The following is a 56,989-nucleotide window of genomic DNA, read 5'->3' as shown; positions in this document are numbered from 1 at the left end:
CGCCCTGCTTCTGGGCGGTAGTGCCATGGCGATGGCGGCCAACGACGGCCAGACGCGGGTCAACGAACTGCTCAGTTCCGACCCGCAGTATCGGGAAACGTGGGAAGGCGTGGTGAAGAAGGAAGAGCGCCTGCCGGAATGGGTGATGAACCTCTCCGGTACACCTGACCAACAGATGAATGCCGTCACCGAAGATGGCGACAAGTACCTGGTCGGGCCGCTCTGCGAATCGCAGGACAAGTGCCTGAACCACCGCTTGATCGTCGCGTTCAGTTTCGACAAGAAAGATGCATACGCCATGCTCGTCGATGTGCCTGAAGGACTGCCGGCCGACAAGTCGCCCACGCGACATGCCACTTACCGCTTCCTCGGCAAACCCGATCAAGGCATGCAGGATCTGCTGATGGAAACCCTGAAGAAAGATCCGAACTGGTATTGAACATGAAGGCAGCAGCCCTGCTGCCTTCCTTTGCACCGAGCCGAGGAGGCTCGGCGCATGACCAAGGGGCCGGGACGTTCTGACTGTTTCAGGGTCGGAGTGACCTACGGGTACAGGGAGTGCCTGCGAGAGGGCCGGGTCAGGGCACGTCAAAGCTGCGACGCAGGTTCGCCAACCCCCAGTGGTTCGACGGACTTGCGCTGAGCTTCATCCTCGGCAAAAAACCATCAAAATATTGATCCAGAGCGACCTGCTCATGCTTTTTTGCGACCAGACTGTGCGCGAAAACATTACGCGGTGTTTCCGGGCGACCGTATATCGAGAAAGAAGACTTCTATTCAAGAGGACTTCTAGTCTTCCTGCGTAGGCTTTTTCCTCAAATTTCTGTCGATTTTTCCTGATTAAAAAACCACCAACCTAGGCTGTGATGGCCGGTTCACGGCAGTTATGCCGGCCGAAATGTCGCAATCGAACCGGTTGGGACGCCAGTTTCAATTAAAAAAGCTCATGCCGATTCGGCATAGGGTAGGCGTTTACGGCATTAGACGGCGCAACCTTGCATCGGAATAGTTGCGCCTTTTTTCGCCTGCCGGAGAGCCGTAAATACGCGCTTCGGGGCACCTTATACGGAGGCAGATGCACAGACTTTTCCGCTAAAAAGCGTTCCAGTTCCTGCATGTGCCTGAGTCAAACGCAAGTAAGGGTAAAGATAATGAAGAAGGCAAAACTCAGCCTCGCCTGGCAGATCCTCATCGGTCTGGTTTTGGGGATTGCAATTGGGGCGTTGCTCAACCACTTCAGTGCCGAAAAGGCCTGGTGGATCAGCAATGTCTTGCAACCGGCAGGCGATATCTTTATCCGTCTGATCAAGATGATCGTGATTCCGATCGTCATCTCTTCCCTGATCGTCGGCATTGCTGGCGTGGGCGACGCCAAGAAACTCGGGCGTATCGGCCTGAAAACCATCATCTACTTCGAAATCGTCACGACCATCGCGATCGTTGTCGGCTTGCTGTTGGCCAACGTGTTCCATCCGGGTGCCGGCATCGACATGAGCACGCTGGGCACAGTGGACATCTCCAAGTACCAGGCGACTGCCGCCGAGGTACAGCATGAACACGCGTTCATCGAGACCATCCTTAACCTGATCCCGTCGAACATCTTCGCGGCCATGGCCCGCGGCGAAATGCTGCCGATCATCTTCTTCTCCGTGCTGTTCGGTCTCGGTCTGTCGAGCCTGCAGTCGGATCTGCGCGAGCCGCTGGTGAAGATGTTCCAGGGCGTCTCGGAAAGCATGTTCAAAGTCACCCACATGATCATGAACTATGCGCCAATCGGCGTATTCGCTCTGATCGCGGTGACCGTGGCCAACTTCGGTTTCGCCTCGCTGGTGCCGCTGGCCAAACTGGTGATCCTGGTTTACTTCGCCATCGCTTTCTTCGCCTTCGTGGTGTTGGGCCTGATCGCCAAGATGTTCGGTTTCTCGGTGTTCAAGCTGATGCGCATCTTCAAGGATGAGCTGGTGCTGGCCTACTCCACCGCTTCTTCGGAAACCGTGCTGCCGCGCGTGATCGAGAAGATGGAAGCCTACGGCGCACCGAAAGCCATCTGCAGCTTCGTGGTACCGACCGGTTACTCGTTCAACCTCGACGGTTCGACTCTGTATCAGTCGATCGCGGCAATCTTCATCGCGCAGCTGTATGGCATCGACTTGTCGATCAGCCAGCAACTGTTGCTGGTGCTGACCCTGATGGTCACCTCCAAAGGCATCGCCGGTGTTCCGGGCGTGTCCTTCGTGGTGCTGCTGGCCACCCTGGGCAGCGTCGGTATTCCGCTGGAAGGCCTGGCGTTCATCGCCGGTGTCGACCGCGTCATGGACATGGCCCGTACCGCACTGAACGTGATCGGTAACGCGCTGGCCGTGCTGGTTATCTCGCGCTGGGAAGGCATGTACGACGACGCTAAGGGCGAGCGCTACTGGAACTCCCTGCCACACTGGCGCACCAAGACCAAACTGCCAGCGGGCGAAATCTCCAAGAACTGACACACCCCTGTAGGAGCAAGGCTTGCCCGCGAAGAACGATAACGCGGTGCAACAGTAAGACCGCAGCGTCCCTTCGCGGGCAAGCCTTGCTCCCACAAGAGCGGTACAAACAAACCCCGGAGAAATCCGGGGTTTGTCGTTTCTGGCCACGCCGTTATCATTCGCGGCATTCTTCGGGGGATTTGACTGATGCTTAATGGCCTGTGGCTTGGCTTCTTCATCGTGGCAGCCGTGTCGGCGCTGGCGCAGTGGCTGATCGGCGGCAACGCCGGGATCTTTGCGGCGATGGTGGAGAGCATTTTCGCCATGGCCAAGCTCTCGGTCGAAGTCATGGTGCTGCTGTTCGGCACCCTCACCCTGTGGCTGGGCTTCCTGCGCATCGCCGAAAAGGCCGGGATTGTCGACTGGTTGGCGAAAGTCCTCGGCCCGCTGTTTCTGCGGCTGATGCCGGAAGTCCCGGCCGGTCACCCTGCCCTTGGCCTGATCACCCTGAACTTCGCCGCCAACGGTCTGGGCCTCGACAACGCCGCCACGCCCATCGGCCTGAAAGCCATGAAGGCGCTGCAGGAGCTCAATCCCAGCGCCACCATCGCCAGTAACGCGCAAATCCTCTTCCTGGTGCTCAACGCCTCCTCCCTGACCCTGCTGCCGGTGACGATCTTCATGTACCGCGCCCAGCAAGGCGCGCCGGATCCGACGCTGGTGTTCCTGCCGATCCTGCTGGCGACCAGTTGCTCGACGATTGTCGGCTTCCTCTCGGTAGCGTTTATGCAGCGCCTGCGGATCTGGGATCCGGTGGTGTTGGCTTATCTGATTCCCGGTGCGCTGATCCTCGGCGGCTTTATGGCGTTACTGGGCACGCTGTCGGCGACGGCTTTGGCGGGATTGTCGTCGATCCTCGGCAATCTCACGCTGTTCGGATTGATCATGTTGTTTCTGATCATCGGCGCGTTGAGGAAAGTGAAGGTTTACGAAGCGTTCGTTGAAGGCGCCAAAGAAGGTTTCGACGTTGCGAAGAATCTGCTGCCGTATCTGGTGGCGATGCTCTGCGCGGTGGGCGTGCTGCGTGCTTCCGGGGCGCTGGACTTTGGTCTGGACGGCATTCGTCATCTGGTCGAATGGGCCGGTTGGGACACGCGGTTTGTCGATGCGCTGCCGACGGCGATGGTCAAACCGTTCTCCGGCAGTGCGGCACGGGCGATGTTGATCGAGACGATGAAAACCTCGGGCGTCGACAGCTTCCCGGCGTTGGTCGCCGCGACGATTCAGGGCAGTACTGAAACGACGTTCTATGTGCTGGCGGTGTATTTCGGCGCGGTGGGGATCCAGCGCGCAAGGCATGCGGTGGGGTGTGCGTTGTTGGCGGAGTTTGCTGGTGTGGTTGGCGCGATCGCCGTTTGCTACTGGTTCTTTGGTTGAAGCAAAAGATCGCAGCCTTCGGCAGCTCCTACAGAGGTATGCATAACCCTGTAGGAGCTGCCGAAGGCTGCGATCTTGGCGATTTCAGGGTTTCACCGGAGCCAAATGCTGGCCTTGATCGACGGCCCACGCGACAACCTTCGCAGTCAGGCGATCACTGGCCTGGCCAAACCCGGCGACCACCGCCGGCACCTGCACATCACTCAACGGCTGGCGCTCTTCAAAGCGGCGACTGGCGAGAATCCGCTGGTCATAACCGCGCACCAACAACGCATCGACCCGCACCACAATGCTGGCCTGCGTGCCCTGATACTCGGTCTGAAACGCCTGCAAACTCCCGCCCAATTCCAGATCTGCAGCAAAGTTGCTGTCATCCGTGCTCAGCAACGTCACCCGTCCATCACGCTGAAAGCCGTCGAGCAAGCGATTACGCACCAGCACCGGCGCCGGATCGCTCCAGCGCGAAGCCTTGTAACTGCTGATCACATCGCCCTGCGGAATCACCGCGATGTTCGAGCGGTTCAGCGCTTCGCTGGACTGCAATTTATTCAAGCGTAACGACCAGGTCTGAGCCGCCGCCGAACGGGTCGAGGCGGGCGCCTGTGCGGCTGGCAAGCGGTACACATCCGACGGTTCGGATTTGGGCAGGATCGAGCACGCGCTGATCAAGGTGAAGCCAACGAGGAGGGCGAGGCGAGTCAGCTTCATGGTGTGAATTCCTTGTTCTTGTCACGGCCCAGCAGGTAGCCGCTGGGGTTGGCCTCAAGGCGTTGCGAGATGGCGCGCAGCGAGGTCAGCGTCTCACGCAATTCGCGGATCGCCGGGGCCAGGCCATTGAGGCCCTGCATGCCGTTGTCGAGGGAGTTTTCGTTTTTGTTGAGCAGGGCGCTGATCGTCGTCGTGCTTTGCTCCAGCGACTTCATTGCCTGCTCGGCGCTGCCCAGCGCTTGTTTGCCCTGATCGTTGAGCAAGCCGTTGGCGTTGCGCATCAGCAGCGAGGTCTGTTCGAGCATGCTGCCGGCCTGCTTGCCGACGGTCGCCAGTTGCTGCATCGCCTGTTTGATGTCGCCGCGTTGATCGTTGATGGTGCCGGTGGTTTGCTCCAGATGCGCGAGGGTTTTGCTGACGCGCTCAACGTTCTCTGGGGAGAACATCTGATTGGCGTTCTGCAGCAGCGCGCTGATGCCGGTCATCAAATCGTTGCTGTCATTGAGCAAGCGCGAGATCGGCGAAGGCGACGCGACGATCAGCGGCAGCTTACCGTCATGCCCGCGCAGTTTCGCGCTCTGCGGCGTGCCACCGCTGAGCTGGATGATCGACGTGCCAGTGATCCCGGCCAGCGCCAGTTTCGCCTGGGTGTCTTCTTTGACCGGGGTGTCACCGGCCAGACGAATTCGCGCCAGCACCCGGCGTGGATCCTGCGGATCGAGGCGCAGGCTGATCACGTCACCGACCTTGATCCCGCTGTACTGCACCGAGCTGCCCTTGGACAGGCCGCTGACCGCCTCATTGAAGACGATTTCGTAATCCTTGAACTCGGTGTCGACGCTGGACTTGGCCAGGAACAGACCGAAGAGCAGGGCGCCTGCCACCACAATCACGGTGAACAGGCCGATCAACACATGATGCGCTCGGGTTTCCATGTCAGACCTCGTTGAGCAATTTGGCGGCGTCCAGCGCCGAGCGGCCGCGCGGGCCGTGGAAGTATTCGTGAATCCAGGCGTCGTCGGTCTCCGAAACGACGTCGATCGGGCCGGCGACCAGCACTTTCTTCTGCGCCAGCACCGCCACGCGATCGGTGATGGTGTAGAGCGTGTCGAGGTCGTGGGTCACCAGAAACACGCTGAGGCCGAGCGCATCGCGCAGGGTCAGGATCAATTGATCGAATTGCGCCGCGCCAATCGGATCGAGGCCGGCGGTGGGCTCATCGAGAAACAGAATGTCCGGATCCAGCGCCAAGGCCCGGGCCAGAGCGGCGCGCTTGATCATGCCGCCGGACAGCGACGAAGGATATTTATCCGCTGCCGACAATGGCAGACCGGCCAAGGCCAATTTCACTGCGGCCAAGTGTTCGGCGTCGTTGCGGCTGAGGCCGGCGTGTTCAATGAGGGGCAGGGCGACGTTCTCGGTCACCGTCAGCGAGGAAAACAGCGCGCCTTTCTGGAACAGCACACCAAAGCGTCGTTCAACCATCGAACGCTCGTGCTCCGACAGACTCGGCAGGTTCTTACCGAACACTTTGACGATACCTTCGCTGGGCCGACGCAAACCGACAATGCTGCGCAACAACACCGATTTGCCGCTGCCGGAACCGCCGACCACGGCGAGGATTTCGCCTTTGTATAAATCCAGATCGAGGTTTTCGTGCACGCTCTGGCTGCCGAAGCGATTGCACAGGCTACGGACTTCGATCACCGCCTCCGAGGGCGCGCGGGGTAGACGACTCACCAGCCCATCTCCATGAAGAACAGCGCGGCCACCGCGTCGAGCACGATCACCACGAAAATCGACTGCACCACGGCAGACGTCGTGTGCGCGCCGACCGACTCGGCGCTGCCGCTGACCTTGAAGCCTTCCAGGCAACCAATCGCGGCAATGATGAAGGCGAAGATCGGCGCTTTTACCAAGCCGACCAGAAAGTGCTGCACGCCGATGTCCGACTGCAACAGCGTCAGGAACATCGCCGGCGAGATATCCAGCGACACCGCGCACACCACGCCGCCGCCGATGATCCCGCAGAGCATCGCCAGAAAGGTCAACATCGGCAGCGCCACCAACATCGCCAGCACGCGCGGCACCACCAGCAGCTCCATCGGGTCGAGGCCGAGGGTGCGGATCGCGTCGATTTCCTCGTTGGCCTTCATCGAGCCGATCTGCGCGGTGAAGGCACTGGCAGTGCGCCCGGCCATCAGGATCGCGGTGAGCAGCACGCCAAATTCACGCAGGAACGAGAAACCGACCAGATCCACGGTAAAAATCGTCGCGCCGAAACTGGCCAGCACCGTCGCGCCGAGGAACGCCACCACCGCGCCGACCAGAAAGGTCAGCAACGCCACGATCGGTGCGGCGTCGAGGCCGGTCTGTTCGATGTGCGCAATCATTGGCGTGATGCGCCAGCGCTTGGGCCGGAACAGGTTGCGAGCGATGGTTTCCAGAATCAGGCCGACGAAGCCGAGCAGTTGCAGGGTGTCCTGCCAGACCGTATCGACCGCACGACCGATGCGCGTGAGCAATTGCACACTGACGCTGATTTCCGCTTCCTTGATCGGCACGCAGAAATCGGTCATCGAGCGATACACGGTTTGCAGCAACGCGCGATCGGCGGTGGAAATCGTGCAATCAGGGTGCTCGGCAGATTTACCGAGGCGCTCGGAGCCGAGCAGTTCGACCAGCAGCGAAGCGCCAGCGGTATCGAGGGCGCCGAGGCTGTTGAGGTCAATCGGGGTGTTGGCGTCGTACTGGCCGTGGAGCTTCTCGCTGAGGGTCTTGAGCTCGGCGTAATGGGCAAGCGTCCAGTCCCCGGTCACGCGCAGGCGGGCAGGGCTGATCGACGTGTCCAGTTGGGCATTGCCGCTGATCGAACTGCTGGTCATAAGCTCCGTGCTTTTCGGCTGATTACGCTGGGATAGGTAATAGCACGAACCGGACTACTTTTCTTTGATCGCTGTGCTGTCGGTGATTTCGAAGCGCAGCACGCCGATCACCTGGCCATCTTCGGTCAACACGCGCACCTGCCATTTGCCCGCCGGGTTACCGGGGAAATTCTGCTTGTGCGTCCACGCCCGGTAGCCTTCCTTGCGCCCGCCATGGATGTCGAGCGGGATGCGATCGACCTCTTTGCCGTTGAACTGCCAGACGTGATAAATGCGCTCATCGAGCCCGCGTGGCGCGTTGATCGCGGTGTAGGCGTAGAGGCCATCGCCACGAATCTGCTCGGCGCTGACCGTGTCGAGGCTGGCGCCGGGGGTGCGATCCTGCAATTGCGTGCTGATCGCCACGTCGGTCATCCACAGCGTCGCCGGCGGCACCCACGAACGCAGCACCCAACCGACGCCGCCGATGCCGACAGTGATGCACAGAATCGCCAGCGCGTTACGCACCGTGCGGATCGGGAAGATCGACGCCAGGCTCGGGAACGACAACAGCACGGCAATGCCCAGCGCCCACTTGAAACTCTGCGAGGTGGTCAGGTGCATGATCACTGGCAACGCGGTGAGCAGGGCGGCGAACAGGGTCAGGGTGTGCAACGCGAGGAACGCCCAGCGCCGTGGCGCCAGCCATTTGTAATAGAGAGGATCGACGATGGAGATCAGTGCCGCGACGCTGAGCAGGCCGGTGAAAACCAGCTGACCGCTGTTCCACGTCGTGGTGATGAAGAAGAACGGCAGGACGAAAAACAGGCTTTCCTGGTGAATCATCTGCGTCGCGTAACGCAGCAACGGCTGGGGAATTTCCCGTTTGAAGATGCGGGTGAACAGGCCGGTGAGGGTGTTTTCCAGCATCAGCCAGATCCAGCTGAGCAGCATGATCACCGTGATCCAGCTCGCCAGCCCTTGCTGACGATCGACCATGATGAAACTGCCGACCCCGGAGATGAAACCACCGAGCGCAATGACCCCGGGATAGCGCTTCATCAGTTCGAGAATGCGCTGGATCAGGAGCTGTATTTTCGGCATGTCGGGGTTCACAACGCTGTAGGAAAAATCCTCGACAGAGTAGCGCCCGCCGGGCGCTGTGGCGAGGCTGCCGGTCAGTAAATTCACCACCTTCCCTGTGGGAGCGGGCTTGCTCGCGAATGCGGTGTGTCAGTCTCTGAATTGTTGTATGACCCACCGCTTTCGCGAGCAAGCCCGCTCCCACAGGGGTTATGGGTTGGCCGCGGATTTGCGGCGGTGGTGCAAACGCCAGCCGATCAGGATCAGTAGCACCAGGCCCAAGCCACCCGCACTCAACCACAACACCTGATCATCACTGATCAACGGCTTTTCAATCCGCAAATACCCCGGCTGCAACAGCAACTCGCGCATGGCCTTGTTCGCCGCTTCCAGCGTCACCCCTTGCAGCTCGCGCGCCGGGTTGGCGAAGCGGCCATCCTCGTAATCGCTCAGGGCACTCCAGTAATAATCCGCCATCGCGCTATTACCCTGCACCGCCCACGCCTGATGGGCGATGGATGCCTGTTTGATGCGGGCAAAAGTCGCCGGGTCGAGACCGTTTTTCAGCAGGTCGGCTTTGAGGTCTTCCAGCACCTGGATGGCTTCGTCGACGTCATCGCGATCCAGATCGGCGTTCAGGCTCATGAACCCGACACCTCCAAACACTTCGCGTTCAGCCCACGGCCCGTACGACAAACCGTGGTTGAGGCGGATCTGCCGGTACAGCGCCCAGTCCAGATAATCCTTGAGGATGTCGAACGTCTCATCGTACTGATCGTCAATCACCGGCTCCGGCACCAGCCAGTGCAGCTTGGCGCTGTCGCCGATGAAGCCACGGGTGAGGGTGCGTTCATGGGCGGCGCTGGTGCGGATGTCCGGCAGCGGTCGATGCTCGCTCGGCTCAACCGCTTCGAGCGCGCCCCAGGCGCGTTCGAGGTAGGCCGGCAGCAGTTTGTCGAGTTCACCGACGACGATCAGGGTCATGTTGTTTGGCGCGTACCAGGCCTTGCGCACCTTCTCCAGCTGCTCTTGGGTCAGGTGGCCGACCTCGGCGCGTTGCGGGCATTTCAGGCCCAGTTCGACGGCGAGCTGATTGCTCGCGGTGTGGCCGAGATCCTGGCGGTCGAGGAAGCGTTGCAGACGCGTGTAATGGCCGCCGTCCTCGCGCTCGACCACGCGTTTGGCGGCGTTGATCGCGTTTTCGTCGATGCGTGTTTGCGTGAGCAAATCGAGCAGCAGGTCGAGCACCTTGCGCTGGTTTTTCGCCGGGGCTTCGATGACGAACGTGGTGTCGGCGTTGCTGGTAAAGGCGTTCCAGTCACCGCCCAGTGCCTGCATGCGTTCCTCTAAACCACCTTCGCCGGTGGCGTCGATGCCGCTGAACAGCAGATGCTCGAGCAGGTGCGGCAGCTCTTTGTCGTCGCAATCGAAATCGTCGAGGCCAACGCCGACCACCAAGCGGATCGCCACATGTCCGCGTTCAGTGCCGGGCTTGAGCAGCAACTGCAAACCGTTGGGCAGCGCATAGCCCTCGACCTGAAAGCGATCCAGGGCGAAGGCGGGCAGGGAACCGAGCAACAGACAGGCGAACAACAGGCAACGCATAACAGGCTTCCATACGGCTGATTTGGAGATCCGTGTCGTCAGTCAGGGCCCCATCGCGAGCAGGCTCACTCCCACAGGGGGAATGCATTCCAAATGTGGGAGCGGGCTTGCTCGCGAAGGCGTCCTTGAGGCTGAACTCTGAGTTACTGACTGACACTGACCACAGACGTTCAAGGCGAATGCGTGATGTCGGCAATATCATCCGACGCCAGCGCTCCGGTGTCCGCCGTTTCCAGCACCACATACGCACTGCCGCAAAACAGCGAATTCAAACGCTTCATGTCGGCAATCAACTCCAGGTGCAGCGAACTGGTCTCAATACTCTGCACGATCTTGCGTTGCAAACGGCTGACATGCGCGTGGGCCAAACGGCGTTCCTGCGCGCGGAAGCGGCGTTTTTCACGCAGCAATTGGCGAGCACTTTCACGGTCGCCGCTGAGAAACACCGACAGCCCCAAACGCAGGTTGGAGATCAATTGCTGCTGCAGCCCGGCCAGATCTTCCAGACCTTCTTCGGAGAACGAGCGGCGCTGCGAGGTTTTCTGCTGCTGGATCTTGCGCAGCATGCGTTCGATCAGATCACTGGCGAGTTTCAGGTTGATCGCCAGTTCGATGATCTCGGCCCAGCGTCGACTGTCTTGCTCGCCGAGGTCTTCGCGCGGCATCTGCGCCAGATACAACTTGATCGCGCTGTACAGCGATTCGATGTCGTCGGTCTGCCGGCGGATTTCCTGAGTGACCGCGGTTTGCTTGCCGCGCAGCACATCGAGGGTGGCGTCGAGCATGTTTTCCAGCAGATCGCCCATGCGCAGAGTTTCCCGCGCGGCGTTGGCCAGCGCCAGACTCGGTGTGACCAGCGCGGTAGCATCGAGGTGACGCGGTTTGGCGGTGCCGTTGAGCTCCGGTCGCTCCGGCAGCAGCCACGCGCAGAGTCGCGCCATCGGGCCGACGCTCGGCAGCAGAATCAGGCAGCGCGCGGTGTTGTAGAGCAGGTGGAAGCCAATGACCATTTCCTGCGGGCTGAAATCGAGGCTGTCGATCCAGTGCACCAGCGGGTCGAGCACCGGGATGATCAGCAGCAGGCCGATCAGTTTGTACAACAGACTGCCCAGCGCCACTTGCCGGCCAGCGGCGTTCTGCATGCTGGTGCTCATGAACGCCAGCACGCCGCTGCCGATGTTGGCGCCGATCACCAGACCGATCGCTACCGGCAGACTGATGACACTGGCGCCGGCCAGCGTCGCGGTGAGCAGCACGGCGGCGAGGCTGGAGTAGGAAATCATCGCGAACAGCGCGCCGACCAAGGCGTCGAGGAGGATGTCGCCGGTCAGCGAAGCAAAAATTACCTTCACGCCCTGAGCGTGGGTGATTGGCGCGGCGGCCTCGACGATCAGTTGCAGCGCGAGAATGATCAGCCCGAGACCGATCGACACCCGGCCCATTTGCCCGAGCCGCGTCTGTTTGCGCGACAGAAAGAAAATCACCCCGAGAAAAATCAGCAGTGGCGACAGCCATGACAGGTCGAAGGTCAACACCCGCGCCATTAGCGCGGTACCGACGTCGGCGCCGAGCATGGTCGCCAGCGCCGGGGTCAGCGCCATCAGGCCCTGGCCGACGAAAGAGGTGACGAGCATGGCGGTGGCGTTGCTGCTCTGCACCATGGCGGTCACGAGGATGCCGGCCACGAACGCGAGCCAGCGCTTGGACATGTTCTGGCCAATCACATGGCGCAGATTGGTGCCGTACACCCGCAGGATGCCGGTTCGAACGATGTGCGTGCCCCAGATCAGCAGGGCGACGGCGGAAAGCAGATTGAGCAGGGTGAGCATGCAGACCCCCTGTAATAGCAGTGCCCCAAAGGAGCAAGTTGACGGTACCGCGCGGTTTCTACGTTTTTGATACTTAAGCTGTAGTTGGCTAACGGACTGGGCGCCAGCATTGCACAGCTAAAGTGTTGATTGAAACAAAAGTGTCATGAAAAGCGCTTCATGCACCCACCCGAATCCACCACAAAACCTTGTAGGAGCATGGCTTGCCAGCGAAGGCGTCTATTCAGCCAACATTGATATTGCTGACACTCCGCTTTCGCTGGCAAGCCATGCTCCTACAGGGGTTGCGGTGTCTGGATATCGCCCAAAACAAATGTGGGAGCGAGCCTGCTCGCGAAAGCGGTGGATCAGTCAACATTGCTGTCGACTGACACTCCGTCTTCGCGAGCAAGCCCGCTCCCACAGGGGTGTTGCGTTTTACTGGCCCGGGATGTCCTTGCGCAGTTTCACCGGGTCTTGCTGCTTTTTCTTGCGGGCAATCGCGCCGCGCAGTTTGATGTTGATCGCCTCAACCGCCAGCGAGAAGCCCATCGCGAAGTAGACGTAGCCTTTCGGTACATGCACGTCGAACGACTCGGCAATCAGCACGGTACCGACCACCAGCAGGAACGACAGCGCGAGCATCTTCAGCGACGGGTGCTTGTCGATGAATTCGCTGATCTTGCCCGACGCCAGCATCATCACCAGCACCGCCACAACAATCGCCGCGACCATCACCGGTACGTGAGAAACCATGCCGACAGCAGTGATCACCGAATCCAGCGAGAAGACGATGTCGATAATCGCGATCTGGATGATGGTGTAGAGGAAGTTGCCGCCCTTGCCGCCGGGGGTGTCGTCGCTTTCGTCTTCACCTTCCAGCGCGTGATACATCTCTTGCGAGCTCTTCCACAGCAGGAACAGACCACCAAAGAACAGGATCAGGTCGCGACCGGAAATGCCCTGGCCGAACACTTCGAACAGGTCGGCGGTGAGGCGCATGACCCAAGTGATCGACAGCAGCAACAGGATCCGCGTGATCATGGCCAGGCCAAGACCGAAAATCCGGGTGCGCTGCTGCATGTGCTTGGGCATGCGGCTGACCAGGATCGAAATCATGATGATGTTATCGATGCCGAGGACGATTTCCAGGGCGGTCAGGGTGAAGAAGGCAACCCAGATTTCGGGGTTGGTCAGCCATTCCATGTGTATTCCTTTGAGCGTGTGTTAAACCAAGACGCCAGCAAGCAGCTGGCGTGTTGGTGAGTTGATGCCGTTACAAAGTGCTGAACAGCGGGAAAGTCCCCAACAGCAATGCCGCCACAAGTATGCACATGCAGACCAGCACTGCCCACTTTAGGGTGAAACGTTGATGGTCACCGAACTCGATACCGGCCAAAGCCACCAGCAGGTAAGTCGACGGCACCAGCGGACTGAGCAAGTGGACGGGCTGACCGACGATCGAGGCACGTGCCATTTCCACCGCGGTGATGCCGTAATGGCTGGCCGCTTCGGACAACACCGGCAACACACCGTAGTAGAACGCGTCGTTCGACATGAAGAACGTGAACGGCATGCTCACCAGCGCCGTGATCACCGCCAGGTACGGGCCGAGGAAATCCGGAATCACTGCCAACAGGCTTTTCGACATGGCGTCGACCATGCCGGTTCCGGAGAGGATACCGGTGAAGATACCTGCAGCGAAAATCAGACTGACCACCGACAGCACACTACCGGCGTGGGCTGCGACACGATCCTTTTGCATTTGCAGGCAAGGGTAGTTGACGATCATCGCGATACTGAACGCCACCATGAACAGCACCGGCAGCGGCAACAGGCCGGCGATCAGCGTGCACATCAGCACCAGAGTCAGCAGGCCGTTGAACCAGATCAACTTCGGACGACGGGCATCCGGGAACTGCGAGACGCTGATTTCGCTGTGATCCATTTCATCGCCGATCAGATGCAACTCACCGAGGCGCGCACGCTCACGTTTGCCGTAGAAGTAGGCAATGATCAGGATCGCCACCACACCGGCGGCCATGGCCGGGATCATCGGCACGAAAATGTCCGAAGGATCGACATGCAGCGCACTCGCCGCACGGGCGGTCGGGCCGCCCCACGGGGTCATGTTCATCACGCCACCGGCAAGAATGATCAGACCGGCCATGATCCGCGGGCTCATGCCGATGCGGCTGTACAGCGGCAGCATGGCGGCCACGCAGATCATGTAAGTGGTCGCGCCGTCACCATCGAGGGAAACCACGAGCGCCAGCACGGCGGTGCCGACCGACACTTTCAGCGGGTCGCCCTTGACCAGTTTGAGGATCTTGCGCACGGCCGGGTCGAACAGGCCGGAGTCGATCATCAGGGCGAAATACAGAATGGCGAACATCAGCATCACGCCGGTCGGCGCCAGCTTGGTGATGCCTTCGAGCATCATCGGGCCGATCTTCGGTGCAAAACCACCGAACAGAGCGAACAGAATCGGGATCACGATCAGAGCGATCAGCGCGGACAAGCGCTTGGTCATGATCAGGAACATGAACGTGATGACCATGGCGAAGCCAAGGAAAGTCAGCATGGGAATACTCCAGGCGTAGCGCGGCTAGTGAGGTGAGCGGATCGGCGAGGGATCAGCGCAGAACGGCAAGCACGAGGCGTACGGGCGGAGTTACAGCGAGGAGGCGGGCTACAGAGGACATCAGAATCACCATTGTTGTTGTTAATTGGGCCGCGCGAGCGAGACATCACACGCATTGGCCAACCGGTCTGTTGCCGGAAGTGGAGGCGATCCTAATCGCGGAAGCTTTCAGCTACCTTTCGCTGATGAAAGCTTTGAATGAACGGTCAACCGGCCGTCGGATGCGAACTTGAGTGAATAAACACGGGAGGAGGGCGTTCAACATGAGCCAATTGCACAGCGGCGGCTGCCATTGCGGAAACATTCGTTATCAGTTCAGCGGGCCTTTGCACGACATCGCCCACTGCCATTGTTCGATCTGCCGCAAGGTCAGCGGCGGGATTGTCACGACGTGGATCACCGTGCCGGCGGCAAATTTCCAATGGCTCGCCGGGACGCCGTCGCGGTATGACTCGTCGCCAAGTTGCGCGCGGTACTTCTGCCCGAAGTGCGGCGCGCAACTGGCGTTGGTCACATTGCTCAGCCCCGAGAGCATCGACGTGACCATCGCCACGCTGGATCAGCCGGAGCTGGCGCCGGCCGAGCGGCATATCTGGACGGACAGCCAATTGCCGTGGCTGCATCTGGACGAACATCTACCGGGTGAAGCCGAAGAAACGCTTTGATTAAAAAATAGACAGATCCAGCGGCCGGATCGCGCCCATCCAGATCGCGTGTTCCGTGTGGTCGAGCAAGTCATTCCCCGTGTCCGGGTGCAGAAACACCACCAGGCCTTTGCGATTCAGCGCCAGCCACGGCAGCACATCGGCAATCAGCTCGGGGCCGAAGGCCAATTGGCAGCTCCAGTCCGGGTGCGGGCCGACCGGGCGTTCGTGGACGCGGCCCATTTTCAATGGAAACAACTGCGCGCCCTGCTCGCACAATGTCCGCGCTTGCTCAATGGTGCTGGCGTCGAAATAGACGTGGGCGTGATAACCCTTGATCGCTTGCATCTGAAAGCCTCTGAATCGGTTCGAACCCTCGGCGTTACCCGTATGTCACACGCCATACAAGGGAAAACAAAAGGGATCAGCCATGAAAAATGCCGAAACCCCGGCGGTAAAAGTGGTGCTCTATGGTGCCATGAGTAGCCTGGGCGGTGCGTTGATGGCTGAGTTGCTGCGCCGTCAGCACGAAGTCATCGCCATCCTCGACGACCTCACCGCGCTCGCGCCGCGTCCGGGTTTGCGTACGAAAAGCGGCGATCTGTTCGATTCCGAGCGGGTCAATCAAAGTGTGGCAGGCAGTTCGGCGGTCATCTGTTTATTGGATGCGCCGGGGTTGCCGTTCAGTAGCGACCACGTTGAACGCTCAGTGGTGCTCGGGCCGGTGGAGCAGGTACTGGCCGTAGATGCTTTGGTCGATGGCCTGCAAGCGGCGAATGTTTCGCGGCTGTTTTTGGTAGGAGAGTTCTCGGTGCTCGACGAACCGGAACTGGACGATCGCCTGCAACGCCACGCCGCCGAGGAAATCCGTGAAGCGCTGCAAAGCAGCCCGCTGCAGTGGACGCTGGTCAATGCGCCGCATGGCGTGGCCGGGCTGACGATTGAGCATTTCAGTCAGGTTGGCGGCAATCTGGAACCGGGATTGGCGGAGCCGCTGGAACGCCTGAATCGCGTAGCGGTGGGCATTGCTGATGAGCTGCGGCTGAATTTGCATGTGGGCCAACACGTCAATTTCATCGCCGCCACAGATCCCATGTAGGAGCTGCCGAAGGCTGCGATCTTTTGATCTTCAAACCGCAATCGAAGGCAGCGCCAACCCGTTAAGGGATTCGGCGCTGCTCGCCTGCTCCGCCATCAACCAATCGACAAACCGCTGAATCAACACCCCACGCCGTTTGCGCTGCGGCAAAACCACGTAATACCCCAACCGCGACAGCGTCGTTTCAGCAATCGGCCGGCACAACAAACCTTGCGTCAGCAAGTTATCCACAAGGTGCCGCCAACCAATCGCCACGCCTTGCCCGCCGATCGCCGCTTGGATCAACAGCGTGTAATTGTCGAAACGCAACTGCCCCGGCGCTGGCGGCGTGCTGATGCCTAACTCGCGAAACAGTCCGCTCCAGTCAAACCAGTTACTGCTGTTTTCGCCACGCAAGTGCAACAAAGGCAACTCAAGCAACGCCTGAGCGGGCAAGGGCAGGGCGCGTTCCTTGAGCAATTGCGGGCTGCACACCGGGAACACTTCTTCGCTGAACAACCAATGGCTCTCGCCCTGCTTGAAGCGCCCGTCGCCAAACAGGATCGCCACGTCGATGTCGGTGCGCAGCATGTTGTGGTTGCGTTCGCTGGTGACCAGGCTGACGTCGACGTGGGGATTGGCCTCATGGAAGCGGTGCAGACGCGGCATCAGCCAGTACGCGGCGAAGGCGAAGTCGGTGGCGACCTGCAGTACCTCATGTTGCTGCTGTGCGCTGATCGCGCTCAACCCGGCGTCGATATTCTGCAAACCCAGGCTAACTTGCTCGAAAAGGATTACACCGACTTCGGTTAACTCGATGCCTCGGTAGATGCGATCAAACAGCCGCGTGCCGAGCTGTTCCTCCAGCCGTTTGATCTGCTGGCTGATTGCCGGTTGCGTGGTGCCCAGTTCGACCGCTGCTGCAGTAAAACTGCGATGACGAGCGGCGGCTTCGAAGGCGCGTAGCAGGTCGAGCGACAGATCGCCCAAGGCTTCATACATAAGCTGTGCTTATCCTAGTCATTGCCCGGCGCGGGCTTTACCTGATAGAGCATGGACTCCATGCTCGATCGCAGCAATGTCGCATAAATATTCACTATGGAATGCCGCGATCACATGAAGCGCAAGAATATTCTTTTCATCATGGCCGATCAGATGGCCGCGCCAATGTTGCCGTTCTACGGCCCATCGCCAATCAAACTGCCGAATCTTTCCCGCCTCGCCGAACAAGGCGTGGTGTTCGATGCCGCTTACTGCAACAGCCCGTTGTGCGCGCCGTCGCGTTTCACCCTGGTCAGCGGCCAGTTGCCGAGCAAGATCGGCGCCTACGACAACGCTGCCGATTTCCCTGCTGATGTGCCGACTTACGCCCACTACTTGCGCCGTCTCGGCTACCGCACGGCGCTGTCGGGCAAGATGCATTTCTGCGGCCCGGATCAGTTGCACGGCTATGAAGAGCGTCTGACCAGCGACATTTATCCGGCCGATTACGGTTGGTCAGTGAACTGGGATGAGCCGGACGTGCGGCCGACCTGGTATCACAACATGTCCTCGGTATTGCAGGCCGGGCCGTGCGTGCGCACCAACCAACTCGATTTCGACGAAGAGGTGGTGTTCAAGGCGCAGCAGTACCTGTTCGATCACATCCGCGAAGATGGTGATCAGCCGTTTTGCCTGACGGTATCGATGACTCACCCACACGATCCGTACACGATTCCCAAGGCTTTCTGGGATTTGTACGACGATGCCGATATCCCTTTGCCTACAACCCCGGATCAATACGAACTCGATCCGCACTCGCAGCGCCTGCTCAAGGTTTATGACCTGTGGGATAAACCGCTGCCTGTGGATAAGATCCGCGATGCGCGTCGGGCGTACTTCGGGGCTTGCAGCTATATCGACGCCAACGTCGGCAAACTTCTGCTAACCCTCGAGGAAACCGGGCTGATCGATGACACGATCATTGTTTTCTCCGGCGACCACGGCGACATGCTCGGCGAGAAAGGCCTCTGGTACAAAATGCACTGGTACGAGATGGCCGCCCGCGTGCCGCTGTTGATCAGTGCGCCGGGGCAGTTCGCTTCGGGCCGCATCAGTTCTGCCGTGTCGACCGCCGACCTGCTACCAACCTTCGTTGAACTGGCCGGCGGCACCCTGGAGCCGGGCTTGCCACTGGATGGCCGCTCGCTGGTCTCGCATCTGCAAGGGCAGGGCGGTCACGACGAAGTGTTCGGCGAGTACATGGCCGAGGGCACCGTCAGCCCGTTGATGATGATCCGTCGCGGCGCCTACAAATTTATCTACAGTGAAAGCGACCCTTGCCTACTCTTCGACGTAAGCAACGACCCGCGCGAACTGGAAGAACTCAGTCAATCGCCCCAACATCGCCAGCTGTTCGACGATTTTCTCGCTGAAGCGCGGGCCAAATGGGACATTCCGGCGATTCACCAAGAGGTGCTCGCCAGCCAGCGCCGCCGCCGTTTTGTCGCCGACGCACTAACGATCGGCAAGCTGAAGAGCTGGGATCACCAGCCTCTGGTGGACGCCAGTCAGCAGTACATGCGCAACCACATCGACCTCGATGATCTGGAACGCAAAGCACGTTATCCACAACCCTGCCAAAACCAATAATGTTAAGGGGAAGTCCATGCGTAAGTTATCCACAGTAGTGACGGTTGGCCTGCTCGCGCTAAGCAGCGCTGCGGCGTTCGCCGAGCAGAGTTGCGACACGGTGAAAATGGCCGACCCGGGCTGGAGCGACATTGCCGCGACCAACGCGATCACCGGGTTTCTGCTGGACGGCATGGGCTACAAGGCCAAGGTCGACACCCTCGCGGTGCCTATCACCTTTGGCGGTTTGAAGGATGGCCAGGTGGATGTCTTCCTCGGTAATTGGATGCCGGCGCAGCAGGGCTTCTACGACAAGTTCGTCGCTACCGGCGATGTCACGCAACTGGCGAAAAACCTCGACGGCACCGAGTTCACCCTCGCCGTGCCGGACTACGTGTGGGACGCGGGTGTGCATAACTTTGCCGATCTGAATAAGTATGCCGACAAGTTTGATCGCAAGATTTACGGCATCGGCTCGGGTGCGCCGGCGAATATCTCGTTGCAGGAAATCATCAAGAAGAACGACTTCGACATGGGGCAGTGGAAGCTGATCGAGTCCAGCGAACAGGCGATGCTGGCGGAAGTGTCGCGGGCGGTGAAGAAACAGAAATTCGTCACCTTCCTTGGCTGGACGCCGCACCCGATGAACGTGCAGTTGAAGATGCATTACCTGAAAGGTGGCGAGAAGTACTTTGGCGACACCGGCAGCGTATTTACGTTGACGCGTAAGGGCTATGCCGAGGCGTGTCCGAATGTGGGTAAATTGCTGACCAATCTGTCGTTCACTCAGGAGATGGAGAACAGCATCATGGCTGAGGTGGTGAACAAGAAGGTCACTAATGCCGCGGCGGCGAAGGCGTGGATCAAGGCGAATCCGGCGGTGTTGGACAAGTGGCTGGACGGGGTGAAGACGGTAGACGGGAAGGATGCGTTAGCGGCGGTTAAGGCGAAGCTTTGATTGTGGGGTGGCTGGATGAGTGATCGGCTTGAGATTTTTGCCCCCTCACCCCAGCCCTCTCCCCCAAGGGGGCGAGGGGAAAGGGAGCCGATCGTTGTTGGATTCTAAACTTACGCTCAACTCCGAAATTGCAGGTCAGTGCATCTCCATCAAACACCTCGGTCAGTTCCCTCTCCCTCCGGGAGAGGGCTAGGGTGAGGGCCCTTTCCCTGACACCCTGATAACCTTGAACAAAACCCCAACCGCGAGGATCCATGGCCTTCCCCAGCCGCCACTCTCTCTTCCCCTTCCTCACCTGGCTCCCGCGGCAATCCCGCGCCAGCGTAGGACGGGATCTGATCGTTGGCCTCAGCGGCGCAATTCTCGCGTTACCCCAGTCGATTGCCTACGCACTGATTGCCGGTCTCCCACCCGAATACGGTCTCTACGCTGCAATCATTCCGGTGTTGATCGCCTGCCTGTGGGGCTCATCGTGGCACCTGATCTGCGGCCCGACAGCCGCTATTTCCATCGTGCTGTTCGCCAGCGTCAGCCCTTTGGCCGTGCCGGCGTCGCAGGACTACATCACTCTGATCCTGCTGCTGACCTTCCTCGCCGGAATTTTCCAGTGGCTGCTCGGCCTGCTGCGCTTCGGCGCGCTGGTGAATTTCGTCTCGCATTCAGTGGTGCTCGGCTTCACCCTCGGTGCGGCGGTGGTGATCGCCATTGGCCAATTGCCGAACCTGTTGGGGCTGGAGTTACCGGCGAAAGCCACGGCGTTGGCGAGTCTGATGGATCTGCTGCAACACCTCAGGGCTGTGGATAAACCTTCACTCATTCTCGGCGTGGCCACAGTGGTGGTCGGCGTGTTGCTGAAACAACTGCTGCCGCGCTGGCCAACGCTGTTGATCACGCTGGTGCTCGCCAGTCTGTTGGTGTGGCTGTGGCCGGCAATGTTTGGCCATGTGCATCTGGTCAGCGCCTTCGTCGGGCGCTTGCCGCCGTTCAGTGCGTTGCCACTGGATCTGGACTTGATCCTGCGTTTGCTGCCGAGCGCCGTGGCGGTAGGCATGCTCGGGCTGGTCACCAGCCTGTCGATCGCGCGCTCGATTTCCGCTCGGTCACAGCAGTTGCTCGACGCCAATCAGGAAGTCCGCGCGCAGGGTCTATCGAATATTGTCGGGGCGTTTTTTTCCGGGTCGTTGTCGGCCGGATCGTTTACTCGCTCGGGATTGAGTTATGAGGCGGGCGCCTGTTCGCCACTGGCCGGGGTGTTTTCGGCGATCTGGGTGGCGCTGTTTGCAATTTTCGGTGCGGGGCTGATTTCACACATTCCGATTCCCGCCATGGCCGGCAGCATTCTGTTGATTGCCTGGGGATTGGTCGATCATCGCGGCATCCGCGCATTGCTGCGGGTCAGCCGTGCCGAGTTCGTGGTCATGGCGCTGACCTGCCTCGCGACATTGTTACTGGAATTGCAGACGGCGATTTATGCCGGGGTGCTGGCGTCGCTGTTCTTCTATCTCAAGCGCACCTCGCAGCCGCGCGTGCAGCATTGGCGCGACGGTGAGGATGATGTGTTGCGGGTTGGCGGCTCGATCTTTTTCGGCGCCAGCCATTACCTGCAAGTGCGCTTGCAGCGGATGCACGGCGCGCGGGTGGTGATCGAGGCGCAGCAGATCAACTTCATCGATTATTCGGGGGTGGAGATGCTGCATCAGGAGGCGCGGCGCTTGTTGAGCCAGAATCGTAGTTTGACCTTGCGCCGGGCGCGGCCGCAGGTGGTGGAGGAATTGAGAAAGCTTGAGGGGCCTGAGAAATGTCCGATCCGGTTTGAAGACTGATCGACGATCTGTAGGAGCAAGGCTTGCCCGCGATGAACGATAACGCGGAGCAACTGATTGACCGAGGTGCCCGATTCGCGGGCAAGCCTTGCTCCTACAGGGCCAGTTGTCGACGCAGCTCTGTGAGCACGGGCGCCGTGTCTGGGCGCACACCCCGCCAAAGGAAGAATGCCTCAGCGGCCTGCTCGGCCAACATCCCCAACCCATCCATCGACACCGCCGCGCCATGTTCGCTGGCCCAGCGGCAGAACGCCGTCGGTTCCTTGCCGTACATCATGTCGTAACACAGGGTTTTGCCCGGTTCGATCAGGCTCGGCGCAATCGGCGGTACATCACCGGTCAGGCTCGCCGACGTGGCATTGATGATCACGTCCACCGGCTCACGCAACCAGTCAAACCCGCTCGCCGAGACCGGCCCCAGATCGCAGAACAACTCGGCCAGCAACTCAGCCTTGTCCACCGTGCGATTGGCGATGATCACCGACGCCGGTTTCTCCGCCAGCAACGGCTCCAGCGCGCCACGCACTGCACCGCCCGCACCGAGCAGCAAAATGCGTTTGCCGGTCAGGCTGAACCCGGCATTCACCGTCAGATCCCGCACCAGTCCGGCGCCGTCGGTGTTGTCGCCGAGCAATGAACCGTCGGCGAGTTTGCTCAAGGTATTCACCGCGCCAGCACGTTTTGCTCGGGCGGTCAGGCTGTTGGCCAGACGATAGGCGTCTTCCTTGAACGGCACGGTCACATTGGCGCCGCGACCTTGTACGAAAAAGGCTTTAGCACAGCCGGAAAAATCGTCGAGCGGCGCCAGCAGGGTGCTGTAGTCGAGGCTCTGGCCGGTCTGTTCGGCGAACAATTTGTGAATCATCGGCGATTTGCTGTGGCCGATCGGGTTACCGAAAACGACGTAACGATCCATCAGAAATCCTCAGGCTTCGGCCAACCAGTCGCGGTCTTGCAGGAAGTACTCGGTCAGGCGCGCTTCTTCGCTGCCCGGTTCAGCCTTCCAGTCATAGCCCCAGCGCACTTGTGGTGGCAGCGACATCAGGATCGACTCGGTACGTCCGCCCGATTGCAGGCCGAACAACGTGCCACGGTCATAAACCAGGTTGAACTCGACGTAACGGCCACGGCGGAATTCCTGAAATTCGCGCTGCTGCGCGGTAAACGCAGCGTTTTTGCGGCGCTGCACAATCGGCAGATAAGCATCGATGTAGGCGTCGCCGATGGCGCGCATGAAAGCGAAGCTGGTGTCGAAGTCCCACTCGTTCAAGTCATCGAAGAACAACCCGCCGATGCCGCGCGGTTCGTGGCGGTGCTTGATGTGGAAGTAGGTGTCGCACCAGGCCTTGTAGCGCGGATAAACGTCGGTGCCGAATGGCGCGCAGGCCTGTTCGGCGACGCGATGCCAGTGGATGCAGTCTTCTTCGTTGCCGTAATACGGGGTCAGGTCGAAGCCGCCACCGAACCACCAGACCGGCTCTTCGCCTTCTTTCTCGGCGATGAAAAAACGCACATTGGCGTGGGACGTCGGCACATGCGGGTTGTGCGGGTGGATCACCAGCGACACGCCGAGGGCCTCGAAACCGCGACCGGCCAATTCCGGGCGATGGGCGCTGGCCGATGGCGGCAGACCGCTACCGAAAACGTGGGAAAAGTTGACGCCGCCCTTTTCGATCAGCGTGCCATTCTCGATCACGCGGGTGCGACCGCCACCGCCGGCAGGCCGGGTCCAGGCGTCTTCGACGAAGCGCGTGCCACCGTCTTCGCTTTCGAGTGCGGCGCAGATGCGGTCTTGCAGGTCGAGCAGATAGGCCTTTACGGCGTCGGTGCGGGTCGTCATGGCTTCACCTTGAATCGGGCGGCGCCCCGCAGGCGGGCGACGCAAATGGGCGCGTAGCATACCACCGCAGAACAGCGCGCCGCAGTTGACGAAGATCAAGCATGGGAGTTGGATAGGGGGTTCACGAAAGACCCAAGGAGAGCAGGCAGATGGCAAAGCGTATCCAGTTCCGCGCCCACGGCGGCCCCGAAGTGCTCGAATTTGTTGATTACGAACCCGCCGCACCCGGCCCGAATCAAGTGCGCGTGGCGAACAAGGCGATTGGCCTGAATTTCATCGACACCTATTACCGCAGCGGTCTGTATGCGCCGCCAGCCTTGCCGTCCGGCCTCGGCGCCGAAGGTGCAGGCGTGGTTGACGCGGTCGGTAGCGGCGTCACCCGCTTCAAGGTCGGCGATCGCGTGGCCTACGGCAGTGGCCCGCTGGGCGCCTACAGTGAGTTGCACGTTTTGCCTGAAGCCAATCTGGTGAAACTGCCGGATGAAATCAGTTTCGAAACCGCCGCCGGCGTGATGCTCAAGGGCCTCACCGTGCAGTACCTGCTGCGCCAGACCTATGAATTGAAGGGTGGCGAAACCATTTTGTTCCACGCCGCTGCCGGTGGGGTCGGTTCGCTGGCCTGCCAATGGGCCAAGGCGCTGGGCGTAAAGTTGATCGGCACCGTCAGCTCGAAAGAGAAGGCTGAGCTGGCCAAGGCTAATGGCGCTTGGGCGACCATCGATTACAGCCACGAAAACGTTGCCGAACGCGTGCTGGCGCTGACCGATGGCAAGAAAGTCCCGGTGGTTTACGACGGTGTGGGCAAGGACACGTGGCTGACGTCGCTGGACAGCGTTGCACCGCGCGGTCTGGTGGTGAGTTTTGGTAATGCGTCAGGTGCGGTGGACGGGGTGAACCTGGGGATTCTTGCGGCGAAAGGCTCGCTGTACGTGACCCGGCCGACACTGGCGACTTACGCCAATAACGCTGAGAATTTGCAGCGGATGGCCGATGAGTTGTTTGAGATGATCATCAGCGGCAAGATCAAGGTGGATATCAGTCAGCGCTATTCGTTGGCAGAGGCGGCGAAGGCGCAGATTGAGTTGTCGGCTCGACGCACTACAGGTTCGACCATTCTGTTGCCTTGAGGACGCCATCGCTGGCAAGCCAGCTCCCACAAGAATCTTCGGTGGACATAGATTTTATGTACAACGCCGAACCTGTGGGAGCTGGCTTGCCAGCGATGGGAGCAACTCGGTTTTAGGCCGGGCGCACAATGTTGCCCGTGGCCAAATCACGAATCAGGCTCGGGTTCTTGCGCCCACCCAATTCCCCGCCCAACACCAGATCAATCTGCCCACGGAAATACTGTTCAACACGCAACCGCGTGCGCGCTGCCGGGCGCCCTTGCGGGTTGGCCGAGGTCGAAATCAATGGCCCGACCATCGAGCACAGATCCCGCACCTGCGGATGATCGCTAACGCGCAACGCCACCGTGTCATGCACACCCGTCACCCATTCCGGCAACAAGCCCTGATGTGGCACCAGCCAGGTGTTCGGCCCCGGCCAGGTGCTGGCCATGCGGTCGAGCCACTCTTGCGGGAAGTCTTCGAACAGAAAGTCGAACTGGCGAATGTTGTCGGCGACCAGAATCAGGCCCTTATTGACCGAGCGATTCTTGATCGCCAGCAGCCGATCCACCGCTTCTTCATTCCACGGGTCGCAACCCAGGCCCCAGACGGCTTCGGTTGGATAGGCAATCACCGCCCCGGCGCGAATCTCTCGTGCGGCTTGTTGCACACGCCAACTGTTGACCATGAAAAAACTCTCCACAAACAGGTTTCGCGCAGTTTACCGATCTTCCTTGTAAAACCTAGCTCACCCGCGCAAACCAGCGGCCGTTTTCACTCACCGCGCGGCCATCCATTTCCAGTTCGGTCAGCGCTGCCAGCACTTTCGGTAACGCCCAGCCGCTGCTGTCGGCCAGACCTTCGCTGGTATGCGGCGCGGCGTGCAGCAACATGAGCAGTGGATGATCGACTTGCGGCGTGTCTGTGGACAGCGGCAAGCGCTGCCAGCCGCGCAGGGCTTCGAGGATGTGCTCGATGGTTTCCACGAGCACCGCGCCATCGCGAATCAACTGGTGACAACCGCGCGCGCCGGGGTGATGAATCGAGCCGGGAATCGCGTAAACCTCGCGCCCCTGTTCCGCTGCCAGCCGCGCCGTGATCAAGGATCCGCTAGCAACGCTGGCCTCGACCACCAGAACGCCAAGGGACAAACCGCTGATGATCCGGTTGCGCCGGGGGAAGTTGCTCGCGGTCGGCCCGGCGTCCAGCGGAAACTCCGAAAGCACCGCGCTGCCGGACGCAATCATCGCGTCGCAGAGGCGTCGATTGCGCTGTGGATAAAAGTTTTCCAGCCCAGTGCCGAGCACCCCGACGGTCAGCCCGCCGACATCCAGCGCGGCTTGATGCGCAGCAGCATCAATGCCCAGCGCCAGACCGCTGGTGATGACAAAACCGGCCCCGGCGAGGCTGCGGGAAAACGCCGCCGCCGTGTCCATTCCCGGACGCGAAGCGCGGCGGCTGCCGACCATCGCCAACTGCGGTTTCTCCAGAATCAGTGGATCACCCGCGACAAACAGCAGCGGCGGCGGATCAGGAATCTGCGCCAGCAGTGCCGGGTAATCCGGCTGATCCCACATCAGCAAATGATGCTCCGGCCGCTCTAGCCAGCGCATTGCGTGGCTGGCGCCATCGCGCACTTGCGGGCAACGGCGCGCTTCAGCACTCGCCGTCGGCATTCCCAGCGAACGCCAGGCACTCGCGGGCGCGCTGATGGCTTTTGAGGCCGAGCCAAAGGCTTCGAGCAATTTGCTAAAACGCTTCGGGCCGATTTCCGGCAAGCGGTGCAGGCGCAGGCGCGCTTCCAGTTCTGCCGGGGAAACCGGCGCGGAGGCAGACATCATCATGGATCATCCTTGATCGTTATAAGCTCCGAACCATTCGGAACAAGCTGTGGATAACTCTGTTGGTAACTTGTGAAGCAAGCTTACGGATTTCGCACCTTGTCGAGCACTGCCAGCGAGCGCGATGCGTTAAGGACGAGGCCGTAACTGAGTTTGTCGTAGGTGCGGAACACCATCAGCAACCCGGCGCGTTCGTCGGGAATTTTCAGCGGCTGACCAGTGATACGGTCGCGCACGGTTTCGCCGGTTTTCATGACCTCCAGCACGTTGCCTTCGACCAATCCGTCGCGTTTGCCCTTGTTCAGGGTGACCACGTCCATCACGCCGATCTGAGTGACGCCGCGTGGTACGTCGATGATCACGCCGTTGATCTGGGTAGCGGGTGCGCTGGGCATGAACGTCGAGTTGATTGAACGCTCTTCGCCGCTGAACAAACGGTCGCCGAGGCGCACTTCCTGCGTGGTGCGTTGCAGGGCGAGGGTGGCGACGTCACCTTCGGTCGCGACGATTTCACCGGCGCCGATGTCGTCGGCGTTGATGCCGAGGAACTCCTTGGTCTGCGGATCGGTGTAGACCTTGCCCTGGCGGAAAATGCCGTAGACCGGTTGATTCGGGTCGAAATGGCCGCGCGCGTAGATGCGGTCGCCGGTACCGCTGAGTACTCGTTCGGCATCGCCGGCGACGATATACGGCGCCTTGTCGAAATCTTCGGCCTTGTCGACGATGCGGTTGCTCAGCAGAAAACTGTTGATCGATTTCAGCGGAATGCTCGGAATCGCTTCGGCCACCGGGCTGGTGCGAATCCGTGGTGAGAGTTTGATGGTGCCGCGCGACTCGCCGCGATTGAGCGTCAGACGCGGCTGGCCATTGACGTAGCTGAGCGTCAGCGTGTCGCCGGGATAGATCAGGTTGGGGTTTTCAATTTGCGGATTGGCCCGCCACAACTGCGGCCATTGCCAGGGCTCGCGCAGGTATTTGCCGGAAATGTCCCAGAGTGTGTCACCCGTAACCACCGTGTATTGCTGTGGAAAACCATCCCTGAGTTGCACTTGCCCTTGCGCTACGCCGGCCGAAGCCAGGAACAGCAGGGCGAGTAGTGTTTTCCTCATGCAGTGAATCCCTTTATCATGTGCGTTCGCGTGAACCGTCAGAGCCCCCGTGGCTCGCTTGAGCAAAATGCACAAGCTACGCTTCACAAACGGTAGCCTGCATCTTCGGACCTGCCAGGCCATCGACCCGACTTTACTCAACACGTGCAGCAATCAAAGCCTATGGCCATTTTAGACATCCTCGAATTTCCGGACCCGCGTCTGCGCACTATCGCCAAACCTGTGGCTGTAGTGGACGACGAAGTGCGTCAGTTGGTCGACGACATGTTTGAAACAATGTATGAAGCGCCGGGCATCGGCCTCGCCGCGACCCAGGTCAACGTGCACAAACGTATCGTCGTGATGGACCTTTCCGAAGACCGTACCGAGCCCCGGGTGTTCATCAACCCCGAGTTCGAATCGCTGACCGAAGAAATGGAGCAATACCAGGAAGGCTGCCTCTCGGTACCGGGTTTCTACGAAAACGTCGACCGCCCGCAGAAGGTCAAGATCAAGGCGCTGGATCGCGACGGCAAGCCCTATGAACTGATCGCCGAAGGCCTGCTCGCGGTGTGCATCCAGCACGAATGCGACCACCTCAACGGCAAATTGTTCGTCGATTACCTGTCCACGCTCAAACGCGACCGGATCAAGAAGAAACTGGAAAAGCTCCACCGCCAGAACGCTTGATGCCCCTCCTTCAAAGGCTTGCTGCGGCAAGCCTTTTTCTTTTCAAGAGACGCCTTCCATGACTGAGCCACTGCGCATCGTTTTTGCCGGTACCCCGGAATTTGCCGCCGAACACCTCAAGGCCCTGCTAAGCAGCCCTTACGAGATCGTTGCGGTCTACACCCAACCGGATCGTCCGGCCGGTCGCGGGCAAAAACTGATGCCGAGCCCGGTCAAACAGCTCGCGCTGGAAAATAATATCCAGGTGTTGCAGCCGCCGACGTTGCGCAACGCTGACGCTCAAGCCGAGCTGGCCGCGTTGAAGCCGGATTTGCTGGTGGTGGTCGCCTACGGCCTGATCCTGCCGCAAGCGGTGCTGGATATTCCGCGCCTGGGTTGCATCAACAGTCACGCCTCGTTGCTGCCACGCTGGCGCGGTGCGGCGCCGATCCAGCGCGCCGTCGAACACGGTGATGCCGAAAGCGGCGTGACCGTGATGCGCATGGAAGCTGGCCTCGACACCGGGCCGATGCTGCTCAAGGTCGTCACGCCGATCACGGGCGAAGACACTGGCGGCTCCTTGCATGATCGCCTCGCCGAGATGGGCCCGCCGGCCGTGGTGCAAGCGATTGCCGGTCTGGCCGCAGGCACGCTGGAAGGTGAAGTGCAGAACGATGAACTCGCCACCTACGCGCACAAATTGAACAAAGACGAAGCACGCATCGACTGGAGCCGTCCGGCGGTTGAACTGGAGCGACTGGTGCGCGCCTTCAATCCATGGCCGATCACCCACAGCACCCTCAACGGTGAAGCGCTGAAAGTGCTGGCGGCGACCATTGCCGAGGGCAACGGCGCGCCGGGTGAAATCCTCAGCGCCAGCAAGGACGGCCTGGTCGTCGCGTGCGGCGAACAGGCGCTGTGCCTGACCCGCCTGCAGTTGCCCGGTGGCAAAGCGCTGAACTTCAGCGATCTGTTCAACAGCCGTCGCGAGAAATTCGCTGTCGGCACGGTGCTCGGCGCAGCGGTGGACGCGCAATGAACCCGCGTCTGGCCGCCGCCAAGGCACTCGCCGCCGTGCTCAGCGGCAAAGCTTCGCTGAACAGTTCGCTGCCGACACAACTGGACAAGGTCGAGGATCGCGATCGCGGTTTCACTCAGGATCTGGCGTTCGGCACCGCGCGCTGGCAACCACGCCTGTCGGCACTGGCGGAAAAACTTCTGCAGAAACCGTTCAAAACCGCCGACGCCGATGTCGAGGCGTTGCTGCTGGTCGGCCTCTACCAATTGCTCTACACCCGCGTGCCGGCCCACGCCGCCATCGGCGAAACCGTCGGTTGCGCCGACAAGCTGAAAAAACCGTGGGCCAAAGGCCTGCTCAACGCGGTGCTGCGCAACGCTCAGCGCGAAAGCGAGACGATTTTCGCCGAACTCGAGCGCGATCCAGTGGTGCGCACCGCTCACCCGCGCTGGCTGCAGAAATCCCTCAAGGCTTTCTGGCCGGAACAGTGGGAAGCCATCTGCGAAGCGAACAACGCGCATCCGCCGATGATCCTGCGCGTTAATCGTCGCCATCACAGCCGCGACGCTTACCTCGGCTTGCTGACTGAGGCCGGGATTGCCGCGACGCCCTGCGTTTACAGCCGCGACGGCATCATTCTCGAAGCCGCCGCCGATGTGCGCAGCCTGCCGGGTTTCGCCGAAGGCTGGATCAGCGTGCAGGACGAAGCGGCGCAACTGGCCGCCGACCTGCTCGACCTGGCGCCAGGCCAACGCGTGCTCGACGCCTGCTGCGCGCCGGGTGGCAAGACTTGTCACATCCTCGAAGCCGAAGCGGCGCTGGCCGGCGTGGTCGCGGTGGATCTGGAAGCCAAGCGTCTGGTGCGCGTGAAGGAAAACCTTGAGCGCCTCGGCCTCAACGCCGAACTGATCGCCGCTGACGGTCGCGACACCGAAAAATGGTGGGACGGCAAACCGTTCCAGCGCATCCTGCTCGACGCGCCGTGCTCGGCCACCGGCGTGATCCGTCGCCATCCGGACATCAAGCTGACCCGTCAGCCGGACGACATCGTCGCCCTCGCGCAACTGCAAGGCGAGCTGCTCGACGCCATGTGGAAAACCCTCGAAGTCGGCGGCATTCTGCTTTATGCCACCTGCTCGACGCTGCCGACCGAGAACACCGAAGTCATCGCCGCGTTTCTTGAGCGCACACCGGGCGCCCGCGAACTGGATCTGGCCACCACGGCCGGGATCAAACAGCCCCATGGTCGCCAATTGCTGGCCCAGCAGGGCGGGCATGACGGGTTCTACTACGCCAAGCTGATCAAGATCGCTGCCGCACGCGGCTAAATGGATTCAATGGAGTGACTGGATGAAAATCATCATCCTCGGGGCAGGGCAGGTCGGCGGTTCGCTGGCTGAGCACCTCGCCAGCGAAGCCAACGACATCACCGTGGTCGACACCGACGGCGAACGCCTGCGCGACCTCGGCGACCGTCTCGACATCCGTACCATTCAGGGCCGAGGCTCGTTGCCGACGGTGCTGCGTCAGGCCGGCGCGGACGACGCCGACATGCTGGTGGCGGTGACCAACAGCGACGAAACCAACATGGTCGCCTGCCAGGTCGCCCACACGTTGTTTCACACGCCGACGAAAATCGCCCGGGTGCGCGAAGCCTCGTACCTGACGCGCGAAGAGCAGTTGTTTCAGAACGAAGCGATTCCGGTCGACGTGCTGATCAGCCCCGAGCAAGTGGTGACCAATTACATCAAGCGCCTGATCGAATATCCGGGCGCGTTGCAAGTGATCGACTTCGCCGGAGGTCAGGCGCAACTGGTCGCGGTGCGCGCCTATTACGGCGGGCCGCTGGTCGGTCAGCAACTGCGCCAGTTGCGTGAGCACATGCCGAATGTCGAAACCCGCGTCGCAGCGATTTTCCGTCGTGACCGGCCGATCTTGCCGCAGGGCGACACGGTGATCGAGGCCGACGATGAAGTCTTCTTCATCGCCGCCCGCGAGAATATTCGCGCAGTGATGAGCGAAATGCGCCGTCTCGACGAAACCTACAAACGCATCGTCATTGCTGGCGGCGGGCAGATCGGTGAGCGCCTGGCCGAGGCCATCGAAAGCCGCTATCAGGTGAAAATCATCGAGATGAACCCGGCACGCTGCCGCTACCTCTCCGACACCCTCGACAGCACCGTGGTGCTGCAGGGCAGCGCGTCCGACCGCGATTTGCTGCTGGAAGAGAACATCGCCGACGCCGATATCTTCCTCGCGCTGACCAACGATGACGAAGCCAACATCATGTCGTCGCTGCTGGCCAAACGGCTGGGGGCGAAGAAGGTCATGACGATCATCAACAACCCGGCCTACGTCGACCTGATTCAGGGCGGCGACATCGACATCGCCATCAGCCCGCAACTGGCGACCATCGGCACGTTGCTGGCGCACGTACGCCGTGGCGATATCGTCAGCGTGCACTCACTGCGTCGCGGCGCGGCGGAAGCGATCGAGGCAATTGCCCACGGTGATGCGAAATCGAGCAAGGTGATCGGCAAGCCGATCGAGAAGATCGGCCTGCCGCCGGGCACCACGATTGGCGCGGTGATCCGCAACGAACAAGTGATCATTGCCCACGACGACACGGTGATCGAGGCGGGCGACCATGTGATTCTGTTCCTTGTGGATAAAAAGCATATTCGCGATGTGGAGAAGCTGTTTCATGTGGGGCTGAGCTTCTTCTGAGGTTGATCGTTCCCACGCTCCGCGTGGGAATGCAGCCCGGGACGCTCTGTCCCAAGAGCGGACGCAGAGCGTCCATTGAGGCATTCCCACGCGGAGCGTGGGAACGATCACTGAAGCGAGGGTGCAAAAATGCTCGAATCCCTGGAAAAAATGCTCGCCAAGGGTGTGGATAACTCCCTGCTGCGCTTCGGCCTGGGCAAGGGCTATCTGGATCTGGGCGAAAACGGCAAAGCCGCCGAACATTTCCAGCGCTGCGTCGGCTTCGATCCGAAGTATTCCGCCGCGTGGAAACTGTTGGGCAAAGCGCAACTGGCGCTGGGCGACACTGCCGCCGCACGTCAGGCGTGGGAACAAGGTCTGGAAGCCGCCCGCGCCCATGGCGACAAGCAGGCCGAGAAGGAAATGACGGTGTTTTTGAAGAAACTCGATCGTCAGGCGCAGTGACGTTCTACAAGTAGCGCAAACCGATGCCTTCGGCGTCGACCGTTACCACTTCCATTCGCACCCGTGGCGCGCCTGTGGGTAAATCCTGAACTTGGCCATAGACGACCGCGCCCTTGGGCAATGATGCCAGGCTCGGATGCTGCACATAGACCCCGGTCGGCGATAGGTTGCGGGTTTGCCCGAGGCATTCGCCGAAGCTGTCGTGGGTGATTTTGATGCGGAAGGATTTGCGGTGTTCGGACATCTTGGTGCGCCCTTTGAGGAACGGATCTGTGGATAACCTCAAGCAGGATCAAAAGATCGCAGCCTTCGGCAGCTCCTACGGGTTATCCACAGAGTGTGCCAACTTCGTCAGTACCAGCGTTCTTCGCCGGGTGGGCGCTTTTTGAAGCGTTTCATGCTCCACATGTACTGGCTCGGATACGCCGCCACGTAACGCTCGACGACTTTGCTCATCGCTGCGCAGGATTCTGCGGTGTCGGTGCTGTACATGGCTTCGGGCGCGGCTTCGAGGATCACTTTGTAGCCAGAACCGTCGGGCAGGCGCAGCGCATGCAGGAACACGCCGACCGCTTTGCCACCGGCCAACATGTTCGGCACGAATTTGCTGGTCAGCGCTTGAGTGGCGAAGAACGGCACGAAAATCCCGGCGGATTCGGCCGGTTCCGGGTCAGCGGGAATGCCCACTGCACCACCTTTGCGCACTTCCTTGATCACGCTGAGGATGCCTTCCTTGGTGGAGGCGGCAACTTTGTTGCCCAGTTGCACGCGCTGTTTGCGCAGCAAATCGTCCACAGCCTTGAGCTTTGGCGGACGGTAGAAAATGATCGGTTTGCACTGGCTGCAATAGAAGTGGTTGAGCACTTCCCAGTTGCCGAGGTGGCTGGTGATGCCGACCACGCCTTTACCCGAGGCCAAAGCGTCTTTGAGCACGTCGAGGCCTTCGACTTCGCGCACCAGATCAATCGAACGCTGCGCCGGCCAGATCCACGCGCAGGCGCTTTCGGTCAGCGACTTGCCGATGTCTTTCAGGCTCTGCCCGACCAATCGTTCACGCTCGGCCGGATCCATCTGTGGAAAACATTTGGCGAGGTTGATCCGCACCACGTCGCGGGAGCGGTTGGGGGTTTTCCACATGATCCAGCCGATCGCCGAACCCACGGCCTGAACGGCCCGCCATGGCAGCAGGGCAAACAGCCGCAGAGCGCCTACCAGCAAGGCGCCTTTAAACTTTTCCACAGGTCACTCCTGATCTTGTGCGGTGCGCGAGGCGGCCATTCTAACCGGCGTTGACCAGCTGCGCGTAGCGGTCGCAGTCGCGGGTGTGATCCATGACCATGCCCGAAGCCTGCATCAGCGCGTAGCAAATGGTCGGGCCGACGAACGTGAAACCGGCCTTTTTCAGGGCTTTGCTCATCGCCAACGCTTCGGGGGTAATCGCCGGGACTTCGCTGCGATCCTTGAAATGATTGATGATCGGTTGGTCGTTGACGAACGACCAGAGGAAGGCCACCGGATCCTCCAGCGCCAGCCAGGCTTGGGCATTACGGCGGGCGGCGTTGAGTTTGAGGCGGTTGCGGATGATCCCCGGATCGAGCATCAATTCGTCGATTTCGGCGTCGCTCATCTGCGCCACGCGCTGCACGTCGAAGCCGAACAGCACCTCGCGATAACGCTCGCGTTTGCGCAGCACGGTGATCCACGACAGCCCGGCCTGGAACCCTTCGAGCAAAAGCAACTCGAACAAACCCTGCGCATCGCGTAGCGGCGTGCCCCACTCCTGATCGTGATAAGCCATGTACAGCGGATCTTCGGTACACCAAAAGCAGCGTGGCATAAGGCTCCAGGGGGTGGAGGTGCGACTGAATCGGGTATACTCCCGCTCTTTAAATCGCAGCCCAAGAAACAGGTGAATTTCGTGAGCCAGCCTACGCCAGCCGTGCGTACCTTCCAAGACTTGATCCTCGCGCTCCAGCAATACTGGGCCGAGCAAGGTTGCGTGGTACTTCAGCCCTACGATATGGAAGTAGGCGCCGGCACTTTCCACACCGCGACCTTCCTCCGTGCCATCGGCCCGGAAACCTGGAACGCCGCTTACGTGCAGCCAAGCCGCCGTCCGACTGACGGCCGTTACGGCGAAAACCCGAACCGTCTGCAGCACTACTATCAGTTCCAGGTCGTGCTGAAGCCGAACCCGGACAACTTCCAGGAACTGTACCTGGGCTCCCTCAAGCATGTCGGCCTCGATCCACTGGTTCACGACATCCGCTTCGTCGAAGACAACTGGGAATCGCCGACCCTCGGCGCCTGGGGTCTGGGCTGGGAAGTCTGGCTGAACGGTATGGAAGTGACTCAGTTCACTTACTTCCAGCAGGCGGGCGGCATCGAGTGCTACCCGGTGACCGGCGAGATCACTTACGGTCTTGAGCGTCTGGCCATGTACCTGCAAGGCGTGGATTCGGTCTACGACCTGGTCTGGGCTGACGGCCCGATGGGCAAAGTCACCTACGGCGACGTGTTCCACCAGAACGAAGTGGAGCAGTCCACTTACAACTTCGAACACGCCAACGTCGACAAACTGTTCGAACTGTTCGACTTCTATGAAAGCGAAGCCAAGCGCCTGATCGAACTCGACCAGCCGCTGCCGTTGCCGAGCTACGAAATGGTGCTGAAGGCGTCGCACACCTTCAACCTGCTGGATGCGCGCCGGGCAATCTCGGTGACCGCGCGTCAGCAATACATTCTGCGCGTACGCACCCTGGCGCGTTCCGTTGCGCAAGCCTACCTGCTGGCTCGCGCCAAGCTGGGCTTCCCGATGGCGACCCCGGATCTGCGTGACGAAGTACTGGCCAAGCTGGAGGCAGCACAATGAGTGCGCAAGATTTTCTGGTTGAACTGGGCACCGAAGAACTGCCACCGAAAGCCCTGAACACCCTGGCTGACGCGTTCCTCGCCGGTATCGACAAGGGCCTGCAAGCCGCTGGCCTGAGCTATGAGACTAAAACCGTCTACGCCGCGCCGCGCCGTCTGGCTGTGCTGATCACCGCGCTGGCTACCCAGCAACCGGATCGCAGCATCAACCTCGACGGCCCGCCACGTCAGGCGGCGTTCGACGCTGAAGGCAATCCGACTCAGGCAGCCTTGGGTTTCGCCAAGAAGTGCGGCGTTGATCTGAGCGAAATCGACCAGAGCGGCCCGAAACTGCGTTACAGCCAGAGCATCGCCGGCAAGCCGACCGCGAGTCTGCTGCCGACCATCGTCGAAGATTCGCTGAACGACCTGCCGATCCCGAAACGCATGCGTTGGGGTGCGCGCAAGGAAGAGTTCGTGCGTCCGACCCAATGGCTGGTGATGCTGCTCGGTGACCAGGTCATCGACTGCACCATCCTCGCGCAGAAGGCCGGCCGTGATTCCCGTGGTCACCGCTTCCATCACCCGGAAAGCGTGCGCATCGGTTCGCCGTCGAGCTACCTCGCCGACCTGCGTGCCGCTTACGTGCTGGCCGACGCCAACGAGCGTCGCGAGATCATCAGCAAGCGCACCGAAGAGCTGGCCACCCGTCAGGAAGGCACGGCCATCGTGCCGCCGGCACTGCTCGACGAAGTCACCGCGCTGGTTGAATGGCCGGTGCCGCTGGTGTGCTCGTTCGAGGAACGCTTCCTCGACGTGCCGCAAGAAGCGCTGATCACCACCATGCAGGACAACCAGAAGTACTTCTGCCTGCTGGATGCCGACGGCAAGTTGCTGCCACGTTTCATCACTGTGGCCAACATCGAAAGCAAAGACCCGCAGCAAATCATCGCCGGTAACGAGAAAGTGGTTCGCCCACGTCTGACCGACGCCGAGTTCTTCTTCAAGCAAGACAAGAAGCAGAAGCTCGAAGCTTTCAACGATCGCCTGAAAAACGTGGTGTTCCAGGAAAAACTCGGCAGCGTCTACGACAAGGCCGAGCGCGTATCGAAACTGGCTGCGTACATCGCCGCGCGCATTGGCGGCAACGCTTCGTGGGCTGCTCGCGCTGGCCTGCTGTCGAAGTGCGACCTGGCCACCGAAATGGTTGGCGAGTTCCCGGAGATGCAAGGTGTCGCCGGTTACTACTACGCCCTCAATGATGGCGAGCCGGAAGACGTCGCGCTGGCGCTGAACGAGCAATACATGCCACGCGGTGCCGGTGCTGAACTGCCAGCCACCCTGACCGGTGCGGCCGTCGCGATCGCTGACAAGCTCGACACCCTGGTCGGTATCTTCGGTATCGGCATGCTGCCAACGGGCAGCAAAGACCCGTATGCCCTGCGCCGTGCGGCACTCGGCGTGCTGCGTATCCTCATCGAGAAGAAACTCGACCTCGACCTCAACGACGCCGTGGCGTTCGCCGTGAATGCGTTCGGCACCAAGGTCAAGGCTGCCGGCCTCAACGAATCCGTGCTGGAATTCATCTTCGACCGTCTGCGTGCGCGTTATGAAGACGAAGGCGTTGAAGTCGCCACTTACCTGTCGGTACGTGCCCTGAAGCCGGGCTCGGCTCTGGACTTCGATCAGCGCGTGCAAGCGGTGCAGGCCTTCCGCAAACTGCCGGAAGCGGCAGCGCTGGCGGCGGTGAACAAGCGTGTGTCGAACCTGTTGAGCAAACTCGAAGGCGCGGTACCGACCGAGGTACAAGCGAAGTACTTCGACAACGCCAACGAGTTCTCGCTGTACTCGGCGATCCAGCAAGCGGATCAAGCGGTACAACCGATGGCTGCGGCGCGTCAGTACAACGAATCGCTGGCACGCCTGGCGGCATTGCGTGAGCCGGTGGATGCGTTCTTTGACGCGGTAATGGTCAATGCCGACGACGCCAATGTCCGGGCCAACCGTTACGCGCTGCTGGCGCGTCTGCGTGGCCTGTTCCTCGGCGTTGCCGACATTTCGCTGCTGGGTTGAGGGATTGCTGTTGAAACTGCTGATTCTCGATCGGGACGGAGTGATCAATTACGACTCCGACGCTTACATCAAGTCAGTGGCGGAGTGGATTCCGTTGCCCGGCTCGATCGAAGCGATTGCGCAGTTGAGCAAGGCCGGCTGGACGGTGGCGGTGGCCACCAACCAGTCGGGCATTGCTCGCGGCTACTATGACCTCGCCACCCTCGATGCCATGCACGCGCGCTTGCGTGAGCTGGTCGCGGAGCAGGGCGGTGAAGTCGGACTGATCGTGTACTGCCCGCATGGGCCGGACGAAGGCTGCGATTGCCGCAAGCCGAAACCGGGGATGTTGAAAACCATCGCGGCGCATTACGACGTCGAGCTGAGCAATGTCTGGTTCGTCGGCGACAGCCTTGGTGACCTGGAGGCTGCCAAAGCCGTCGATTCACAGCCAGTTTTGGTAAAGACCGGAAAAGGCGAAAAGACTCAGGGCAAAACCCTGCCGGTTGGCACTCTGATTTTTGACGATCTGGCGGCGATTGCCGCAGAACTTATCCACAACTAGAGTACTTCTGAAGTTCCTGACCAGGGATTGATCGGGAGTGCGCTTGAACACTCGGGCATTGCCCCGTCACGGTAAACGTCACTATGTCGATACTGCGGGCCATCAGGATTTTTCTCTTTTACCTGCTGCTGGGCACCACCTCCCTGCTGTGGTGCAGCTTGAGTTTTTTCATCGCGCCGTTTCTGCCGTTCAAGGCGCGTTATCGTTTTATCAACGTGTACTGGTGCCGTTGCGCCTTGTGGTTGACCAAGGTGTTTCTCGGTATCCGTTACGAAATCAAGGGCGCGGAAAACGTGCCTGACCGGCCCTGCGTGATTCAATCGAACCACCAGAGCACCTGGGAGACGTTCTTTCTCTCCGCTTATTTCTCGCCGTTGAGCCAAGTACTCAAACGCGAATTGCTTTACGTGCCGTTCTTCGGCTGGGCCATGGCCATGTTGCGGCCTATCGCGATTGACCGTGACAACCCGAAAGCTGCACTGAAACAAGTCGCCGCCAAAGGTGACGAGCTGCTCAAGGACAACGTTTGGGTGCTGATCTTTCCGGAAGGCACACGCGTGCCATTTGGCACTGTCGGCAAGTTCTCCCGCAGTGGCAGCGCGTTGGCGGTGAATGCGGCGCTTCCGGTACTGCCGATTGCACACAATGCCGGCAAATTCTGGCCGAAAGTCGGCTGGGGCAAAAAGTCCGGCGTGATCACGGTGGTCATCGGCGAACCGATGTACGCCGAAGGCACAGGCCCGCGCGCCATCGCCGAGTTGAACGACCGGGTGCAAGCCTGGAACGAGAAAACTCAACGCGAAATGGGCTCTCTGCCACCGGCCCCGCAGGCACCAGTCGCCAATGATCAGATCGCTGTCTGAGATTTTGTGGATAACCTGTGTACGGTTTTTTTGAAAAGGCTTGAATATTGATATTAAGTAATTGATTTACTTATATATTTCTCAAGCTCATAAAAGACCGTAAAAGGTGCATAAGTTTTTTTTCGATGTAAAAAACCGGCTGATATAGCCGGTTTTTTTGTGGCTGATCATTCGTGAATCAGCGGTAACTCCAGCAGGAATGTGGTGCCTTGATCGACCACGCTGCGGCATTCGATTTTACCGCCATGGTGATCAACCACCGCTTTGACCATCGACAGGCCCAGCCCCACACCATCGATGCCTTGGGCGGAGGAAAAACGGCGGTACTGACTGAACAGATCCGGCAATTCATCGGCGGCGATGCCTTTGCCTTGATCGATCAATTCGCAGTGCAACCATTCCTCACGGCAACGGACGCGTAGGGTAATCGTGGTGTCGGCCGGGCTGTACTTGATCGCGTTTTCCAAAAGGTTGAACAGTGCGCGGGTCAGCAAGCCTTGGTCGGCATTGATCAGACGTTCCTGCGATTCCTCATCCATATCATGCAGCAGCTCGATGCCTTTCTGCTGGGCAATGGGCAACGCTTGATCCAGCACGTCGAGCACCAGCATCGCGAACAACGTCGGTTGAAATTGGTAAGTCTCAGACTCGGCTCGCGCCAGCAGAACAAAACCGTCGGTCAGATCCAGCGCGCGGCGCACCTGACGTTCGATCTGCTCGAACAACGGCGCATCAGCCCCGGCCTGATGGCGATGCACATCCAGCAAAGCGAGGATCGCCGAGTGTGGCGCGCGCAGGTCGTGCGACAGAAAGCGCAGCAACACGCTGCGTTGTTCTTCCGCCGCGCGTTCGGCACTGAGGTCAGTGAGGCTCAGCAGCCAGCCAATCGGCGTGTCACCGTCCACCGGCAGCAGGGCGGCACGTTCCAGGCGCAGGCTGCGTTCCTTGTGGTCACGGAATTCCAGCAGCGGCAGGGTGGATAACGCTGGACGTGGCTCTGTGGATAATTCCGGATAACCGAGGCGGGCGAGCTGATCGAGGACGTCGTCGCCCACTAATGCTGTATCGAACAACGCGCGGGCCTTGCGATTGCCCAGCAGGATCTGCCCCTTGGGATCGCTGATCAGTGTGGCGACCGGCAGATACTCCAAACCGTCTGCGATGAAACGCCGGGTATCGCGAGTGCGGCTCATGGCTTGTTCGAGGGCCATGATCTGCCCCTGCAAACGATCGGCGCCGGTGAATTGCGTGCGGCGGCGCTCGGGGAAAACCTTGGGTTCACCGTCCAGCCGCGTCAGCTCCCAGCCGAAATAAGTCAGCACCACGCTCAGGCGCCGCCAGTTCCAGATCAGATAGCCGAACAGCATTCCCAGCACCGCCGGCGTCGGCGACCACCAGCGGCGCATCTCCGCCAACCCGGCGCTGGTCAGCAGCACGCCGGCCATGCCAACCAACGTTATCCACAACGCCCAGCGCGGACGCCACAACAGCAAACCAAGTACGCACGCCACCAGGCCCACCGAAAGCATGGCTCCCATGACGGGGGTGATATCGCGCAGGTTGACCTGCGCGCGATACGACAACAGCGCAGTCAGCGGCAACAGCACTATACTTATCCACAACCACTCGCGCACCAGCCGTCGAAACAGGCGCTGCACCTGGCTGGGCTCACGGCTTTCGCGCCGGCGATTAGTGTTCATTTGGAAAAACGGCAGGGCAGGGTGAATGGTTTCATGGGCCACAGGTCTGAGACGTAGACCCGAAGAATCATAGCGGACGTCGACCAACGGCGGGCTGCTTACTTTCACTGCGAGGGCCGAGCGACTATGGTTGTCCGCCAACTGCCCAAGCAACAAGGAATGACCGCGAATGCGCGTTGCGATTCTGGACGACGAACCCGCCGAACTGCGCCGGGTCGAGCAAACCCTGCAGCAAATGGCCGATGCCGGCGAACAGCCGTGGTCACTGCACAGCTTCGAGCGTGGCGAAGACCTGCTGCGCCAACTGCGCCGGGAAACCTTCGACCTGCTGATCCTCGACTGGCAACTGCCCGACCTCACCGGCCTGGCACTGCTGCGCTGGACCCGCGAACACATGGAAGCGCCACCGGCAGCGATCATGCTCACCAGCCGTGATGGCGAGAGCGATATCGTTCAGGCGTTGAATGCGGGGGCGGATGATTATGTGAGCAAGCCGTTTCGGCCAAATGAACTGAAGGCGCGGGTCGCTGCGGTGTTGCGTCGGCACAGCCAGCAACGTGCGGCGGCGACAGAAGTGCTGAGCTTTAATGATCTGACGTTTGATGACGTTGAACTGACCGTCACCCGCGAGGGAAAGCCGATTGTCATGACCGAGCGCGAGTATCGACTGGCGCGGTGTCTGTTCAGCAACCTGGGGAGGCCGTTATCGCGGGATTATCTGTATGAACGGTTTTGGCCGCATGAGGAGATGGCTTCGTCGCGGCCGCTGGATACGCATATCTATCGCCTGCGGAACAAGCTCGGGCTGACGGCGGATCGAGGTTGGCAGTTGTTGACGATTTATGGGTATGGGTATCGGTTGGAGAGTGTGGTGTCGAACTCGCACTAATGGTTCTGGTTGTTTCACTCTTCTCCGGCGCGACCCTTCAATTTTTTGATCGCAGATTCCAACTGCTTGATGCTGGTAGCCGGCATTGGAAGATCCTCTGGCATGGTGCCGCCAAGTTCGGAAATGGTTTCTCTGACTTTTCGACCAACCTGCAGGTGAACTTCGTTAGCTTGTTGCTTGCCCTGAACATTGTCGCGACGCAATTTATCTTCAGCCTGAGTCGCTCGAAATAAATTAGCGGCCAGTTCAGTCGAGCCCATGTGATCAAGAATTTTTTGGCTTTTTTTGAGGCCTTTGCGCTGGTGGATCGCTTTCTGATCAAGTCCTCCGTAGAGCCCTTGATATCCATGATTCTGGAAAACGGCGAAATCCAATTCTGTTTCAACGCCTGCCTGCTGTGCCGTTTCAACCAGAAGTTTGTTGTGCTCGCGTAACTCATTGCGCAGCAGCAAACGCTTCTGATCGTCCCTTAGACTCTGAAATTCGGAATCGTCTGTCAGCTCCTGACGTCGGGTCTGAATCGCAAAGTAGGTTTGCCCTGCGGCGATGACGGCCTTGGATGGATCTCCGTTCTGGACAACCAGATAGCAGGCATAGCGGGAGAGGTGGATATCCTTCAGTTCTCGCAGAGAACCAGACCCCAAGGAGACCATTTTGCTGGCTTCAACAAAATGGTCGGATACCGAATGATCACCGTGTTCACAAGCTTGTATAGCCTTGGCGATAACGTTCTCGAAGTTACGCCACGTTCTGTATTCCAGCAGCGGAGCAAGGTCTCGGGCAGACCAATACTCCACTCCACTGTCGGTTCGGTATTTGAGGCCTTCAAACGTCTGATGCTGTTCGCTCAACGGTAAATCCTCTGCTGAATGAATAAGTCGAAAGTAGCCAGACAGAGCGTTGCACTGACGCGAGGAGTTATCAATCCGGAAAACATGTACATACAAATCATGACGCAGACTTGTATGCATGGAGGGATGCTTGAAACGTATAAACCCCGATGAGCCAAAACTCACCGGGGTTTATTTTTTACTTCAAGTCCGAACAGAATTCGTTAGAAATCCAGGTTCGAAACCGCCAACGCATTGCTCTCGATGAAGTCACGGCGAGGTTCGACCGCATCACCCATCAGGGTGTTGAAGATCTGGTCTGCGCCAATGGCGTCTTCGATGGTGACTTTCAGCATGCGGCGCACGCTTGGGTCCATGGTGGTTTCCCACAGCTGATCCGGGTTCATTTCGCCCAGACCTTTGTATCGCTGAATGGTGTGGCGCTTGGTGCTTTCAGCCATCAGCCAGTCCAGTGCTTCCTTGAACTCGGTGACTGCTTTCTTGCGCTCGCCGCGCTGGATGTACGCGCCTTCGTCGAGCAGGGTGCTCAGTTGAGCCCCGAGGGTGACGACGGTTTTGTAGTCATTGCTGCCGAAGAAGTCGCGGTTGAAGGTGACGTAGTTCGACAGGCCGTGGGAGATCAGTTCGACCTCTGGCAGCCACACGCCACGTTCGCGGTCTTCACGCAGGCTGGCCTTGTAGACCAGACCGGATTTTTCCACGGTACGCAGACGCGCTTCGTACTGGGCCAGCCACTCTTGCATCGCTGCGTGGTCGCCGAGCTTTTCCAGGCTCACGGCCGGCAGGTAGATGAAGTGCTCGGTCAGTTCCTGCGGGTACAGGCGCGACAAACGCTTGAGGGTCTTCATCACCATGCGGAAGTCATTCACCAGACGCTCAAGCGCTTCACCGGAAATGCCCGGGGCTTCTTCGTTCAGGTGCAGGCTCGCATCTTCCAGGGCCGACTGCGTCATGTACTCTTCCATGGCGTCGTCGTCTTTGATGTATTGCTCTTGCTTGCCTTTCTTGACCTTGTACAGCGGCGGCTGAGCGATGTAGATATAGCCACGCTCGATCAGCTCCGGCAACTGACGGAAGAAGAAGGTCAGCAGCAGGGTACGGATGTGCGAACCGTCAACGTCAGCATCGGTCATGATGATGATGTTGTGATAACGCAGCTTGTCGATGTTGTACTCGTCGCGACCGATGCCGCAGCCCAGTGCGGTGATCAAGGTGCCCACTTCCTGGGAAGAGATCATCTTGTCGAAACGGGCTTTCTCGACGTTGAGGATCTTGCCCTTCAACGGCAGGATCGCCTGGGTCTTGCGGTTACGGCCCTGCTTGGCAGAGCCGCCCGCGGAGTCACCTTCCACGAGGTACAGTTCGGAAAGCGCCGGGTCTTTTTCCTGGCAGTCAGCGAGCTTGCCTGGTAGACCGGCGATGTCCAGCGCGCCTTTGCGGCGGGTCATCTCACGGGCCTTACGCGCGGCTTCACGGGCACGGGCGGCGTCGATCATCTTGCCGACGACCAGCTTGGCTTCGTTCGGGTTTTCCAGGAGGAAGTCGGAGAAGTACTTGCCCATTTCCTGTTCGACCGCAGTCTTCACTTCGGAAGAGACCAGCTTGTCTTTGGTCTGCGAGCTGAACTTCGGATCCGGCACCTTCACCGAGATGATCGCAGTCAGGCCTTCACGGGCATCGTCACCGGTGGTGGCGACTTTGTGCTTCTTCGCCAGGCCTTCGGCTTCGATGTAGGTGTTCAGGTTACGCGTCAGTGCCGAACGGAAGCCCACCAGGTGGGTGCCGCCATCGCGCTGCGGAATGTTGTTGGTGAAGCACAACAGGTTCTCATTGAAGCTGTCGTTCCACTGCAGGGCGATTTCCACGCCGATGCCGTCTTCACGCTGGATGTTGAAGTGGAACACCTGGTTGACCGCAGTCTTGTTGGTGTTCAGGTACTCAACGAACGCACGCAGGCCGCCTTCGTACTTGAACAGCTCTTCCTTGCCGCTGCGTTCATCCTTGAGGACGATGCCGACACCGGAGTTGAGGAAGGACAGTTCACGAATACGCTTGGCCAGGATGTCCCAGCTGAAGTGAATATTCTTGAAGGTGTCAGCCGACGGCTTGAAGTGAATCTGGGTGCCGGTGGTTTCGCTGTCGCCAACGATGGCCATCGGTGCCTGAGGCACGCCGTGGACGTAGGTCTGTTCCCAGATCTTGCCGCTGCGGCGAACGGTCAGAACCAGTTCTTCGGACAGCGCGTTCACTACCGAAACACCTACACCGTGCAGACCGCCGGATACTTTGTAGGAGTTGTCGTCGAATTTACCGCCAGCGTGGAGGACGGTCATGATGACCTCGGCGGCGGAAACGCCTTCCTCTTTGTGCACGTCTACCGGGATGCCACGGCCGTTGTCTTTGACGGTAATGGACTCATCCGGGTGAATGATGATGCTGATGTCGTCGCAGTGGCCGGCGAGGGCTTCGTCGATCGAGTTGTCGACCACCTCGAACACCATGTGGTGCAGACCGCTGCCATCGTCGGTGTCACCAATGTACATACCGGGACGTTTGCGTACGGCATCCAGGCCTTTCAGCACTTTAATGCTCGTTGAGTCGTACGTATTTTCTTCGCTCAATGCCTTCACTCCCGATGGTCGTGGGTCTGGGTGATACGGCCCTGTTCCACGTGGAACAAAGCGACTGGCGTTTCCGTCTGCCAGCCTTCCCTCAATAATTCGTGATCTACACAGGTGATAAACACCTGGCAGCGTAAGTCTTCCAGCAAACGGCACAGCGCGCGGCGGTGGTTCTCGTCCAGTTCGGACGGCAGGTCATCCACCAGATAAATACACTGACCGCGTCGGGCCTGGCTGACCAAGTGCCCTTGGGCAATCCGCAGTGCACAGACCACCAACTTCTGCTGACCCCGGGACAAAATGTCCGCGGCGTTGTGGGCGCCCAATCTAAGACGCAAATCAGCGCGTTGCGGTCCGGCCTGGGTATGACCCATTTGCTGATCCCGTTGCAGGGATCCAGCCAGTACGGCGCTCAATTCCCGGTCTTTGTCCCAGCCTCGGTAATAGCTGAGCGTCAAACCTTCGAGCTCAACCAGTTCGCTCAAGGTTTGTTCAAAGACTGGTTTCAAGGCTTTGATGTAAGCGCGGCGGTATTCATCGATTTCAGCGCTGGCCTGGCACAGTTCCCTGTCCCAAACCGCTTGCGAAACGGCGTCAAGTGTACCATGCCGCAGCCAGGAGTTTCTCTGGCGCAAGGCCTTCTGCAAACGCTGCCAAGTGGCCATGAAACGCGGCTCAACGTGGAACACGCCCCAGTCGAGAAACTGCCGGCGAATCTTCGGCGCGCCTTCAAGCAGGCGGAAGCTGTCGGGGTTGATCAACTGCAGCGGCAGGATCTCCGCCAGTTGCGCAGCGCTGCGGGCGTTCTGCCCGTCGATACGGATCTGGAACTCGCCCTGACGATCGCGCGAGATGCCCAAAGCGCTATGGCCACCCTCGGCCAATTCGACCTGACCGAACACGGTACAGGCGAGTTGTTCGTACTGGATGACCGGCAACAGACGCGTGCTACGAAACGAACGGGCAAGCCCCAGCAGATGAATGGCTTCCAGAACACTGGTTTTGCCGCTGCCGTTAGCGCCGTAAAGAATGTTGATGCGGGGGGAGGGGGAGAAGGTCACCGGGTGCAGATTGCGCACCGCGGTGACCGAAACACGACTTAAGGACATCCAGGGTCAGCTGATTACAGACGCATCGGCATGACAACGTAAGCCGAGTCGTCGTTGTCAGACTCTTGCACCAGCGCACTGCTGTTGGAGTCGGACAAAATCAGGCGAACCTGCTCGGTGGTCATCACGCCCAGCACGTCGAGCAGGTAGCTCACGTTAAAGCCGATTTCCAGGGAGCCGCCGTTGTATTCAACGCCCACTTCTTCTTCCGCTTCTTCCTGCTCCGGGTTGTTGGCCTGGATCTTCAGCTGACCGTTGGCCAGTTGCAGACGGATACCACGGTATTTCTCGTTGGACAGAATCGCGGTACGGCTGAACGCTTCACGCAACGCTTGGCGATCGCCCAATACCAGCTTGTCGCCGCCCTTCGGCAGAACGCGCTCGTAGTCCGGGAATTTACCGTCGACCAGTTTCGAGGTGAAGGTGAATTCGCCGGTGGTGGCGCGGATGTGATGCTGACCCAGAACGATGCTGACATTGCCGTCCGGCTCGGTGAGCAGACGCGCCAGTTCGAGAATACCTTTGCGCGGCACGATCACCTGATGGCGATCCGGCTGACCGATATCGGCTTTCATCGAGCACATGGCCAGACGGTGACCGTCGGTGGCCACGGCGCGGATGATGCCTTCGGACACTTCCAGCAGCATGCCGTTGAGGTAATAACGCACGTCCTGCTGGGCCATGGCGAAGCTGGTGCGTTCGATCAAACGACGCAGTTTGCTTTGCTCGAGGCTGCAAGTCAGCGAACCCGGGCCTTCTTCAACGGTCGGGAAGTCGTTGGCAGGCAAGGTCGACAGGGTGAAACGGCTACGGCCGGCCTTAACCACCAGCTTCTGCTCGTCGACCTTGATATCGATCAGCGCATCGTTGGGCAGGCTTTTGCAGATGTCCATCAGCTTGCGCGCGGGCACGGTGATGGAACCTGTTTCCGCAGGCTCTTCAAGTTGCACACGACCGACCAGCTCGACCTCAAGGTCGGTACCGGTCAGCGACAGTTGCTGGCCTTCGACTACCAACAGCACGTTGGACAGTACCGGCAAGGTCTGTCGACGCTCGACGACGCCTGCGACCAGTTGCAGGGGTTTCAACAGGGCTTCGCGTTGAATGGTGAAATGCATGGTCTAGTCCCTTGCCTTAATAAGCTGCGCTGGTGTTCATCAAGTGGTCAGTGTACGCAGCAGGTTCTTGTAGTCCTCGCGGATGTCCGCGTCGGATTCCTTAAGTTCGTTGATCTTGCGGCAGGCGTGCAACACGGTGGTGTGGTCGCGGCCGCCAAACACATCGCCGATTTCCGGCAAGCTGTGGTTGGTCAGTTCCTTGGACAACGCCATGGCCACCTGACGCGGACGAGCCACCGAGCGCGAACGGCGCTTGGACAGCAAGTCGGAGATCTTGATCTTGTAGTACTCGGCGACGGTGCGCTGAATGTTATCCACAGAGACCAGTTTGTCCTGCAACGCCAACAGGTCTTTCAGGGATTCGCGAATCAGCTCGATGGTGATGTCGCGGCCCATGAAGTGCGAGTGGGCGATCACGCGTTTCAGCGCGCCTTCCAGCTCACGGACGTTGGAACGAATACGCTGGGCGATGAAGAACGCGGCGTCGTGCGGCAAGTCGACTTTGGCCTGATCGGCCTTTTTCATCAAGATCGCCACGCGGGTTTCCAGTTCCGGCGGCTCGACGGCAACCGTCAGGCCCCAGCCAAACCGGGATTTAAGGCGCTCTTCAAGGCCTTCGATTTCTTTCGGATAGCGGTCACTGGTGAGAATGACCTGCTGGCCACCTTCAAGCAGGGCGTTGAAGGTGTGGAAAAACTCTTCCTGCGAACGCTCTTTACGGGCGAAAAACTGAATGTCATCGATGAGCAGCGCATCCACCGAACGGTAGAAACGCTTGAACTCGTTGATCGCGTTCAGCTGCAGCGCCTTGACCATGTCGGCCACGAAGCGCTCGGAATGCAGATACACGACCTTGGCATTCGGGTTCTTCTTTAATAGATGGTTACCCACCGCGTGCATCAAGTGAGTTTTACCCAAGCCAACGCCACCATAAAGGAAGAGTGGGTTGTAGCCGTGCTTCGGGTTATCCGCCACTTGCCAGGCCGCCGCGCGGGCGAGCTGGTTGGATTTACCTTCGACGAAATTCTCGAAGGTGAACGTACGGTTCAGGTAGCTGGTGTGCTTGAGCGCACCTTCGACTTGCACAGTGCGTTGCTCGGCGCGAACCGGGGCCTGCTGCGAAGCGGCGCCGGACATCGGGTCGAAGCTGTCGCGAGACGGTTCATCGCTGACTTCCGGGCTTTTCTGCGTCGAGCGCTTGGCGCTCGGTGCTGGCGTCTGAGTCGGCGCTGGCGTGTTCACCGGGGCAGCATTCGCTTGCGCCTGGGAAGCTTGCGCTGCCGCCAGTGGCGCATTCGGTGCGGCACGCGGTGCCGAGCTGCGTTTGCTGCCTATTAATAAGGAAAGCGCAGGCGCCATGCCGTTGCCGTGCTCATCCAGCAGTTCAAGGACGCGCCCCAGGTACTTTTCGTTGACCCAGTCCAGAACAAAACGGTTCGGTGCGTAGACGCGCAACTCGTCGCCTTCGGCTTCGACCTGTAGTGGACGGATCCAGGTGTTGAATTGTTGGGCAGGCAGCTCCTCGCGCAAAAGCTCCACGCACTGCTGCCAAAGTTCCACTGACACGGATATCCCCTAAGTTGAAAGCCGGTGAGGCAAAAACAAGCGGCCATTGTAGCGGCGAGCCGCCCACTTATCCACATGCAGGTTGCCCGGTGAACATGATTTATCAATGCGTTAAACCAAAAAAAGGCGACCAACGGTGTGTGAATAAGCTCTGTGGATAACCGCCCCTGAGGGCACTGGACAACTGGGGGTTGAACTCGGTGGATAACCTGCCTGTGGATAACAGGCCATTCCACGCACAGGTTATCCGACAGTGCAGCACAGGCTGAACACGGTTTTCCACTGTAGTTGTCATTCTCTGTACATCACGTGAAATATGGGCTCATGGCACTTATCCACAGAAGATGACGGCCCTAGCTTTTATAAGCTTTACAAAAAAGCTTTAAATAAGTCCCTTCTTTATTTTTATGTTTGGCAGACAGGCTTTCAGCCACAGAGGCCCCCAGATCTATTTATAAGGAAACGCTGGTTGGAAATTGACCTGAGGGCTTGCTTTCTCTAGAATCCCCGGTCTCTTAAAACGGGGGCCATTCCGGCCCGTTGTGGACGAACCAGGTAACACGACAATGAAACGTACTTTCCAACCAAGCACTATCAAACGCGCCCGTACTCACGGCTTCCGTGCTCGCATGGCTACCAAGAACGGCCGTGCTGTCCTGTCGCGTCGCCGCGCCAAAGGTCGTGCGCGTCTGGCAGTTTGATAATCCGGTACTGGAGGTGAGTCAGGACTTCAGTCGGGAAAAGCGTCTGCTTACCCCCCGGCATTTCAAGGCAGTCTTTGACTCCCCTACCGGCAAGGTTCCGGGGAAAAATCTCCTGCTCCTTGCACGCAACAACGATCTTGATCACCCCCGTCTCGGGCTGGTTATCGGGAAAAAGAGCGTAAAGCTCTCCGTTGAGCGCAATCGCCTCAAACGTTTGATGCGCGAATCGTTTCGTCTGCACCAGGATTCACTGGTCGGCTGGGACATCGTTATCGTCGCGCGCAAAGGTCTTGGCGATGTAGAAAACCCCGAATTGATTCAGCATTTCGGCAAGCTCTGGAAGCGTCTGGCACGCAGCAAGCCAGTTCCAGAAGTCAAAACCGAAACTGTAGGGGTAGACAGTCCTGATGCGTAAACTGGCCCTCGTTCCGATCCAGTTTTATCGCTATGCCATTAGTCCTTTGATGGCCAGCCACTGTCGTTTCTACCCCAGTTGTTCCTGCTACGCGTATGAAGCCATTGAAAATCATGGCCTTCTGCGCGGTGGCTGGCTGACCTTTCGTCGTTTAGGTCGCTGTCATCCGTGGAATCCCGGTGGTTATGACCCGGTTCCACCTATCCCTACCTCCCGTTCTTCTTCGATGGCCGAGTAATCATGGATATCAAACGCACGATCCTGATCGTCGCCCTGGCAATCGTGGCCTACGTTATGGTTCTTAAATGGAACCAGGACTATGGTCAGGCTGCTTTGCCGACTCAGAATGTTGCTTCCAGTACGACTACATCCGGTTTGCCGGACACCGCCACTGGCAATAATGCTGCCGCCAGTGACGATATTCCGCGCGCCGCTAGCGATACCAGCGCACCTGCCGAAACACCGGTAGCCGCCAGCAAGGATCTGATCCAGATCAAAACCGACGTGCTCGATCTCGCGATCGATCCACAAGGTGGTGATGTTGCTCAACTGACCTTGCCTCTGTATCCACGTCGTCAGGATCGTCCTGATGTTCCGTTCCAGCTGTTCGATAACGGCGGCGAACGTGTTTATCTGGCCCAAAGCGGTCTGATCGGCACCAACGGCCCGGACGCAAACCCGGCCGGTCGTCCGGTCTACTCCTCGGAGAAGAAGACTTATCAACTGGCTGACGGTCAGGACCAATTGGTCGTAGACCTGAAGTTCAGCAAGGACGGCGTCAATTACATCAAGCGTTTCACCCTGAAACGCGGCCTGTACGACGTAGCCGTTTCCTACATTGTGGATAACCAGAGCGCTCAGCCCTGGAACGGCGCAATGTTTGCTCAGTTGAAGCGTGATAACAGCGCTGACCCTTCGTCCACCACTGCTACTGGCACCGCGACTTACCTGGGCGCTGCCCTGTGGACAAGTTCGGAGCCGTACAAGAAAGTGTCCATGAAGGACATGGACAAGGCGCAGCTGAAAGAAACCGTCACCGGTGGTTGGGTAGCCTGGCTGCAACACTACTTCGTGACCGCGTGGATTCCGGCGAAGGGCGAAAACAACGTCGTTCAGACCCGTAAAGACAGCAAAGGCAACTACATCATCGGTTACACCGGTCCAACACTGACCGCTGCACCAGGTGCCAAAGTTGAAACCAGCGCTGTGCTGTACGCCGGTCCGAAAAGCCAGGCTGTGCTGAAGCAGTTGTCCCCAGGTCTGGAACTGACCGTCGACTACGGCATTCTGTGGTTCATTGCTCAACCGATCTTCTGGTTGCTGCAACACATCCACGCGATCGTTGGTAACTGGGGCTGGTCGATCATCTTCCTGACCATGCTGATCAAGGGTCTTTTCTTCCCTCTGTCGGCTGCCAGCTACAAATCGATGGCGCGTATGCGTGCCGTTGCACCGAAACTGGCTGCACTGAAAGAACAACATGGCGATGACCGGCAGAAAATGTCGCAAGCCATGATGGAGCTGTACAAGAAAGAGAAGATCAATCCGCTGGGTGGTTGCTTGCCAATCCTCGTGCAGATGCCGGTTTTCCTTTCGCTGTACTGGGTTCTGCTGGAAAGCGTTGAAATGCGCCAGGCGCCGTTCATGCTGTGGATCACTGACCTGTCGATCAAGGATCCGTTCTTCATTCTGCCGATCATCATGGGCGCAACCATGTTCATCCAGCAGCAGTTGAACCCGACTCCTCCGGATCCGATGCAGGCGAAGGTCATGAAAATGATGCCAATCATCTTCACCTTCTTCTTCCTGTGGTTCCCGGCTGGTCTGGTGCTGTACTGGGTTGTGAACAACTGCCTGTCCATCACCCAACAGTGGTACATCACACGTAAGATCGAACGGGCTACCAAAGCAGCCGCTTGATTTACACTGTGGATAACCACTCAAAACGCCCCCTAGTGGGGCGTTTTGCTATCTGTCATTTTTGTCTGGATTCCGGTTAATGAGCGTACCTCGTGAAACCATCGCCGCCGTCGCCACTGCTCAAGGCCGTGGGGGTGTGGGCATCGTCCGTATTTCCGGGCCGTTGGCCAGTGTTGCGGCGAAAGCCATCAGCGGCCGCGAACTGAAACCGCGTTACGCCCATTACGGCCCGTTTTTCACTGACGACAAACAGGTGCTGGACGAAGGTCTGGTGCTGTATTTTCCGGGGCCGAACTCGTTCACCGGTGAAGACGTTCTGGAATTGCAGGGCCACGGCGGCCCTATCGTTCTGGATATGTTGCTCAAACGCTGCCTGGAACTGGGCTGCCGTCTGGCGCGCCCGGGCGAATTCAGCGAACGCGCCTTCCTCAATGACAAACTCGACCTGGCCCAGGCCGAGGCGATTGCCGATTTGATCGAAGCCAGTTCTGCACAGGCTGCGCGCAACGCGCTGCGTTCATTGCAGGGTGCGTTTTCCCAGCGTGTGCATAACTTGACCGAACAGTTGATCGGTCTGCGCATCTACGTCGAAGCCGCCATCGACTTCCCGGAAGAAGAAATCGACTTCCTCGCCGATGGCCATGTGCTGAGCATGCTCGACAAAGTGCGCGATGAATTATCCACAGTGCTGCGCGAAGCCGGGCAGGGCGCATTGTTGCGCGATGGCATGACCGTAGTGATCGCCGGCCGTCCGAATGCCGGCAAATCCAGCCTGTTGAATGCGTTGGCCGGTCGCGAAGCGGCAATCGTTACCGAGATCGCCGGCACCACTCGCGACATCCTCCGTGAACATATCCACATCGACGGCATGCCGTTGCACGTTGTCGATACCGCTGGCCTGCGTGATACCGATGATCATGTGGAAAAGATCGGGGTGGAACGGGCGTTGAAAGCCATTGGCGAAGCTGATCGGGTGTTGCTGGTAGTCGACGCCACTGCGCCCGAAGCGCTGGATCCGTTTGCCCTCTGGCCAGAATTCCTCGAAACCCGGCCGGATCCGGCGAAAGTCACCTTGATCCGCAATAAAGCCGATCTGACCGGCGAAGCCATTGTTCTGGCAACCAGTGAAGACGGGCACGTGACGATCAGTCTCAGCGCCAAATCGGCCGGTGAAGGCTTGGATCTGTTGCGCGATCATCTCAAAGCCTGCATGGGTTACGAGCAGACCTCGGAAAGCAGTTTCAGTGCACGTCGCCGGCATCTAGAGGCCTTGCGCCACGCCAGTGCTGCGCTGGAACACGGCCGCGCCCAGCTGACCTTGGCTGGCGCCGGAGAGTTACTGGCCGAGGATTTGCGCCAGGCCCAGCACTCTCTCGGCGAAATCACCGGGGCCTTCAGCTCTGATGATCTCTTGGGACGAATCTTTTCCAGTTTCTGTATCGGCAAATGACAAAAGGGGCTGTGGACAATTTATCCACAGCCCCTTTTCGTTTTACCAGTTGTAGGAAACTGTACCGAGCAGAGTGCGATCCTCACCCCAATAGCAACGACCCGCGTCATTGCAACCCGACACATATTCCTTGTCGAACAGGTTCTTCGCATTCAGGTCGACGTTCCAGTGCGTATCGATCTGATAACCGATGGCCGCATCCACCAAGGTGACGTCGCCGGCATCCAGCTTTCCGTAGAGAGAAGGCGAGGTGTAAGCGAAGGCACTGTCGAAATAACGCACACCGCCACCCACATACAAACCTTTCAAGTCGCCATCGAGGAAGCGGTATTTCGCCCAGACCGAGGCCTGATTACGTGGCACGCCGGTCATTTGATGGCCTTTGACCAATGACGTCGCGGCATCCTTGGTGATTCGCGCGTCGGTGTATGTATAAGCCGCAGTGACGTTGAGGTTCTGCGTCAGGTTGCTGTTGAGTTCCAGTTCCACACCCTTGGAACGACTTTCACCCACTTGGCGATAGCTCGATGTAGTGGCGTCGAAGTAGGTGTCATCTTTTTTACGCAGGTCATACACCGATGCAGTGAAAGCAGTGTCCCAGCCGATCGGTTCGTACTTCAGGCCCACTTCGTATTGGCTGCTGGTAATCGGATCGAGTGGCGCGCCGGCATTGGAAATCTGCTGCACCGGCACGAACGAGGTGGAATAGCTGACATACGGCGTCATGCCATTGTCGAACTGGTACATCACGCCACCCTGATAGGTGAACTTCTTGTCCTCGGAGCTGATGTCGCTCGACTGAGCGACCTTGTCGCGAAAATCACTGTCGACCCAATCCTGACGACCACCGAGCAGGAACAGCCAGTGGTCGTACTTGCTCTGGATCTGTGCATAAACCCCTTTCATCTGCTGTTCCAGCAAGGTGTTTTGCACCGCAATCGGCGTGGTCGGATCGCGCAGGTACACCGGGTTATACACATCGATCGGCCCGACGATGCCGGCGTTCCAGTCCTGATTAAAGGAGGTGCGATCGTAGCTGGCGCCGAACAACACGGTGTTCTCCAGACCGCCGACCTGGAATTTGCCTTCCAGCTGGTTATCCAGCGAGTACACCATCGACTTGTTGAAGCGATCGTACGCCGTCATGTTCAGGCGTGTGCCAAACCCGGCGTTGTTGAGGTTGCCCGGCCAGGTTTCGTGGCGGGTAATGCGCGACTGCATGTAGCGCGAGTTCTGGCGGAACTGCCAGTCGTCGTTGAACGAGTGGCTGAATTCGTAGCCGGTGCTCCAGGTTTCCCGTTCGAAGGTATTCCAGTCCGGATCGCCGAGCATGGTGCCTTTGGATAACTTGCCGTTGGGGTTGGTCAGCAAAGTCCCGGCGGCCGGTAGGCCAAGTTCCATGTTGGTGTGATCCTTCTGGTAGTTAGCCAGTAGGGTCAGTGTGTTGTAATCGTCGAAATTCAGGGTCAGCGATGGCGCAATGTAGATACGGTCGTCCGGAACGTGATCGGTCTGGGTGTCGGACTTGCGCCCAAGCATCACCACGCGTCCGAGTACGTTCCCGCTGTCATTGAGCGGGCCGGAGACATCGACGCCGATCTGCCGGCGATTGTTCGAGCCATAACCCAATTGCACTTCACCTTGTGGTGCAGCGGTCGGTCGTTTGCTCACCAGATTGACCAGACCGCCCGGAGCGTTCTCCCCATACAGCAGAGAAGACGGGCCACGGAAAATCTCGACGCGCTCCAGTCCGTAGGGCTCGGTGCTGGTGTCATAGCGGTTGCCCTGTACGCGTAGTCCATCGCGCAACAGACCGTAGCCATAATCGGTGGCGTTGAAACCGCGAATATAGAACAGGTCTCCGGCCAGACTGTCGCCAGCGGCAAACGGTGGGGCAAAGATCCCCGGCACGTAGCCGAGTACTTCAGTGAGCGTCTGAGATTTCTGATCTTTCATGCGTTGTGCGGTAACGACTGACACCGAGCGCGGCGTTTCCGACAACGGCGTACTGGTTTTCGTACCGATTCGACTGTTCTGCGCCTTGTATCCGACGTCCGCCGCGTAATCCAGATTCATCGGGTTGGCCAACTGACCGTTGATGTTGGTCGGGGCCAGCTCCAGCGAATCACCGTTTGGCAGCGCCTGCAGAATGTAACTGCCCGGCGCCTGCGGTACGGCTTGCAAACCTGAGCCTTGCAGCAGTTGGGCAAAACCTTGGTCGACGGTGAAGTTGCCGTTCAACCCGACACTGCGCAAACGGCTGGTCTGTTGCGGCGAGAACGACAGAATTACGTTGGCGGCCGAGGCGAACTGGCTCAGTGCATTGTCCAGCGGGCCCGCTGCAATCGCATAACTCTGGGTGGCTGATGCAGCGACGGCGTTATGGCTAATCACCAGGCAGGACGCGGCGCTGGTCATCAATAGGCTGTAAGCAATGCAGTGGTAGGAAAAACGCTGACGAAACGTGGGAAGACGCATGGGTGGATAAGCCCTGAAGGTGGCAAAGAGCCGCGTTTATCGCGATTACCTGTAGGGCCGGGTCAGGGCAAAAAAAGATAACCCTGTTGTCGATTTATTTGCCCAGGTGACATTTCGATCAAGCGTTGTGGCTGATCGAGACCCAGTAACGGGTGAAATAGCGCACGTTGATCGGCAGCGACGCCTGAAGATTGGCCAGGACAGCGTCGGTTGAATTGAGGCGGAATGTCCCGGAAACCCGCAGCTCCCGGGCACGCGCGTCGCAATGCAAAACGCCGCTGCGATAACGGCCCAATTCTTCAATCACATCGCCCAAGCGTGCATCGAGAACGATCAATTGGCCGTTGATCCACGCCACTTCCGAGGGTTTGAACGGATGAATGAGGCCTATGTGCTGACGATCAAAATCAGTGCCTTCGCCTGCCTGCAAGATTTTTGCGGCCGTTGAAGTATCACCGGGCTGAACACTGACCCGGTCTTCCAGCACTCCAACTCGGGTAGAACTCGATAGCTGGTGAACGGAGAAACGAGTGCCGAGTGCTTGAATCCGGCCATCCCGGGTTTCGACGAAAAAGGGCCGTTGATCACCCAGCTTTCCGGTTTGAATAAGGATCTCGCCGGAGCGCAGGCGAATCAGCCGCTGTGTCGGGTCGAAAGACACATCAATGGCAGTGTCGGTGTTGAGTTGAATCAGGCTGCCATCCGCCAATGTGATATTGCGACGCTGGCCAACGCCGGTTTTATAGTCGGCCCAGACATTTCCCAAGGAAGTGTGTTGCTGAACATTCCAGCCAACGAACCCCGTGCCCGCCGCGAGCAGCAACAATTTCAGCACTTGGCGACGTTGCTGACCGTTATTTAGCGCGCGACGTTTCAGATCCTGTGGCAGCGTGCCGAGGTGGCGCTGCAATTGTTCCATCTGGTTCCACGCCGCCAGATGCGCCGGGTCGCTATCTATCCACAACTGCCAGGCCTTCTGTTCGGCGAGCGTTGGCGGATCAGCCTGAAACTGCACATACCAACTGGCGGCCGCTTCGAAGATCTGGCGATCGGGGGCGATGGCCATCAACGTTGCGCCATGATCAGGGCACATTCCGTCAGGGCGCGGATCATGTGCTTCTTCACCGTGGTCAGCGAAACCTTCAGCTGCAAAGCGATCTGTTGATAAGTCAGGCCATCGATTTGCGAGAGCATGAAGATTTGTTGGCTTCTGGCGCCGAGCCCGGCCAAGGCTTTATCCACAGCGACCAGAGTTTCGATGATCAGCGCCTTGTCTTCCTCGCTGATGGCGGTGGCTTCCGGTCGAGCCGCGAGGGTCTGCAAATACGCGGCTTCGATGGCCTGCCTTCTATAACGATCAATGACCAGACCGCGT

52 protein-coding genes (2 of these 52 only partly in view) are annotated in these 56,989 nt (G+C 59.3%); 24 read left to right on the top strand and 28 right to left on the bottom strand.

Annotated elements, in window-relative coordinates; translation table 11 throughout:
- The 3 genes from KFS80_RS17740 to KFS80_RS17730 all read left to right on the top strand — a co-directional run.
- On the top strand, positions 1-439 hold the 3' portion of the coding sequence (locus KFS80_RS17740) for an inhibitor of vertebrate lysozyme family protein (protein WP_053125383.1). 26 nt of this gene lie to the left of the window's left edge; only the last 439 of its 465 coding nucleotides appear in the window; its start codon lies beyond the left edge, outside the window; its stop codon occupies positions 437-439.
- A 712-nt stretch (positions 440-1,151) separates the two neighbouring features.
- On the top strand, positions 1,152-2,483 hold the full coding sequence (gltP, locus tag KFS80_RS17735; protein ID WP_053125381.1) for a glutamate/aspartate:proton symporter GltP: 1,332 nt from the start codon (positions 1,152-1,154) through the stop codon (positions 2,481-2,483).
- A 189-nt stretch (positions 2,484-2,672) separates the two neighbouring features.
- Positions 2,673-3,902: a nucleoside recognition domain-containing protein gene (locus KFS80_RS17730; RefSeq protein ID WP_212545453.1), complete on the top strand. Its 1,230-nt coding sequence runs from the start codon at positions 2,673-2,675 to the stop codon at positions 3,900-3,902.
- Between the two features lie 84 nt (positions 3,903-3,986).
- Here the strand turns inward: KFS80_RS17730 and KFS80_RS17725 are convergent, their stop codons facing one another.
- The 9 genes from KFS80_RS17725 to KFS80_RS17685 all read right to left on the bottom strand — a co-directional run bounded on the left by KFS80_RS17725 (position 3,987) and on the right by KFS80_RS17685 (position 14,554).
- Complete coding sequence (locus tag KFS80_RS17725) at positions 3,987-4,610, bottom strand: ABC-type transport auxiliary lipoprotein family protein (protein ID WP_212545452.1); 624 nt, start codon at positions 4,608-4,610, stop codon at positions 3,987-3,989.
- Positions 4,607-5,545 carry an MlaD family protein gene (locus KFS80_RS17720; protein ID WP_212545451.1) on the bottom strand — a complete coding sequence of 313 codons (939 nt, stop codon included), beginning with the start codon at positions 5,543-5,545 and terminating at the stop codon, positions 4,607-4,609. The genes KFS80_RS17725 and KFS80_RS17720 overlap by 4 nt, the downstream gene beginning before the upstream one ends.
- Position 5,546: 1 nt before the next feature.
- The gene (locus KFS80_RS17715; protein ID WP_212545450.1) at positions 5,547-6,350 is read right to left on the bottom strand and encodes an ABC transporter ATP-binding protein; all 804 of its coding nucleotides are present in this window, start codon (positions 6,348-6,350) and stop codon (positions 5,547-5,549) included.
- Positions 6,347-7,495 (bottom strand): ABC transporter permease, encoded by a 1,149-nt coding sequence (locus KFS80_RS17710; protein ID WP_053125372.1) that lies wholly within the window; start codon positions 7,493-7,495, stop codon positions 6,347-6,349. The genes KFS80_RS17715 and KFS80_RS17710 overlap by 4 nt, the downstream gene beginning before the upstream one ends.
- A gap of 54 nt (positions 7,496-7,549) precedes the next feature.
- A complete protein-coding gene (locus KFS80_RS17705) occupies positions 7,550-8,578 on the bottom strand; it encodes a DUF5924 family protein (protein ID WP_053125370.1) in 1,029 nt (342 codons plus the stop codon).
- A gap of 189 nt (positions 8,579-8,767) precedes the next feature.
- Positions 8,768-10,162: a M16 family metallopeptidase gene (locus tag KFS80_RS17700; RefSeq protein ID WP_212545449.1), complete on the bottom strand. Its 1,395-nt coding sequence runs from the start codon at positions 10,160-10,162 to the stop codon at positions 8,768-8,770.
- 170 nt (positions 10,163-10,332) lie between these two features.
- On the bottom strand, positions 10,333-11,991 hold the full coding sequence (locus KFS80_RS17695) for a Na/Pi cotransporter family protein (RefSeq protein ID WP_159813402.1): 1,659 nt from the start codon (positions 11,989-11,991) through the stop codon (positions 10,333-10,335).
- A 417-nt stretch (positions 11,992-12,408) separates the two neighbouring features.
- On the bottom strand, positions 12,409-13,176 hold the full coding sequence (locus KFS80_RS17690; RefSeq protein WP_159813404.1) for a TerC family protein: 768 nt from the start codon (positions 13,174-13,176) through the stop codon (positions 12,409-12,411).
- 70 nt (positions 13,177-13,246) lie between these two features.
- Complete coding sequence (locus tag KFS80_RS17685; protein ID WP_053125357.1) at positions 13,247-14,554, bottom strand: CitMHS family transporter; 1,308 nt, start codon at positions 14,552-14,554, stop codon at positions 13,247-13,249.
- Between the two features lie 323 nt (positions 14,555-14,877).
- On the opposite strand from KFS80_RS17685, the gene KFS80_RS17680 reads away from it, so the two are divergent.
- Positions 14,878-15,279 (top strand): GFA family protein, encoded by a 402-nt coding sequence (locus KFS80_RS17680; protein ID WP_212545448.1) that lies wholly within the window; start codon positions 14,878-14,880, stop codon positions 15,277-15,279.
- Here the strand turns inward: KFS80_RS17680 and KFS80_RS17675 are convergent, their stop codons facing one another.
- Complete coding sequence (locus KFS80_RS17675) at positions 15,280-15,606, bottom strand: DOPA 4,5-dioxygenase family protein (protein WP_212545447.1); 327 nt, start codon at positions 15,604-15,606, stop codon at positions 15,280-15,282.
- An 82-nt stretch (positions 15,607-15,688) separates the two neighbouring features.
- Between KFS80_RS17675 and KFS80_RS17670 the strand changes: the two genes are divergently transcribed.
- The gene (locus KFS80_RS17670) at positions 15,689-16,357 is read left to right on the top strand and encodes an NAD(P)-dependent oxidoreductase (RefSeq protein WP_212545446.1); all 669 of its coding nucleotides are present in this window, start codon (positions 15,689-15,691) and stop codon (positions 16,355-16,357) included.
- 30 nt (positions 16,358-16,387) lie between these two features.
- Here KFS80_RS17670 and KFS80_RS17665 read toward each other — a convergent pair whose 3' ends face one another.
- A complete protein-coding gene (locus KFS80_RS17665) occupies positions 16,388-17,338 on the bottom strand; it encodes a choline sulfate utilization transcriptional regulator (RefSeq protein WP_212545445.1) in 951 nt (316 codons plus the stop codon).
- Between the two features lie 114 nt (positions 17,339-17,452).
- Between KFS80_RS17665 and betC the strand changes: the two genes are divergently transcribed.
- The 3 genes from betC (at position 17,453) to KFS80_RS17650 (ending at position 21,727) form a co-directional block, all read left to right on the top strand.
- Positions 17,453-18,967, top strand: a complete 1,515-nt coding sequence (gene betC / locus KFS80_RS17660; RefSeq protein ID WP_212545444.1) for a choline-sulfatase — start codon at positions 17,453-17,455, stop codon at positions 18,965-18,967.
- Positions 18,968-18,983: 16 nt separating this feature from the next.
- A complete protein-coding gene (gene choX, locus KFS80_RS17655; RefSeq protein ID WP_212545443.1) occupies positions 18,984-19,904 on the top strand; it encodes a choline ABC transporter substrate-binding protein in 921 nt (306 codons plus the stop codon).
- A gap of 254 nt (positions 19,905-20,158) precedes the next feature.
- Entirely contained in the window at positions 20,159-21,727 is a 1,569-nt protein-coding gene (locus tag KFS80_RS17650; protein WP_212545442.1) for a SulP family inorganic anion transporter, read from the top strand.
- Between the two features lie 94 nt (positions 21,728-21,821).
- On the opposite strand, the gene aroE is transcribed toward KFS80_RS17650, so the two are convergent.
- Positions 21,822-22,643: a shikimate dehydrogenase gene (aroE, locus tag KFS80_RS17645; protein ID WP_212545441.1), complete on the bottom strand. Its 822-nt coding sequence runs from the start codon at positions 22,641-22,643 to the stop codon at positions 21,822-21,824.
- A 9-nt stretch (positions 22,644-22,652) separates the two neighbouring features.
- Positions 22,653-23,567, bottom strand: coding sequence for an oxygen-dependent coproporphyrinogen oxidase (hemF, locus tag KFS80_RS17640; protein ID WP_053125461.1), 915 nt, complete (start codon positions 23,565-23,567; stop codon positions 22,653-22,655).
- Positions 23,568-23,716: 149 nt separating this feature from the next.
- On the opposite strand from hemF, the gene KFS80_RS17635 reads away from it, so the two are divergent.
- Positions 23,717-24,694 (top strand): NADPH:quinone reductase, encoded by a 978-nt coding sequence (locus KFS80_RS17635; protein WP_212545440.1) that lies wholly within the window; start codon positions 23,717-23,719, stop codon positions 24,692-24,694.
- A gap of 112 nt (positions 24,695-24,806) precedes the next feature.
- Here KFS80_RS17635 and tsaC read toward each other — a convergent pair whose 3' ends face one another.
- The 3 genes from tsaC to KFS80_RS17620 form a co-directional block, all read right to left on the bottom strand.
- Complete coding sequence (tsaC, locus tag KFS80_RS17630; RefSeq protein ID WP_053125335.1) at positions 24,807-25,364, bottom strand: L-threonylcarbamoyladenylate synthase type 1 TsaC; 558 nt, start codon at positions 25,362-25,364, stop codon at positions 24,807-24,809.
- A gap of 55 nt (positions 25,365-25,419) precedes the next feature.
- The gene (gene dprA, locus KFS80_RS17625) at positions 25,420-26,520 is read right to left on the bottom strand and encodes a DNA-processing protein DprA (protein WP_212545439.1); all 1,101 of its coding nucleotides are present in this window, start codon (positions 26,518-26,520) and stop codon (positions 25,420-25,422) included.
- An 80-nt stretch (positions 26,521-26,600) separates the two neighbouring features.
- Positions 26,601-27,626 (bottom strand): LysM peptidoglycan-binding domain-containing protein, encoded by a 1,026-nt coding sequence (locus tag KFS80_RS17620; protein ID WP_212545438.1) that lies wholly within the window; start codon positions 27,624-27,626, stop codon positions 26,601-26,603.
- Between the two features lie 162 nt (positions 27,627-27,788).
- Between KFS80_RS17620 and def the strand changes: the two genes are divergently transcribed.
- From def to KFS80_RS17595, 5 genes are all read left to right on the top strand, one after another.
- The gene (gene def / locus KFS80_RS17615; protein WP_053125329.1) at positions 27,789-28,295 is read left to right on the top strand and encodes a peptide deformylase; all 507 of its coding nucleotides are present in this window, start codon (positions 27,789-27,791) and stop codon (positions 28,293-28,295) included.
- A 58-nt stretch (positions 28,296-28,353) separates the two neighbouring features.
- On the top strand, positions 28,354-29,313 hold the full coding sequence (gene fmt, locus KFS80_RS17610) for a methionyl-tRNA formyltransferase (protein ID WP_212545437.1): 960 nt from the start codon (positions 28,354-28,356) through the stop codon (positions 29,311-29,313).
- On the top strand, positions 29,310-30,620 hold the full coding sequence (gene rsmB, locus KFS80_RS17605; RefSeq protein WP_212545436.1) for a 16S rRNA (cytosine(967)-C(5))-methyltransferase RsmB: 1,311 nt from the start codon (positions 29,310-29,312) through the stop codon (positions 30,618-30,620). Before fmt ends, rsmB begins: the two co-directional genes overlap by 4 nt.
- A 22-nt stretch (positions 30,621-30,642) precedes the next feature.
- Entirely contained in the window at positions 30,643-32,019 is a 1,377-nt protein-coding gene (gene trkA, locus KFS80_RS17600) for a Trk system potassium transporter TrkA (protein ID WP_053125322.1), read from the top strand.
- Positions 32,020-32,148: 129 nt separating this feature from the next.
- Positions 32,149-32,463, top strand: a complete 315-nt coding sequence (locus tag KFS80_RS17595; RefSeq protein WP_053125320.1) for a tetratricopeptide repeat protein — start codon at positions 32,149-32,151, stop codon at positions 32,461-32,463.
- A gap of 4 nt (positions 32,464-32,467) precedes the next feature.
- Here the strand turns inward: KFS80_RS17595 and KFS80_RS17590 are convergent, their stop codons facing one another.
- The 3 genes from KFS80_RS17590 to KFS80_RS17580 all read right to left on the bottom strand — a co-directional run bounded on the left by KFS80_RS17590 (position 32,468) and on the right by KFS80_RS17580 (position 34,300).
- Positions 32,468-32,707, bottom strand: coding sequence for a PilZ domain-containing protein (locus KFS80_RS17590; RefSeq protein ID WP_053125318.1), 240 nt, complete (start codon positions 32,705-32,707; stop codon positions 32,468-32,470).
- Between the two features lie 107 nt (positions 32,708-32,814).
- Positions 32,815-33,702, bottom strand: a complete 888-nt coding sequence (locus tag KFS80_RS17585; RefSeq protein ID WP_150603666.1) for a lysophospholipid acyltransferase — start codon at positions 33,700-33,702, stop codon at positions 32,815-32,817.
- Between the two features lie 40 nt (positions 33,703-33,742).
- Complete coding sequence (locus KFS80_RS17580; protein ID WP_212545435.1) at positions 33,743-34,300, bottom strand: DNA-3-methyladenine glycosylase I; 558 nt, start codon at positions 34,298-34,300, stop codon at positions 33,743-33,745.
- A gap of 81 nt (positions 34,301-34,381) precedes the next feature.
- Between KFS80_RS17580 and glyQ the strand changes: the two genes are divergently transcribed.
- From glyQ to KFS80_RS17560, 4 genes are all read left to right on the top strand, one after another.
- Positions 34,382-35,335 (top strand): glycine--tRNA ligase subunit alpha, encoded by a 954-nt coding sequence (gene glyQ / locus KFS80_RS17575; protein WP_025112261.1) that lies wholly within the window; start codon positions 34,382-34,384, stop codon positions 35,333-35,335.
- Positions 35,332-37,386, top strand: coding sequence for a glycine--tRNA ligase subunit beta (glyS, locus tag KFS80_RS17570; protein WP_053125315.1), 2,055 nt, complete (start codon positions 35,332-35,334; stop codon positions 37,384-37,386). Before glyQ ends, glyS begins: the two co-directional genes overlap by 4 nt.
- A 4-nt stretch (positions 37,387-37,390) precedes the next feature.
- Positions 37,391-37,930 (top strand): D-glycero-beta-D-manno-heptose 1,7-bisphosphate 7-phosphatase, encoded by a 540-nt coding sequence (gmhB, locus tag KFS80_RS17565; protein ID WP_178124186.1) that lies wholly within the window; start codon positions 37,391-37,393, stop codon positions 37,928-37,930.
- Positions 37,931-38,013: 83 nt separating this feature from the next.
- Complete coding sequence (locus KFS80_RS17560; protein WP_212545434.1) at positions 38,014-38,793, top strand: lysophospholipid acyltransferase family protein; 780 nt, start codon at positions 38,014-38,016, stop codon at positions 38,791-38,793.
- Between the two features lie 167 nt (positions 38,794-38,960).
- Here the strand turns inward: KFS80_RS17560 and KFS80_RS17555 are convergent, their stop codons facing one another.
- On the bottom strand, positions 38,961-40,493 hold the full coding sequence (locus tag KFS80_RS17555; RefSeq protein ID WP_212545433.1) for a sensor histidine kinase: 1,533 nt from the start codon (positions 40,491-40,493) through the stop codon (positions 38,961-38,963).
- A gap of 169 nt (positions 40,494-40,662) precedes the next feature.
- On the opposite strand from KFS80_RS17555, the gene KFS80_RS17550 reads away from it, so the two are divergent.
- Positions 40,663-41,382: a response regulator transcription factor gene (locus tag KFS80_RS17550; protein WP_212545432.1), complete on the top strand. Its 720-nt coding sequence runs from the start codon at positions 40,663-40,665 to the stop codon at positions 41,380-41,382.
- Positions 41,383-41,396: 14 nt separating this feature from the next.
- Here KFS80_RS17550 and dinD read toward each other — a convergent pair whose 3' ends face one another.
- From dinD to dnaA, 5 genes are all read right to left on the bottom strand, one after another.
- Positions 41,397-42,233 carry a DNA damage-inducible protein D gene (dinD, locus tag KFS80_RS17545; protein ID WP_212545431.1) on the bottom strand — a complete coding sequence of 279 codons (837 nt, stop codon included), beginning with the start codon at positions 42,231-42,233 and terminating at the stop codon, positions 41,397-41,399.
- Between the two features lie 203 nt (positions 42,234-42,436).
- On the bottom strand, positions 42,437-44,854 hold the full coding sequence (gene gyrB / locus KFS80_RS17540; protein ID WP_008084382.1) for a DNA topoisomerase (ATP-hydrolyzing) subunit B: 2,418 nt from the start codon (positions 44,852-44,854) through the stop codon (positions 42,437-42,439).
- A gap of 5 nt (positions 44,855-44,859) precedes the next feature.
- The gene (recF, locus tag KFS80_RS17535) at positions 44,860-45,963 is read right to left on the bottom strand and encodes a DNA replication/repair protein RecF (protein WP_053125303.1); all 1,104 of its coding nucleotides are present in this window, start codon (positions 45,961-45,963) and stop codon (positions 44,860-44,862) included.
- 14 nt (positions 45,964-45,977) lie between these two features.
- Positions 45,978-47,081, bottom strand: coding sequence for a DNA polymerase III subunit beta (gene dnaN, locus KFS80_RS17530; protein ID WP_053125301.1), 1,104 nt, complete (start codon positions 47,079-47,081; stop codon positions 45,978-45,980).
- Between the two features lie 39 nt (positions 47,082-47,120).
- Positions 47,121-48,647 (bottom strand): chromosomal replication initiator protein DnaA, encoded by a 1,527-nt coding sequence (gene dnaA, locus KFS80_RS17525; protein WP_159813307.1) that lies wholly within the window; start codon positions 48,645-48,647, stop codon positions 47,121-47,123.
- A gap of 566 nt (positions 48,648-49,213) precedes the next feature.
- Between dnaA and rpmH the strand changes: the two genes are divergently transcribed.
- The 5 genes from rpmH to mnmE all read left to right on the top strand — a co-directional run bounded on the left by rpmH (position 49,214) and on the right by mnmE (position 53,136).
- On the top strand, positions 49,214-49,348 hold the full coding sequence (gene rpmH / locus KFS80_RS17520; protein WP_003213577.1) for a 50S ribosomal protein L34: 135 nt from the start codon (positions 49,214-49,216) through the stop codon (positions 49,346-49,348).
- A gap of 16 nt (positions 49,349-49,364) precedes the next feature.
- Complete coding sequence (gene rnpA, locus KFS80_RS17515; protein WP_042704971.1) at positions 49,365-49,766, top strand: ribonuclease P protein component; 402 nt, start codon at positions 49,365-49,367, stop codon at positions 49,764-49,766.
- Entirely contained in the window at positions 49,759-50,004 is a 246-nt protein-coding gene (gene yidD, locus KFS80_RS17510) for a membrane protein insertion efficiency factor YidD (protein ID WP_010465488.1), read from the top strand. Before rnpA ends, yidD begins: the two co-directional genes overlap by 8 nt.
- A 2-nt stretch (positions 50,005-50,006) precedes the next feature.
- Positions 50,007-51,686 carry a membrane protein insertase YidC gene (gene yidC / locus KFS80_RS17505; RefSeq protein ID WP_053125297.1) on the top strand — a complete coding sequence of 560 codons (1,680 nt, stop codon included), beginning with the start codon at positions 50,007-50,009 and terminating at the stop codon, positions 51,684-51,686.
- Between the two features lie 79 nt (positions 51,687-51,765).
- Entirely contained in the window at positions 51,766-53,136 is a 1,371-nt protein-coding gene (gene mnmE, locus KFS80_RS17500) for a tRNA uridine-5-carboxymethylaminomethyl(34) synthesis GTPase MnmE (RefSeq protein WP_212545430.1), read from the top strand.
- A 42-nt stretch (positions 53,137-53,178) separates the two neighbouring features.
- Here the strand turns inward: mnmE and KFS80_RS17495 are convergent, their stop codons facing one another.
- The 3 genes from KFS80_RS17495 to KFS80_RS17485 form a co-directional block, all read right to left on the bottom strand.
- Complete coding sequence (locus KFS80_RS17495; protein ID WP_212545429.1) at positions 53,179-55,614, bottom strand: TonB-dependent siderophore receptor; 2,436 nt, start codon at positions 55,612-55,614, stop codon at positions 53,179-53,181.
- Positions 55,615-55,732: 118 nt separating this feature from the next.
- Positions 55,733-56,680 carry a FecR domain-containing protein gene (locus KFS80_RS17490; protein ID WP_212545428.1) on the bottom strand — a complete coding sequence of 316 codons (948 nt, stop codon included), beginning with the start codon at positions 56,678-56,680 and terminating at the stop codon, positions 55,733-55,735.
- Positions 56,680-56,989, bottom strand: the 3' portion of a protein-coding gene (locus tag KFS80_RS17485; protein WP_053125292.1) for a sigma-70 family RNA polymerase sigma factor. Its footprint extends 197 nt past the window's final position; 310 of the gene's 507 nt are visible here — the last part of the coding sequence; its start codon lies off the right edge, out of view; it ends in the stop codon at positions 56,680-56,682. The genes KFS80_RS17490 and KFS80_RS17485 overlap by 1 nt, the downstream gene beginning before the upstream one ends.

It is taken from the genome of Pseudomonas rustica, assembly GCF_018336155.1.
In the GTDB taxonomy this organism is placed as follows: Bacteria; Pseudomonadota; Gammaproteobacteria; order Pseudomonadales; family Pseudomonadaceae; genus Aquipseudomonas; species Aquipseudomonas rustica.
This window is presented reverse-complemented; position numbering and strand designations above follow the sequence as displayed.

Excerpts from the sequence above, each read along its gene's own strand:
- gltP (WP_053125381.1), top strand. The coding sequence starts at position 1,152 with ATGAAGAAGGCAAAACTCAGCCTCGCCTGGCAGATCCTCATCGGTCTG.
- KFS80_RS17730 (WP_212545453.1), top strand. The coding sequence starts at position 2,673 with ATGCTTAATGGCCTGTGGCTTGGCTTCTTCATCGTGGCAGCCGTGTCG.
- KFS80_RS17725 (WP_212545452.1), bottom strand. The coding sequence starts at position 4,610 with ATGAAGCTGACTCGCCTCGCCCTCCTCGTTGGCTTCACCTTGATCAGC.
- KFS80_RS17720 (WP_212545451.1), bottom strand. The coding sequence starts at position 5,545 with ATGGAAACCCGAGCGCATCATGTGTTGATCGGCCTGTTCACCGTGATT.
- KFS80_RS17710 (WP_053125372.1), bottom strand. The coding sequence starts at position 7,495 with ATGACCAGCAGTTCGATCAGCGGCAATGCCCAACTGGACACGTCGATC.
- KFS80_RS17705 (WP_053125370.1), bottom strand. The coding sequence starts at position 8,578 with ATGCCGAAAATACAGCTCCTGATCCAGCGCATTCTCGAACTGATGAAG.
- KFS80_RS17700 (WP_212545449.1), bottom strand. The coding sequence starts at position 10,162 with ATGCGTTGCCTGTTGTTCGCCTGTCTGTTGCTCGGTTCCCTGCCCGCC.
- KFS80_RS17695 (WP_159813402.1), bottom strand. The coding sequence starts at position 11,991 with ATGCTCACCCTGCTCAATCTGCTTTCCGCCGTCGCCCTGCTGATCTGG.
- KFS80_RS17690 (WP_159813404.1), bottom strand. The coding sequence starts at position 13,176 with ATGGAATGGCTGACCAACCCCGAAATCTGGGTTGCCTTCTTCACCCTG.
- KFS80_RS17685 (WP_053125357.1), bottom strand. The coding sequence starts at position 14,554 with ATGCTGACTTTCCTTGGCTTCGCCATGGTCATCACGTTCATGTTCCTG.
- KFS80_RS17680 (WP_212545448.1), top strand. The coding sequence starts at position 14,878 with ATGAGCCAATTGCACAGCGGCGGCTGCCATTGCGGAAACATTCGTTAT.
- KFS80_RS17675 (WP_212545447.1), bottom strand. The coding sequence starts at position 15,606 with ATGCAAGCGATCAAGGGTTATCACGCCCACGTCTATTTCGACGCCAGC.
- KFS80_RS17670 (WP_212545446.1), top strand. The coding sequence starts at position 15,689 with ATGAAAAATGCCGAAACCCCGGCGGTAAAAGTGGTGCTCTATGGTGCC.
- KFS80_RS17665 (WP_212545445.1), bottom strand. The coding sequence starts at position 17,338 with ATGTATGAAGCCTTGGGCGATCTGTCGCTCGACCTGCTACGCGCCTTC.
- betC (WP_212545444.1), top strand. The coding sequence starts at position 17,453 with ATGAAGCGCAAGAATATTCTTTTCATCATGGCCGATCAGATGGCCGCG.
- choX (WP_212545443.1), top strand. The coding sequence starts at position 18,984 with ATGCGTAAGTTATCCACAGTAGTGACGGTTGGCCTGCTCGCGCTAAGC.
- KFS80_RS17650 (WP_212545442.1), top strand. The coding sequence starts at position 20,159 with ATGGCCTTCCCCAGCCGCCACTCTCTCTTCCCCTTCCTCACCTGGCTC.
- aroE (WP_212545441.1), bottom strand. The coding sequence starts at position 22,643 with ATGGATCGTTACGTCGTTTTCGGTAACCCGATCGGCCACAGCAAATCG.
- hemF (WP_053125461.1), bottom strand. The coding sequence starts at position 23,567 with ATGACGACCCGCACCGACGCCGTAAAGGCCTATCTGCTCGACCTGCAA.
- KFS80_RS17635 (WP_212545440.1), top strand. The coding sequence starts at position 23,717 with ATGGCAAAGCGTATCCAGTTCCGCGCCCACGGCGGCCCCGAAGTGCTC.
- tsaC (WP_053125335.1), bottom strand. The coding sequence starts at position 25,364 with ATGGTCAACAGTTGGCGTGTGCAACAAGCCGCACGAGAGATTCGCGCC.
- dprA (WP_212545439.1), bottom strand. The coding sequence starts at position 26,520 with ATGATGATGTCTGCCTCCGCGCCGGTTTCCCCGGCAGAACTGGAAGCG.
- KFS80_RS17620 (WP_212545438.1), bottom strand. The coding sequence starts at position 27,626 with ATGAGGAAAACACTACTCGCCCTGCTGTTCCTGGCTTCGGCCGGCGTA.
- def (WP_053125329.1), top strand. The coding sequence starts at position 27,789 with ATGGCCATTTTAGACATCCTCGAATTTCCGGACCCGCGTCTGCGCACT.
- fmt (WP_212545437.1), top strand. The coding sequence starts at position 28,354 with ATGACTGAGCCACTGCGCATCGTTTTTGCCGGTACCCCGGAATTTGCC.
- rsmB (WP_212545436.1), top strand. The coding sequence starts at position 29,310 with ATGAACCCGCGTCTGGCCGCCGCCAAGGCACTCGCCGCCGTGCTCAGC.
- trkA (WP_053125322.1), top strand. The coding sequence starts at position 30,643 with ATGAAAATCATCATCCTCGGGGCAGGGCAGGTCGGCGGTTCGCTGGCT.
- KFS80_RS17595 (WP_053125320.1), top strand. The coding sequence starts at position 32,149 with ATGCTCGAATCCCTGGAAAAAATGCTCGCCAAGGGTGTGGATAACTCC.
- KFS80_RS17590 (WP_053125318.1), bottom strand. The coding sequence starts at position 32,707 with ATGTCCGAACACCGCAAATCCTTCCGCATCAAAATCACCCACGACAGC.
- KFS80_RS17580 (WP_212545435.1), bottom strand. The coding sequence starts at position 34,300 with ATGCCACGCTGCTTTTGGTGTACCGAAGATCCGCTGTACATGGCTTAT.
- glyS (WP_053125315.1), top strand. The coding sequence starts at position 35,332 with ATGAGTGCGCAAGATTTTCTGGTTGAACTGGGCACCGAAGAACTGCCA.
- KFS80_RS17560 (WP_212545434.1), top strand. The coding sequence starts at position 38,014 with ATGTCGATACTGCGGGCCATCAGGATTTTTCTCTTTTACCTGCTGCTG.
- KFS80_RS17555 (WP_212545433.1), bottom strand. The coding sequence starts at position 40,493 with ATGAACACTAATCGCCGGCGCGAAAGCCGTGAGCCCAGCCAGGTGCAG.
- KFS80_RS17550 (WP_212545432.1), top strand. The coding sequence starts at position 40,663 with ATGCGCGTTGCGATTCTGGACGACGAACCCGCCGAACTGCGCCGGGTC.
- recF (WP_053125303.1), bottom strand. The coding sequence starts at position 45,963 with ATGTCCTTAAGTCGTGTTTCGGTCACCGCGGTGCGCAATCTGCACCCG.
- dnaN (WP_053125301.1), bottom strand. The coding sequence starts at position 47,081 with ATGCATTTCACCATTCAACGCGAAGCCCTGTTGAAACCCCTGCAACTG.
- rpmH (WP_003213577.1), top strand. The coding sequence starts at position 49,214 with ATGAAACGTACTTTCCAACCAAGCACTATCAAACGCGCCCGTACTCAC.
- yidD (WP_010465488.1), top strand. The coding sequence starts at position 49,759 with ATGCGTAAACTGGCCCTCGTTCCGATCCAGTTTTATCGCTATGCCATT.
- yidC (WP_053125297.1), top strand. The coding sequence starts at position 50,007 with ATGGATATCAAACGCACGATCCTGATCGTCGCCCTGGCAATCGTGGCC.
- mnmE (WP_212545430.1), top strand. The coding sequence starts at position 51,766 with ATGAGCGTACCTCGTGAAACCATCGCCGCCGTCGCCACTGCTCAAGGC.
- KFS80_RS17495 (WP_212545429.1), bottom strand. The coding sequence starts at position 55,614 with ATGCGTCTTCCCACGTTTCGTCAGCGTTTTTCCTACCACTGCATTGCT.
- KFS80_RS17490 (WP_212545428.1), bottom strand. The coding sequence starts at position 56,680 with ATGGCCATCGCCCCCGATCGCCAGATCTTCGAAGCGGCCGCCAGTTGG.